Origin of the sequence: Autumnicola psychrophila (assembly GCF_031846645.1) — a bacterium.
Lineage (GTDB): Bacteria > Bacteroidota > Bacteroidia > Flavobacteriales > Flavobacteriaceae > Autumnicola > Autumnicola psychrophila.
The window spans coordinates 1-57,671 of the sequence record NZ_JAVRHN010000014.1 but is presented as its reverse complement, the minus strand read 5'-3'; the positions used below and the strand labels follow the sequence as shown (position 1 = coordinate 57,671).

Annotated in this window: 44 protein-coding genes and 1 pseudogene; 28 read left to right on the top strand and 17 right to left on the bottom strand. The window is 38.2% G+C overall.

All coding sequences use genetic code 11. From position 1 onward, the window contains the following. Positions 1–6 precede the first annotated feature (6 nt). On the bottom strand, positions 7–456 hold the full coding sequence (locus tag RM541_RS15555) for a hypothetical protein (RefSeq protein WP_311501055.1): 450 nt from the start codon (positions 454–456) through the stop codon (positions 7–9). Positions 457–510: 54 nt separating this feature from the next. Beyond that, positions 511–2,124, bottom strand: a complete 1,614-nt coding sequence (locus tag RM541_RS17540) for an energy transducer TonB (protein WP_432264684.1) — start codon at positions 2,122–2,124, stop codon at positions 511–513. A gap of 242 nt (positions 2,125–2,366) precedes the next feature. Here RM541_RS17540 and RM541_RS15545 point away from each other — a divergent pair, with 242 nt between their 5' ends. Both RM541_RS15545 and RM541_RS15540 read left to right on the top strand, forming a co-directional pair. After that, complete coding sequence (locus RM541_RS15545; RefSeq protein ID WP_311501054.1) at positions 2,367–3,704, top strand: sensor histidine kinase; 1,338 nt, start codon at positions 2,367–2,369, stop codon at positions 3,702–3,704. Between the two features lie 11 nt (positions 3,705–3,715). Further along, positions 3,716–4,462, top strand: a complete 747-nt coding sequence (locus tag RM541_RS15540) for a LytR/AlgR family response regulator transcription factor (protein WP_311501053.1) — start codon at positions 3,716–3,718, stop codon at positions 4,460–4,462. A gap of 183 nt (positions 4,463–4,645) precedes the next feature. Here the strand turns inward: RM541_RS15540 and fumC are convergent, their stop codons facing one another. Further along, positions 4,646–6,043, bottom strand: a complete 1,398-nt coding sequence (gene fumC, locus RM541_RS15535) for a class II fumarate hydratase (protein WP_311501052.1) — start codon at positions 6,041–6,043, stop codon at positions 4,646–4,648. 202 nt (positions 6,044–6,245) lie between these two features. Here fumC and RM541_RS15530 point away from each other — a divergent pair, with 202 nt between their 5' ends. Next, positions 6,246–6,431, top strand: coding sequence for a hypothetical protein (locus RM541_RS15530; protein WP_311501051.1), 186 nt, complete (start codon positions 6,246–6,248; stop codon positions 6,429–6,431). Positions 6,432–6,481: 50 nt separating this feature from the next. Here the strand turns inward: RM541_RS15530 and RM541_RS15525 are convergent, their stop codons facing one another. From RM541_RS15525 to RM541_RS15495, 7 genes are all read right to left on the bottom strand, one after another. After that, complete coding sequence (locus tag RM541_RS15525; RefSeq protein ID WP_311501050.1) at positions 6,482–9,046, bottom strand: TonB-dependent receptor; 2,565 nt, start codon at positions 9,044–9,046, stop codon at positions 6,482–6,484. A gap of 119 nt (positions 9,047–9,165) precedes the next feature. Next, complete coding sequence (locus tag RM541_RS15520; RefSeq protein ID WP_311501049.1) at positions 9,166–9,534, bottom strand: hypothetical protein; 369 nt, start codon at positions 9,532–9,534, stop codon at positions 9,166–9,168. 30 nt (positions 9,535–9,564) lie between these two features. Then, on the bottom strand, positions 9,565–9,906 hold the full coding sequence (gene arsC, locus RM541_RS15515) for an arsenate reductase (glutaredoxin) (RefSeq protein ID WP_311501048.1): 342 nt from the start codon (positions 9,904–9,906) through the stop codon (positions 9,565–9,567). Between the two features lie 68 nt (positions 9,907–9,974). Then, entirely contained in the window at positions 9,975–11,072 is a 1,098-nt protein-coding gene (prfB, locus tag RM541_RS15510; RefSeq protein WP_311501047.1) for a peptide chain release factor 2, read from the bottom strand. Positions 11,073–11,138: 66 nt separating this feature from the next. After that, positions 11,139–12,002, bottom strand: a complete 864-nt coding sequence (locus RM541_RS15505) for a transglutaminase-like domain-containing protein (RefSeq protein ID WP_311501046.1) — start codon at positions 12,000–12,002, stop codon at positions 11,139–11,141. 43 nt (positions 12,003–12,045) lie between these two features. After that, complete coding sequence (locus RM541_RS15500; RefSeq protein ID WP_311501045.1) at positions 12,046–12,993, bottom strand: alpha-E domain-containing protein; 948 nt, start codon at positions 12,991–12,993, stop codon at positions 12,046–12,048. 9 nt (positions 12,994–13,002) lie between these two features. Beyond that, positions 13,003–14,469 carry a circularly permuted type 2 ATP-grasp protein gene (locus tag RM541_RS15495; protein WP_311501044.1) on the bottom strand — a complete coding sequence of 489 codons (1,467 nt, stop codon included), beginning with the start codon at positions 14,467–14,469 and terminating at the stop codon, positions 13,003–13,005. A gap of 254 nt (positions 14,470–14,723) precedes the next feature. Here RM541_RS15495 and RM541_RS15490 point away from each other — a divergent pair, with 254 nt between their 5' ends. Both RM541_RS15490 and RM541_RS15485 read left to right on the top strand, forming a co-directional pair. Beyond that, complete coding sequence (locus tag RM541_RS15490; RefSeq protein WP_311501043.1) at positions 14,724–15,758, top strand: threonine aldolase family protein; 1,035 nt, start codon at positions 14,724–14,726, stop codon at positions 15,756–15,758. Between the two features lie 733 nt (positions 15,759–16,491). Then, on the top strand, positions 16,492–17,007 hold the full coding sequence (locus tag RM541_RS15485) for a redoxin domain-containing protein (protein WP_311501042.1): 516 nt from the start codon (positions 16,492–16,494) through the stop codon (positions 17,005–17,007). A 159-nt stretch (positions 17,008–17,166) separates the two neighbouring features. Here the strand turns inward: RM541_RS15485 and RM541_RS15480 are convergent, their stop codons facing one another. Then, a complete protein-coding gene (locus RM541_RS15480) occupies positions 17,167–17,490 on the bottom strand; it encodes a YbaB/EbfC family nucleoid-associated protein (protein WP_311495856.1) in 324 nt (107 codons plus the stop codon). Positions 17,491–17,607: 117 nt separating this feature from the next. On the opposite strand from RM541_RS15480, the gene RM541_RS15475 reads away from it, so the two are divergent. The 19 genes from RM541_RS15475 (at position 17,608) to RM541_RS15390 (ending at position 44,310) form a co-directional block, all read left to right on the top strand. Then, positions 17,608–19,671 (top strand): S9 family peptidase, encoded by a 2,064-nt coding sequence (locus RM541_RS15475; RefSeq protein ID WP_432264686.1) that lies wholly within the window; start codon positions 17,608–17,610, stop codon positions 19,669–19,671. A 106-nt stretch (positions 19,672–19,777) separates the two neighbouring features. Further along, a complete protein-coding gene (gene capA, locus RM541_RS15470) occupies positions 19,778–20,818 on the top strand; it encodes a cysteate synthase (RefSeq protein ID WP_311501040.1) in 1,041 nt (346 codons plus the stop codon). 143 nt (positions 20,819–20,961) lie between these two features. Continuing rightward, positions 20,962–22,227 carry a cysteate-C-fatty acyltransferase gene (gene capB / locus RM541_RS15465; RefSeq protein WP_311501039.1) on the top strand — a complete coding sequence of 422 codons (1,266 nt, stop codon included), beginning with the start codon at positions 20,962–20,964 and terminating at the stop codon, positions 22,225–22,227. A 641-nt stretch (positions 22,228–22,868) separates the two neighbouring features. Continuing rightward, complete coding sequence (locus RM541_RS15460) at positions 22,869–24,158, top strand: nucleoside hydrolase-like domain-containing protein (RefSeq protein ID WP_311501038.1); 1,290 nt, start codon at positions 22,869–22,871, stop codon at positions 24,156–24,158. A gap of 174 nt (positions 24,159–24,332) precedes the next feature. Next, complete coding sequence (gene pelA, locus RM541_RS15455; RefSeq protein ID WP_311501037.1) at positions 24,333–27,101, top strand: pectate lyase; 2,769 nt, start codon at positions 24,333–24,335, stop codon at positions 27,099–27,101. Between the two features lie 18 nt (positions 27,102–27,119). After that, positions 27,120–27,629 carry a nucleoside hydrolase-like domain-containing protein gene (locus RM541_RS15450; RefSeq protein WP_311501036.1) on the top strand — a complete coding sequence of 170 codons (510 nt, stop codon included), beginning with the start codon at positions 27,120–27,122 and terminating at the stop codon, positions 27,627–27,629. Further along, positions 27,586–27,771: a hypothetical protein gene (locus RM541_RS17535; protein ID WP_432264685.1), complete on the top strand. Its 186-nt coding sequence runs from the start codon at positions 27,586–27,588 to the stop codon at positions 27,769–27,771. Before RM541_RS15450 ends, RM541_RS17535 begins: the two co-directional genes overlap by 44 nt. An 18-nt stretch (positions 27,772–27,789) precedes the next feature. Continuing rightward, the gene (locus tag RM541_RS15445; protein WP_311501035.1) at positions 27,790–29,247 is read left to right on the top strand and encodes a DUF1593 domain-containing protein; all 1,458 of its coding nucleotides are present in this window, start codon (positions 27,790–27,792) and stop codon (positions 29,245–29,247) included. Positions 29,248–29,450: 203 nt separating this feature from the next. Then, positions 29,451–30,296, top strand: coding sequence for a hypothetical protein (locus tag RM541_RS15440; RefSeq protein WP_311501034.1), 846 nt, complete (start codon positions 29,451–29,453; stop codon positions 30,294–30,296). Between the two features lie 268 nt (positions 30,297–30,564). Then, complete coding sequence (locus RM541_RS15435; RefSeq protein ID WP_311501033.1) at positions 30,565–31,551, top strand: NAD(P)-dependent alcohol dehydrogenase; 987 nt, start codon at positions 30,565–30,567, stop codon at positions 31,549–31,551. Between the two features lie 187 nt (positions 31,552–31,738). Next, the gene (locus tag RM541_RS15430) at positions 31,739–32,410 is read left to right on the top strand and encodes a C40 family peptidase (RefSeq protein WP_311501032.1); all 672 of its coding nucleotides are present in this window, start codon (positions 31,739–31,741) and stop codon (positions 32,408–32,410) included. Positions 32,411–32,556: 146 nt separating this feature from the next. Beyond that, complete coding sequence (locus tag RM541_RS15425; RefSeq protein ID WP_311501031.1) at positions 32,557–34,050, top strand: phage tail sheath family protein; 1,494 nt, start codon at positions 32,557–32,559, stop codon at positions 34,048–34,050. Between the two features lie 2 nt (positions 34,051–34,052). After that, a complete protein-coding gene (locus RM541_RS15420; RefSeq protein WP_311501030.1) occupies positions 34,053–34,886 on the top strand; it encodes a DUF5995 family protein in 834 nt (277 codons plus the stop codon). Then, positions 34,883–35,923: a patatin-like phospholipase family protein gene (locus tag RM541_RS15415; protein WP_311501029.1), complete on the top strand. Its 1,041-nt coding sequence runs from the start codon at positions 34,883–34,885 to the stop codon at positions 35,921–35,923. The genes RM541_RS15420 and RM541_RS15415 overlap by 4 nt, the downstream gene beginning before the upstream one ends. Positions 35,924–36,151: 228 nt before the next feature. Next, a complete protein-coding gene (locus RM541_RS15410) occupies positions 36,152–37,300 on the top strand; it encodes an endo-1,4-beta-xylanase (RefSeq protein ID WP_311501028.1) in 1,149 nt (382 codons plus the stop codon). Between the two features lie 91 nt (positions 37,301–37,391). Further along, the gene (locus tag RM541_RS15405) at positions 37,392–37,562 is read left to right on the top strand and encodes a hypothetical protein (RefSeq protein ID WP_311501027.1); all 171 of its coding nucleotides are present in this window, start codon (positions 37,392–37,394) and stop codon (positions 37,560–37,562) included. 77 nt (positions 37,563–37,639) lie between these two features. Beyond that, positions 37,640–39,019, top strand: coding sequence for a family 43 glycosylhydrolase (locus RM541_RS15400; RefSeq protein WP_311501026.1), 1,380 nt, complete (start codon positions 37,640–37,642; stop codon positions 39,017–39,019). Positions 39,020–39,322: 303 nt separating this feature from the next. Beyond that, positions 39,323–41,455, top strand: coding sequence for a catalase (locus RM541_RS15395; protein WP_311501025.1), 2,133 nt, complete (start codon positions 39,323–39,325; stop codon positions 41,453–41,455). Between the two features lie 371 nt (positions 41,456–41,826). Next, positions 41,827–44,310 carry a glycogen/starch/alpha-glucan phosphorylase gene (locus RM541_RS15390; protein ID WP_311501024.1) on the top strand — a complete coding sequence of 828 codons (2,484 nt, stop codon included), beginning with the start codon at positions 41,827–41,829 and terminating at the stop codon, positions 44,308–44,310. 201 nt (positions 44,311–44,511) lie between these two features. Here RM541_RS15390 and RM541_RS15385 read toward each other — a convergent pair whose 3' ends face one another. After that, entirely contained in the window at positions 44,512–45,099 is a 588-nt protein-coding gene (locus tag RM541_RS15385; RefSeq protein ID WP_311501023.1) for a hypothetical protein, read from the bottom strand. A 466-nt stretch (positions 45,100–45,565) separates the two neighbouring features. Between RM541_RS15385 and RM541_RS15380 the strand changes: the two genes are divergently transcribed. Then, on the top strand, positions 45,566–45,730 hold the full coding sequence (locus RM541_RS15380) for a hypothetical protein (RefSeq protein ID WP_311501022.1): 165 nt from the start codon (positions 45,566–45,568) through the stop codon (positions 45,728–45,730). A 68-nt stretch (positions 45,731–45,798) separates the two neighbouring features. Here the strand turns inward: RM541_RS15380 and RM541_RS15375 are convergent, their stop codons facing one another. The 5 genes from RM541_RS15375 to RM541_RS15355 form a co-directional block, all read right to left on the bottom strand. Continuing rightward, complete coding sequence (locus tag RM541_RS15375) at positions 45,799–46,770, bottom strand: Gfo/Idh/MocA family protein (RefSeq protein WP_311501021.1); 972 nt, start codon at positions 46,768–46,770, stop codon at positions 45,799–45,801. Positions 46,771–46,844: 74 nt separating this feature from the next. Then, complete coding sequence (locus tag RM541_RS15370; RefSeq protein WP_311501020.1) at positions 46,845–48,053, bottom strand: glycoside hydrolase family 88 protein; 1,209 nt, start codon at positions 48,051–48,053, stop codon at positions 46,845–46,847. 427 nt (positions 48,054–48,480) lie between these two features. Continuing rightward, on the bottom strand, positions 48,481–50,166 hold the full coding sequence (gene cysI / locus RM541_RS15365; protein ID WP_311501019.1) for an assimilatory sulfite reductase (NADPH) hemoprotein subunit: 1,686 nt from the start codon (positions 50,164–50,166) through the stop codon (positions 48,481–48,483). A 120-nt stretch (positions 50,167–50,286) separates the two neighbouring features. Continuing rightward, positions 50,287–52,092 (bottom strand): assimilatory sulfite reductase (NADPH) flavoprotein subunit, encoded by a 1,806-nt coding sequence (locus tag RM541_RS15360; protein WP_311501018.1) that lies wholly within the window; start codon positions 52,090–52,092, stop codon positions 50,287–50,289. Positions 52,093–52,498: 406 nt separating this feature from the next. After that, positions 52,499–53,392: a LysR family transcriptional regulator gene (locus RM541_RS15355; RefSeq protein WP_311501017.1), complete on the bottom strand. Its 894-nt coding sequence runs from the start codon at positions 53,390–53,392 to the stop codon at positions 52,499–52,501. A gap of 270 nt (positions 53,393–53,662) precedes the next feature. On the opposite strand from RM541_RS15355, the gene RM541_RS15350 reads away from it, so the two are divergent. From RM541_RS15350 to RM541_RS15340, 3 genes and pseudogenes are all read left to right on the top strand, one after another. Continuing rightward, entirely contained in the window at positions 53,663–55,054 is a 1,392-nt protein-coding gene (locus RM541_RS15350) for a serine hydrolase domain-containing protein (protein WP_311501016.1), read from the top strand. A gap of 471 nt (positions 55,055–55,525) precedes the next feature. Next, positions 55,526–56,353: a hypothetical protein gene (locus RM541_RS15345; protein ID WP_311501015.1), complete on the top strand. Its 828-nt coding sequence runs from the start codon at positions 55,526–55,528 to the stop codon at positions 56,351–56,353. A gap of 134 nt (positions 56,354–56,487) precedes the next feature. Further along, a pseudogene (locus RM541_RS15340) lies at positions 56,488–57,521 on the top strand (serine hydrolase domain-containing protein). Positions 57,522–57,671 lie beyond the last annotated feature (150 nt).

The following is a 57,671-nucleotide window of genomic DNA, read 5'->3' as shown; positions in this document are numbered from 1 at the left end:
AAATGGTCAATTTTCAGTAGAACTTATATTTTCTCCTTCAGCTTCCCCATTGCCCAATGTATACTTTTTAGTAAACTGGAGCATGTAAGTAATTGCCTTTCTTGATTTATTTAAACTGCCTGCAGCTCGTAATTTTCGCATAAGTGGGGCACCATCCACTTCGCCTATCATATCGGGAACAATATCAGATAGACTATCGATTCGTGCTTCAATATCTGCTGCTATTTCATCTTCTATTTCTGCAGGAATTTCTACACCAGTTTGTACCAGACTGTCATAAACAAATACAGTATTGTAAATTTCAAAACAATGATTTGAAAAGTCATCGATACTTTTAACTTTACTAGGCTTGCCGGGGGGCGTTATCCGTTCTTGATTCTGGGCCCCGGTTTCTGTCGTACTCAAGAATATTCCAAAGCTGATAAAGCAGGTAAAAATTTTTAAACTCGATTTCATAATTAGAGATTTTTAGTTAATATTTTTTGGCTTTATTTAATTTTGAGTCTTTACTCATTTGTCTCTATTCAAATGAAATAGCTCTTTCAATTTTGTACTGCTAACACTTTTCTTGGCTTCAGTATTTTTTATTTCTCTTTTTAGTGAAGTTGTCTTAATTTCCTTTTTTGACTCATTCTTAATAACCTGAAAAACTATGGGCAAAGAATAGAGTACACCAACCGGTCGACCTCTCTGCTTACCAGGAATCATCTTTGGGAGCAGTTTAACCACACGTTCTGCTTCCGCTCCCAATGCAGGATGTGGAGCACGCGACTTAATATCAGCAATGTTTCCGTTATGGTCTATTCTAAATTGAACGAAAACCCTGTTTATACCACTTAGCTCCAGATCGTTTCCTAATCTTGTGTTGAAATTCTGATTCATGAATTCACTAATCTTTTGAGATGTACATTTCTTTTTAGCTGCATTATTTATTTCATTGTCGCAACCGGGAAATATGGGTACATTTTCAATTACAGCAAAAGGCACGTCCATAGGTACTTCTTGATTGTTTGCTGTTGTAGTAAATTGCTGGCTTTTAGCTTTAGCTGGTACCAATTTGGGCATAGCCTTAGTCATATAACCATTTTTAGCATAGGTATTTACTATTTTTCTGCTTGCCGGCCTGCAAGTGCTGGGGAAATCAAAAAAGTAGAGACAATATGGAAACCCATTGCTGTTAAATGTTACAGTGACTGAACCTTTCTTTTTCCCACTAAAGCCTGTAAATAAATATTCGGCTGTGAGTTTACCGGGACGTCCCTTACTGTCATAGGTCACAATTTGCACCTGGTCAACACTTCCTTTATGAAAAGTATTAAAATTCCATTGCCGGGAATTTTCATAAACAAGATCTTCCACCAATAGCTTTACATCCTGGTTTATGGCAACTTCAGTTTTCTCTTCTTTTCTTTTGGCAATCATGCTTTCTATGCGCATAGGTTGCAGGTCATGAGCAAATAATCTGAGGTTTTCCTGAAACCTTTTGAGACCCGGGCTATCACAACCATTCATCCTTACAAGGGCTGCCATATCCATGTGCAGAGATTTCATTTCTCCCGTCATTTTGACTGAAGCACCTATCACATCGGCATTTTGTGCCATAGATAAAACGTTGCCTAAGAGAAATTGCTCTAAAGTCTGCAGGGCAGTATACATTTTGGGAGCAGCAAAATAACCTGTCCCTACGGTTCTCCAGCTAACACAATTTCTTCTTATAGTTATTCCGTATCCGTTTTTTACAATTTCCTCAGAACTACATTCACGTTTAGTTAATTCAATTTTGTTGGGCGGAAGGCTACTGTCACAGTTTTTAGCATATTCTGTGACATAAGCGTTAAATAAAAAATTAAAAAACAATTCATCTCTTTTAAATGGAACATCTTCAAAATTTCCCATAAAGATGTCTGTTAGTTCAATTTCGAAATTGAGACCATTAGCTGAAAAATCTGGTATACTCTCATTAAATCCTAAATTTTTGTTTAGACCCTGAAGTTCTTTAGCTTGTTCACCCGAGAGTAAGATTGAGTCCCTCATCATAAAGCTAAAGGGATCCAACTCATTTACAAATGCCCACGCTGTCTCTGAAACAGCTATTAATAATAATAACAGGATCAATCTTTTCATGGTTAATAATTATCCTAATAGTTTGTATTTAAGTATACTGGCAAAATATTTTTTAAGGTGTAGTTATGATGAAAAGTTTTGTATATTTAATTATCCCCTTAGAAATCACTAAGTTAGTTATAAATAACCTGGTGCCCCCTTATAAATATGTAAGCGTTTACCTTAACTGAATTTTCGTGATCTAGAATGGATTAAGCGTGAAAATTTAATTGTTTTTGCATACGCTTGTAATCCCGGTATTTATGATAAGAGCATTAATTATACTACTAATTCTAGGATCATATTCCGGGGAGATTAATGTTCAAAAATCACCTCTTGTTCCTATTAATTCCCTTTTGAAAAATAAACACCTGAAAACTGAAAGTAAATTCAAATTACTTATACAGGCCAGTAAAATTTCCTCTTATCCAAATCCTGAAGATGGTTTGAACTACTCCAGGGAAGCCCTGGAAATGGGAAATTTATTAAATAATGATGCTCTTATTGTTAAAGCTGTACTTTGGGAAACTCCTAATAATTATTACCAACAGCATATACTTAAATATCATAATATTTACCATAAAGAGCCTGAAGTGACACTACGACAAGTAAGAGAGGCATTGACCATGGCTATAATTATTAATTCAATACAAGAAAAAAATATGGCTTTGCACGTACTTAGCAAAATCTATGAGAAAATTGGAGATCTACCCTCTTTACAGCCCTATAAAGAACATATTGTATTTCAGTATTTATTAATAAAAAATGAAAAGAGAGCTGAAACTGTTCGCAAAAAAATGGAATTTAAAATGGAAAATCCAGAACGTAAAGCAAATGGCGAATTAACTTTCCAAAATAAAGTTCTCTATATCGCGGTAGGTAGTTTATTATTCCTAATTCTTTGCGCTACTTTTGGTTACCATCAATACAAGAAACAACGGGATGCTCAGGAATACGGCAAAATTGCAGAGTCCGAAGCTCGCGTAGCAGATATGGAATTGAAGGCGCTTCGCGCTCAGATGAACCCGCACTTTATATTTAATTCCCTTAATGCAATTCGCTATTACATAGCTGAAAAGGATATTGAAACTGCAGATGATTACCTGGTGACTTTTGCCAACCTCACACGTTCAATATTGGAAAATTCCGAGAAAAAATATATTCCTTTAGCAGAAGAAATTAGAATACTTAAACTTTATATTGAAGTTGAAATGCTGCGGATGCCTGAGCGCTTTAGCTATTCAATTATTGTTAGTGATAATATTAATCAGGAAAAAACGCTCATTCCGCCTATGCTTATACAACCTTTAGTGGAAAATAGTATCTGGCACGGATTTGCTAAAAATGAAAAGGGTTTACTGAAATTAAAAATATCTAAAAAAAAGGAAGCTCTACACATCATTATAGACGATAATGGGATGGGAAGAAAAAATTCTGAACATCAGGTTAGAACCCATAATTCCATGGGTTTACGACTTACAGAAAACCGTCTCCAAATCCTTAATAATTCCAATCATAAATCAGGACCATGTAGTTTAAAAATTACAGACAAGAAGAAAGGAACGTTGATCGACCTTAAACTTCCTTTGAAAATGATCTAAAAATTTTCTCTATGAAAAGAGCCATTTTAGTTGATGATGAAAAGCACTGTATAAAGGTCTTAAAAATTCTTCTTGCAGATTTTGAAGATATTAAAATTTGTGCAACAGCTTCTACGGTAGTTGAAGCTTATGATGCTATACATACCTACCAGCCGGACATTGTCTTCCTTGATATTCAGCTTGAAGAAGAAAATAGTTTTGACCTCCTGGATAAGCTTAGCGAATTTTACTTTCATATTATCTTTACTACAGCCTATAACGACTATGCTGTTAAAGCTTTTCGCTACAGCGCTATAGATTATTTATTAAAACCGATAGACCGGCAGCAATTAAAAAATGCTATAGCCAGAACTAACGAGTTAAATAAATATCACAATTTATCCCAGCAACTGGAGGCTTTAAAAACAAATATTAATATTATGAATCCAGATCTCCATAAAATTGCTGTCCCTACTGCAGATGGGCTCTTGCTTATTGAGATCGACAATATTATTAAATGCGAAGCTCATTCCAATTACACTGATATTTTTCTTTGCGATGGAAAAAAAATAACAATGACTAAGACTCTCAAGCAAGTGGAAGAATTACTTAAAAAAAGAAATTTTTTTAGAGTTCATCAGTCCTATCTCGTAAATTTAAAATATGTTTACCGCTATTATAAAGGCAAAGGCGGATATGTAGAACTTGAAAATGGTTCAACAGTAAATGTTGCTGTTAGAAAAAAAGAGGAGCTCATTAAAATTTTAACTCAGCAATGAATGATGGCAGGAAACCTTATTTGCTGAAAGAGGTACAATCGATATTATAATCTATTATTCCAATACTATATGACAACTAATCCCCCGGTAATACCGAAAAGTGTCATTTTCAGGCATGCTTCAAAAGGAAAAAGCCACGAACGCCTTTCACTTTCGTGGCTAATTTTATGTTTATAGATTATATTATTTCAGATTTCCAACCATGTCTTTTGGTTTTACCCATTCATCAAATTCTTCAGCTGTTAAATGGCCAAGGTTAACGGCTTCTTCTTTTAAAGTAGTACCGTTTTTGTGGGCAGTATTTGCAATTTCAGCAGCTTTGTAGTATCCAATTTTGGTGTTTAAAGCTGTAACCAGCATTAGGGAATTATTCAAATGCTCCTGAATTCTGCTTGTATTTGCTTCAATTCCTCTGGCGCAATGTTCTTCAAAAGATTGGCAGGCGTCGCCTAGAAGTTCTGCACTTTGCAGAAGGTTAGCAGCCATTACAGGTTTAAAAACATTTAGTTCAAACTGTCCCTGCATACCGCCAACGCTCATGCTTACATCGTTTCCTATCACCTGGGCACAGACCATGGTTAGAGCCTCACATTGTGTAGGATTAACTTTTCCGGGCATAATAGAGGATCCCGGTTCGTTAGCCGGAATGTTAATTTCCCCAATTCCGCTTCGTGGTCCGGAAGCCAGCATCCTAATGTCATTACCAATTTTATTCAAAGAAACAGCGATCTGTTTTAATGCGCCATGTGTTTCCACAAGAGCATCATGAGCAGCCAGGGCTTCGAATTTGTTTGCTGCAGAAGTAAATGGAAGTTCGGTGAATTTAGCAATGAATTCCGCTACTCGCTTAGAATATCCTTTTGGGGTATTAAGTCCTGTTCCAACTGCTGTACCACCTAATGCGAGTTCTGCTAAATGTGGCAGCGTATTTTCGAGAGCTTTAATGCCGTAATCCAGTTGAGCAACATAGCCGCTAAATTCCTGTCCAAGAGTTAGGGGAGTGGCGTCCATAAAATGAGTACGCCCTATTTTTACTACTTCCTTAAATTCATCGGACTTTTTCTTTAAGGTTTCCCGAAGCTTTCTTAGTCCCGGAAGTGTCGTTTTGGAAATTTTTTGGTAAGCGGCGATATGCATTCCTGTAGGAAAAGTGTCATTTGAAGACTGGGATTTATTCACCTCGTCGTTTGGTTGCAAAGTTTTTTCACCTTCGCCAATTCTTTTACCGGCGAGCTGGTGTGCCCTGTTTGCAATAACCTCGTTTACATTCATGTTACTCTGGGTGCCGCTTCCGGTTTGCCAAATTACCAGGGGGAATTGATCATCGTGTTTTCCTGCCAGGATTTCATCACATACTTGTGCTATATAGTCTCTTTTTTCTACCGGTAAGGCGCCAAGTTCACAATTGGTATATGCTGCAGCTTTTTTAAGGTAGGCAAAGCCGTAGATTATTTCCAGAGGCATACTGCCAGAAGGGCCAATTTTAAAATTATTTCTGGAACGTTCGGTTTGAGCTCCCCATAACTTATCTGAAGGGACCTTTACCTCCCCCATGGTATCCTTTTCTATTCTATAATCCATAATGTTGTTATTTATTGCCTTACAAATTTACATTTTCACTGCTTCTTTCCGCTTAAAAAAGGATTAAATTTGGTTAACCAGGTGAGGCAATAAATTTTAACATTATCGACCTTAAAAACATATATTGATTTAAAAAATTAATTTTTATTTGTGATAAGCCATTGAGAGTTTATATCTTTGACAAGATTCAAAATTTAGAATTATGTTCGAATTCGATCAGTATCTTGGTTTTTTAGCTTTCCTCATTATTCTTACAATGGGTTTTTGGCTAATGATATTTTTAGTTGCAATTGTTCCTTACTGGATTGGAGGTTCATTGACAGAATTTCTTAAAGAAAAACAGGCTGCCAGAAAAAAGGCTAAAGAAGCAGATGTAAAAAATGCATAAAAAAAGGGACAAAATTTTGTCCCTTTTTTTATCCTCATTTTTTCTAGATTCTAGAACTCTCCTTCATCATTCCCATTGTCTTCGCTTTCCCTTTGCTGCTGTCTTTTTTGCTGATTAAATCTGTAGATGAAGGATACATTAAATTGTCTTTGTCTCCACTGGAATTGGCTATCCTGCTCAAAATTTTCTGTGAGCGTATATGAACTTCTTTTTCTCGAGTTTAGTAAATCCCTTACGTTGAATGAAATGGTAGCCTGTTCATTTAATATTTCTTTACTCACTGCAAGATCAATGGAAAGAATTCCCTCCTGTGTTCCCTGAACTTCATCTGAAGGACCACGATAGAAAGCATTCGTTTGCCAGTCAATGCCCAATGGTAAAGTAACCTTAGAACTAAACCTACCAAAGTAGCTGGTGTTTTCCTGACTGTAATCTGTGCCATTAAATTCTCCATCCAACTTAAACCTGAAGTAATTAAAACTTCCGTTTAAACGCAACCAATCGGCGGGATTATAAAGAATTCCGATTTCAGCACCCATACGGTCGTTGGTCGCCAGGTTAAAAGGAATATTCCGTATTACGCGCTGTTCAATGTATTGTTCTGAATCCGGATCGTCACCGGGAACATAATCAGGATTGGTTACAGTAATATTAACATTCTCCTGAATCCTTGAAAAAGCATCTGTTTCACGTTGATAGTAAACAGAAGATGTAAGCGTTAATTTCTCCCATCTTTTTAAATATCCTAAATCAAAGGCATTGGAGAATGCCGGTTGCAGGTTAGGATTACCCTGGAAAACGTTGTTTCTACTATTTCTTGAAGGAAAGGGATTAAGATACCAGCCACGAGGTCTGTTTATTCTTCTATTATATCCCAGGGTAACATTTTCTTCCTCGCCCAATTCATAAATAAGATTTATGGTAGGGAAGAGCCCCAGGTAATTATTGTCAAAATCGGTATCAATTTCGAAAGAGTAAATGTCCTGTAATTCTTCTTCAGATAATTCAGAATCTATATTTCCTTTTAACTGTGTGTTTTCAAGACGCAAGCCCAGAAGAAAACTAAAATCTCCAAATTTCGACCCATACTGTGAATAGAGGGCCTGAACATTCTCGGAATAATCGAAAATGTTGGTTTGGTTCACATTAAGCAAAAGCTCACCGTTTACATTTTCCTGATAAAGCTCATAATCTGTTACTTCATTTTCAAAGTTACCGCGATAACCAGCTTCAAATTGAGAGTTTTCACCTATTGGTCTTACATAATCTGCCTGGATCAAATATTCGTTTTGCTCTTCTATAGTACTTGTACGCTCCCTGGGAATAAAAATATTCTCAGTATCTGTATTATTGTAGACTACTGGTTCCCGAATAAAAGTCGCCTGTGTTTCCTGATCATTTTCATATTGAAAGTCTGCAGTCAATTCATGGCCTTCGTTATTAAATTTATTGATATAATTCAGAGACAATTGGTAACTCTCCTCATCTTCGGTCTCCTTTTCATATCTTTCTGTTCCAATCTGCGGATCATTTTCAAGAAAATAATCGTTGATATTGGTGTTAAGATCGTCGTCATTACCTGTTCTGTAGAAGATAGCACCGGTGACGGAAGACATATCATTTATATAATATTCCATCCCCACATTGGTATTAAAACCACGGTTAATCCGGTCCATTTCACGGTCTTCTACATTTCTGTTGTAAGAAATGCTGTCGAGGAAGACATCCTGTTGATTGGTAAAATATCTTGTGTCAAAAAAACCATTTCCAGGAGATTCTGAATACCGGTAACCTGTAGTGGTAAACAGGTTGTAGTTGTCAGTTCTGTAATTAAGATTGGCAGAAACACCAGCATTTGCAGGATATCCTGAGTTTAAGGTCAGCGACCCGTTAAAACCCAGAGTTTCTTTCTTCCGAAGAATAATATTAATAATTCCTGCTGTTCCTTCAGCATCATAGCGGGCAGAAGGAGAAGTGATCACCTCTACACGCTCAATAGCCTCTGCCGGAAGTTGTCCCAGAACGTCTGTTCCGCCAAATCCAGCCATAGCTGAAGGTTTCCCATTAATGAGAATTCTCACATTCTCATTACCACGAAGGCTAATGCCTCCTTCAATATCTACAGAAATAGATGGAACGTTATTAAGGGCGTCGCTAACTGTTCCTCCGGCTGTGGTGAGGTCTTTCCCAATATTATAAATTTTCTTGTCCAGCCTTACATCTACTTGTGTAGTTTCTGACCTCACAACAACCTCGTCAAGACTGGCAGAACTCACACCCAGTGGAATAGTTCCCAAATCTAAGTCTGAATTTACAGTGCGGTTATTAAATCGCTTTGATTCGTATGAAATGAACTCTACGACTATATTATAAGTACCTTCAGGCACATCTATGGAAAAGTTTCCGTCTATATCTGTAATTCCCCCAGTTAGATCCTGTGGATCACCAGAGTTAATAACAGATATTGTTGCATATTCCAAAGGAACTTTTAAGTCATTATCGATAACCTTACCGGAAATGGTGTATCCTTCTCCTCCCTGAGAATGCGCTTGAAACTGAAATGTAAAAAGAAATGTCAGCAGTAAGCTGAATCGTAAGAATATTTTGGTGGTCATTAGATAAATTTTATCCTTTGACCACTTAAACTTAAGAAGGTTTAATCTAAAAGGGTTAACATTTCGTTAAAGCCATAAAAGAAAAACGTTAGAAACTTCTATTGGAGACTGAAAAACGTTTAGGATTTTTGCGTTAGTTGCCTGCTTACAGTCAGATAATTTTCAAACTGTTCCGCCGTCAAGAGCTTCCGTAACTTTTGATGTTCCTCCTTTTGGATAGATTTTAATTTAGTGATCTGTTTCTCATGTCCAAGAGAAGAATTAAGAATTTCATTTTTCTTAATAGTATATTCTATAATGAGATTCTCAAATTGATGTACCTGATCCAGAGTTAAGTCCAGTTTAGGCCTCCAGGCATAAGCAAGTTCTTCTGCAACATCCTTGATTTCCTGGCGCTGTTCCTTCTGAATATAGATTTTTGTATACACATAACTTACGACAAGTGCACCTGCCAAACTTATAAGTCCTATTTTTTGCTTCAGCTTCATAGTTGTTTTTTATTTTTTTTCAACTGCATGTTACAACACCTCTTTAATATCTGAGGCCGGTCTTCCAATTACAGCTTTACGATCATTTTCCACGACAGGACGTTCAATAAGTTTAGGATGTTTTACCATAACAGAAATAAGCTCCTTATCACTCAAATCTTTTTCCTTATAATTCTCTTTCCACAATTTTTCATTCTTTCTCACAAGCTGAATGGGAGAGATGTTCATTTTCTCGATAAGAACTGAGAGTTCCTCTTCTGTTAGTGGAACTTTTAAATATTCCCGAATTTGGTAATCTTTACCAGATTCTTTTACAATTTCTAATCCTTCCCGTGACTTCTTACATCTTGTATTGTGATAGATCGTAATCATTTTAGATTTTAATTTTCACTGTTTAAAATAAACAATTAAATTTAATTTCAAAAAGGTTTTAATTAATATCAATGATCATTCCGTTGTCCGGTCATCATTAAAAAAGCCTTCAGGAAATTGTCAATTTCCCCGTCCATAACATCATCCACATTTCCTGTTTCTTCTGCTGTTCTAACGTCTTTAACGAGTTTGTAAGGATGCATAACATAATTTCTTATTTGAGAACCCCATTCTATCTTCATCTTAGAATCTTCAATTTCTCTCCGTTGTGCCTGCTGCTTCTGAAGTTCAATCTCGTATAACTGGCTCTTTAACAGCTGCATGGCCTTGTTTTTATTTTCCAGCTGAGAACGAGTTTCAGAATTTTCAACAACTATTCCTGTGGGGGCATGCCGAAGGCGCACTGCTGTTTCTACCTTATTTACGTTTTGCCCTCCTGCTCCGGAAGACCTCATCGTTTCCCATGAAATTTCTGAGGGATTGATTTCTATTTCTATGCTCTCATCGGCAAGGGGGTAAACATAAACGGAAGCAAAAGAAGTATGGCGTTTCGCATTACTGTCAAATGGGGAAATTCTAACCAACCTGTGGACGCCGTTTTCTCCTTTTAGCCATCCAAAGGCATATTCTCCTTCAATTTCTAATGTAACAGTTTTGATTCCGGCGACGTCTCCTTCCTGGTAATTGAGTTCTTTAATCTTATAGCCCTGCTTTTCTGCCCACATCATGTACATCCTCATAAGCATTTGAGCCCAGTCGCAACTTTCTGTACCACCAGCACCGGCAGTTATTTGCAATACGGCACTTAAATCATCCCCTTCTTCAGAAAGCATGTTCCTAAATTCCACGCCTTCAATTAAATCAATAATCTTATCATACTGCTTCTCTACATCTTCATCTGAGGCTTCTCCTTCCTGATGAAATTCCAGCAATACCTGTAATTCTTCAAACCAGCTTTTAGCCTGTGTATATTCTTCTACCCATTTTTTCTTTCCTCTTAACGTCCGCATAAAAGCTTCAGCTTCTTTGGGATCGTTCCAGAAATTGGGATCAAAAGTTTTCTCTTCTTCGTTCTGAATTTCTATTTGTTTCTGCTCGATATCCAGATGTATATGCAAAGCAGCGAGTCTATCTTTAATATTTTTTACCTGATCGGTACTAATCATAAATCCCAAATTATTATTCGAAAGTATAACTCTTTTTTAATAAAAAGAAAGCGGAATCAGGAAAAATTATTGCTGTTGTTGCTGTTCTTGTTGTGAGAAAACTTCTACCGTATAGCTGGTTTCATTGGCACCGGTGGTATATACGAGACCTTTTATAGGAGGACAATCTGAATAATCTTTTCCGTGAGCAACTTTTATGTGGTTTTCCACAGCTATAAGATTGTTAGTTGGATCGAAGCCCATCCAACCGCTACCGGGAATATAACTTTCTGCCCATGCATGCATTTGAGAATCGCCCTCATAACCCTGGCCCTGGTGCAAATATCCCGAAACATAACGGGTAGGGATTTTGTTCCTCCTTCCCAGTGCACAAAAAAGGTGAGTGAAATCCTGGCAGACTCCTTTTCCATTTTGTAGTACAGCTGTAAGATCTGAATCTACGTCTGTAATGTCTGCTTTAAATTTAAAGTTATCATATATCCAGGTGTTTAGCCTTTGAAGATTTTCAAATATACTAAGGGAGGTATCAAAGTTAAAATCATTCTCAAGATTAGCAGGTATAGAGGTAAGCGCTGTTTTTCTTAGAAATTGTTCGTGTTCTACTTTAAAATCGAGCGTATCTAAAAGCTGGTAAGCTTCTTCAGTGTTTGTTGAAGAAATAGCTTCAAAAGGATTAATGATCTCTTTGATCAACTTAAATTCTGCTTCAAACTCTATTTCTTTAAAAACCTGTTTTGGCTGAATTCTATAGGTTTTAAAGCCATAGCCGTTAATAGAATTATCGACCATAACCTGCAGGGAATTTTTGAAGTCAGCAAACTCAAGTGTCTGGTTGTCATTATCTTCCGGGGTGATAAGGAACTGCCATAAAGCCCCATTAGTAGAGGCTTCATAGGTATTTTGGGCTTTATATTTTATTGTATATTCCAATATGTAATATTAAAAGGTGCAAATTTAACCATCTTCTGAATATTTAATAGTTAAAATATTCCTTTTCAATTTTTTGTCCGATCAATACCAGGTAATTCAATATCTTCTCTATAAAAGTCTGGAAGTCTTCTTCAATTTCTTCAATGAGTTTATACTCATATTCCGCTTTTACTTTTCCCACAAAGAAAGCAGCCGACTCTTTAGAAGGGTGTTTTTCCTTTGAAAGCGCCTGAATATGAATGCTCAGCTCATTAAGGCTGTTCATAACAGAACGGGGACAATCAGGATTTAAAATAAGGAATTCCAAGGTGTTAATACTTGTTGGTATTTTTCTATAAAATCTCCTGTTCATGTCATAAGATTCAATGCATTTTAATAAAGTGGTCCACTCATAACTATTTTTAATCCCATCCCCATAACTACCTTGTGCTAATACCGCATCGTGGTATTTGGAATTTATGATCCTGGTTACCTGGGTAGCCCTTTCGATGTTAATCCCTAGCATAATTATGGAGTATACTTCGTCGTGCAGAAGAGTTCCCCGTATCTTTCCACGAAGTACAGAAGTAGATTCTGACACATGAATGGTGAAATCATACAAACCACTTTTCGTAAATTTCTCCCGGGGATAATTCAAAACGAAATGATAAAACCTGTTGAGGGATTCATAAAGTTCTGTAGAAATAAGATCACGGGCGCTGTTGGCGTTTTCCCGTGCATATTGCACATAATTGATAATTGAAAAATTATTATTGGGATTTAATCCAATATCATATAAAACGTCTTCCTCATTAAGGATCTTTTCTGGATCTGCTACTTCGTCATCAGCCATAAACAACATCGACTTTAGGACAAATTGCCGGGATTGGGACAATTCATTAGGTGCATCCAGGGAAGAGAAATAATTCACATTTAAATATCTGGCTACGTGCTCGGTACGTTCAATATAACGTCCCATCCAAAATAGGTTATTGGCTACTCTTGCTAACATAAATAATTTTTATTTTTTTAAAACCCAGGTGTCTTTAGATCCGCCTCCCTGAGAAGAATTAACTACCAGGTTTCCTTTTTGAAGTGCTACCCTGGTAAGGCCGCCTTTAAGAACAAAAGTTTTGTCCTTTCCTAATAATGTAAATGTTCGAAGATCCACATGCCGTGGCTCAAAACATTCCTCATCCTCTATATAAGTGGCATGAGTTGACAAAGACATAATGGGTTGTGCGATATATTTACGCGGATTGGCCTTTATGGTTTCCTTTACTTTTTCTATTTCTTCTTTTGTGAGTTTGTTGCCTATGGAAATTCCATAGCCGCCAGATTCATCTACCGGCTTAACAACCAGTTTATCTACATTTTCTAAAACATACTTTAACTCTTCTGGACGGCTGCAGTGGTAAGTATGTACATTCTTAAGAATAGGTTCTTCATTAAGATAATACTTAATGATCTGTGGCATATAGGTGTAAACTGCTTTATCATCGGCAACTCCTGTACCCGGTGCATTCACCAGGCAAACATTACCCCTGCGGTAAGCAGCGAGTAAGCCCGGTACGCCCAGGGCAGAGTCGGGTTTAAATTCCAAAGGATCGATAAATTGATCGTCTATTCTACGGTAGATAACATCAACTTTTTCAGGTCCGTTAATTGTTTTCATATAAACAAAATCATTTTCCACAAAAAGATCACGCCCTTCTACAAGTTCCACACCCATAGCTTTGGCCAGGTAGGAATGCTCGTAATATGCTGAATTATATACTCCCGGTGTTATTACTATACAATTGGGATTATCTACGCCTTGCGGTTTTACAGTCTCCATTATTTCAAGCAGGTTTGCAGCATAATCTGTAACTGTGTGGGTTTGATAATGATTAAAAACACCAAATAGTGCCCGCTTTAGCGCCGTACGATTACAGATAACATAACTCACGCCGGAAGGACAGCGGATGTTATCTTCCAATACATAATAATTGCCATCAGAATGTTTAATGAGATCTGTCCCGGATATATGATTATAAATACCGCCGGGAGGATCAAGACCTATCATCTGATCGAGAAAGTTTTCTGAAGAATTTATGAGGTCAAGAGGAACAATACCGTCCTTAATGATTTTTTTGTCATGGTAAATATCCCAGAGAAATTCGTTTAAAGCCTTACTACGCTGAAGAACACCTTTTTCTATATGTTCCCATTCATCCGAATCGATAATCCTGGGGAATAAATCAAAAGGAAAAATCTTCTCTTTGGTCTCATGTTCCCCATAAACCTGAAAGGTGATACCCTGATTAAAAAAAGAAGCTTTTGCTTTATTGTTCAACATGGCAAAATCCTGGGGAGAATGTTCGCTGTAAAGATTTAGGAGCGTCTTATAAACATCCTTTACCTTGTTATTCTCATCAAAGATTTCATCATAAAATTTTGGGTCATTTTTGTAAGAGGAGAAGGTAGGTTCTTTTTGACTGGCTTTCATAAATTTTCTTTTTCTATAATTTACAAAATATCAGTCTTTTAGTAGCTGCTATTATGATAATATTTGCAGTATATAATTTCTATATCTCACACCAGTAGGAGCTTTATTGCGAATTCCACAAAAAGAATTACAGATAGTTGAGCCTTTATAGGATGAACATTTTTCTCTAACTTTGGCCCGAAACTTCGGGAAATAATTGGCTATTTGCGATAATGGGCATTTTCTGAAGTGGACTTTCTGAAATAAAATTAATAATGAAAGAGCAGGAAATAGATTTAAGGAGCGATACGGTTACCCGTCCCACAAAAGGAATGTTGGAAGCAATAATGTCTGCAGAAGTGGGGGATGATGTATATAAAGAAGATCCTACAGTAAATCAACTCGAGCTAAAATTAGCCGAAATGTTCGGAAAGGACGAGGCTTTATTCTTTCCAACCGGGAGTATGGCCAACCAGGCAGCCATAAAACTGCATACGCAGCCTGCAGAGCAGTTAATTTGCGATAAATGGGCGCACGTTTTTAATTATGAAGGGGGAGGAGCTTCTTTTAATAGTGGGGTTTCCTGCAAACTTGTTGATGGGCATCGCGGAATGATCACCGCTGCTCAGGTAGAAGAAAATATTAATCCGCCGGATTTTTATCATAGTCCGCTCACTACTCTGGTCTGCCTCGAAAATACGACCAATAAAGGCGGGGGCGCCTGTTACGATTTTGATGAGTTTAAAAGAATCAGAAAAGTTTGTGACGAACATAATCTTGGTCTTCATTTAGACGGAGCGCGCTTATTTAATGCTCTTGTGGCTAAAAATGAAGATCCGAAAGATTACGGAAAAGTTTTTGATACTATTTCGGTGTGCCTTTCAAAAGGACTGGGAACACCGATAGGCACTGTTTTGATTGGGAACCACGATATTATGAAAAATGCTATTAGGGTACGTAAAGTGCTTGGTGGCGGTATGCGGCAAATAGGGTTTATGGCGGCAGCGGGGATTTATGCCCTGGATCACCAGGTAGAAAGGTTGGCAGATGATCATAAACACGCTTCGGAAATAGGAGAAGTGCTGAAAAAGCAGGATTATATTGGAGAAGTAGAGCCGGTAGAGACGAATATTGTGATTTTTTACCTGAGAAATCCTTCAGATGAAGCAGAATTTCTGAAGAAGCTTCAGAAGGAGAATATCAGGATTAGTAATATGGGTCAGGGCAAGCTGCGGATTGTGACACATCTGGATTATTCCGAAGAAATGCACCGGCGTTTCCTTCAGGTTATCAAAAAGATTAACCTCTAGAAAAGGCAATTATTGATCTTGTAAAAGTTTAGCGTTTATAGTTCGTAGTTTGTAGCCTTTAGTTTATGGAGCGGAGTGGAGACATCTGTTTTGCGTTTCTTTTAGTTCAAACTATTTGATAAAATTTCCGTAGGCTGGGTCAAAATGAGACTTAAAATATGCTGATTTGAAGCTGTGCTGATGATTCAATGAAGCACGATTTGACGCAAATGTCACGTCGAGCGGAGTCGAGACGTTTTCTCTTACATGCAATATCTTTTGAATTAAAAATGGGACATTTTTAAAATGCCAATTATCGATCTTGTAGGAGTTTGGTGTTTGTAGTTCGTAGCCTTTAGTCGTCTGGAGCGGAGTCGAGACGGCAATTTTTAAACTTCAAGAATTCATAGTTCATAGTCCGGTGTTCGGTTTTTTTCGGCTTTAGCAATTTCGGGAGATTTAGTCGGGTTTGACACTAATTTCTCTTCAAACGTTTAGGATAGTATCTTTGTGATAAGCTCTTATTTTCCACTATCGTTAAAAGCGACAGGTCAAAAATTCCAAATATTGGCCTGCAGTATGAGCTTCGTCATGCTGAACTTGTTTCAGCATCCCATAACACCTTCACTACTCACTACTCACTACTCACCCTTCACGGCCTTTCTTTCCACAAACTTAACAGAAGATTATAGGGGCTTTAATAAAATTCGAAGTAGCATTTATGTATTTTGAAGAAATTCAAAAATAATCAAAAATGAAAAATACCTTACCTCGCCAAGAGGCACCAGGACTTATTGTAAATACCACCAACGGAATGCAATGGAAACTACGGGAACAAAAGCCTGAGAATTTTATAATGGTCATATTTTACCGCGGACTGCATTGCCCTGTATGTAAAAAATATCTTGAAGAGCTGAACACCAAAATTGGCAAATTTCGGGATAAGGGAGTGAGCATCATTTGCGTAAGTGGAGATAGTAAGGAGCGTGCGGAAAAAACCGTCCAGGATTGGGATGTGGATGACCTAACGATTGGCTACGATTTGGTTTCTGAAGATGCCCGGAAATGGGATTTATATATTTCTGAAGGAGTGAAACCTGAAGAACCTGAAGTTTTCTTTGAACCCGGACTGTTCCTTATAAAAACTGATTTTACTCTTTATGCGGCTTCCATCCAAAGTATGCCCTTCGCCCGACCAAAATTTGATGAACTTTTAAAAGCTATAGATTTTGTACTTGAAAAAGATTATCCCGCCAGGGGAGAAGCATGATTTGAAGTAAGGGGGGTGAAGAGTGAAAAGTGAAGAGTGAAGAGTGAAAAGTGGAGAGTGAAAAGTGAAAAGTGAAAAAAGAGAAACCCCACGGATTTTTATGACTGTGGGGTTTTCTTATAATTTTACTTTTAAATTCCTAATTCCTAACTCCGAACTCTATTTAAACATATCCATGCCGGGAATATCTGGCATTCCTTCTTTGGCAACGGCTCCAAGTTCGTTTTCATTCACATCTGAAGCTCTGGAAATGGCTTTATTTAATGTAAGCACAAGATAATCTTCCAATTGCTCTTTGTCCTCAAGTAATTCGTCTGCAATAGAGATATTTTTAATTTCTCTAGTAGCTGTAATTGTAACTTTTAATAAGCCATCGCTGGATTCTTCATCTATAAGTACCGTTTTTAGCCGCTCTTTTGTAGCTTCAACTTTCTCCTGGGTTTCCTTGATCTTATTCATCATACCCATCATATCTCCAAACATAGTCTTCTTTTTAAATGGTTAAACACAAATTTACTAATTTACCCGATTAATCAGGATCTTAAGTGGCTAATCTTATTTATTTTGTCAGGATGCTTACCTTTGCCGCATCAAAACAGAATTGAATTGAAGACAGAAATATTGCCTCCAAAGGCTAAGAAGATTGAAAAAAGACTGGAAATTCACGGAGACGTAAGGATCGACAATTATTATTGGATGAATGAAAGGGAAAATCCTGAAGTGATCCAATATCTTGAAGAAGAGAACCAGTACAATGCGGAAATGACCGCCCATACGAAGGATTTTCAACTTGAGTTGTTTAATGAAATGAAGGGCCGCATCAAGGAAGATGACGAGTCTGTCCCTTATAAGTTGAATGGTTATTGGTACCTCACACGTTTTGAAACAGGAAAGGATTACCCTATATATTCGAGGAAAAAAGAATCGTTAGATGCTTCGGAAGAAATTCTTTTTGAGGTCAATGAAATGGCTGAAGGTTATGAATATTATCGTCTTGGCGGATTAAATGTGAGTCCGGACAATAAGATGGTTGCTTTTGCCACCGATACCGTCAGCCGCCGCAAATACACCATCCGTATTAAAAATCTCGAAACCGGTGAATTTTATCCTGAAGAAATTAAGAATACCACGGGAGGTTCTACCTGGGCAAACGATAACAAGACTCTTTATTATACCAAAAAAGATGAACAGACGCTGAGGTCTTTTCAGATATACAAGCATATTCTGGGAACGAATCCTGAAGACGATCAGCTGGTTTTTGAAGAGGAAGATGAAACCTTCAATGCATACGTTTATAAATCAAAATCCCGGAAGTATATTATTATTGGATCGAGTAGCACGCTTACTACCGAATACAGGATTCTTGAAGCAGACTACCCGGAAGGGGAATTCCGAATTTTTCAGCCTCGTGTGAGAGGACTGGAATACAGCGTTTCGCATTATGAGGGACACTTTTACATTCTGACTAATAAAGACAAGTCAGTTAATTTTAAACTGATGAAAACCCCGGTAGATCGCACAGAGATGCAAAACTGGGTAGATGTAATTCCGCATCGTAAGGATTATCTGCTTGAAGACATCGATATTTTTAAGGATTTTCTTGTAGTAGGGGAGCGGAACAATGGTCTTAATAAGATTAGAATAATCAGGTGGGATAATAATGAGGAATATTATATTCCGTTTGATAATGAAACCTATACTGCTTATACTTCTATAAATCCAGCTTTTAATACGAGCATTCTTCGTTATACCTATAATTCACTTACGACGCCGACTTCAGTAGTAGATTTTAACATGGAAACCGGAGAGAAAACGGTGCTTAAGGAACAGGAGGTGCTGGGAAACTTTGATAAAGACCATTATCAATCAGACCGAATATGGGCCACTGCTGAAGATGGAACCAAAATCCCGGTCACCATGGTGTACAGGAAAGGTATGGAGCGAAACGGAGAAAATCCACTGCTGCAATATGCATACGGTTCATATGGATCTACCATTGATCCTTATTTTTCTTCGGTCAGGTTAAGTTTGCTGGACCGCGGATTCATTTATGCCATTGCGCATATCCGTGGAGGGGAATACCTGGGAAGAGGCTGGTATGAAGATGGTAAATTGTTCAATAAACGCAATACTTTTACAGATTATATAGATGTTTCAAAACATCTTATCAATGAAAAATATACTTCAGCAAAACACCTCTACGCAATGGGTGGTTCTGCCGGTGGACTGTTAATGGGTGTTGTTATCAATATGGCACCGCAACTTTATAACGGTGTAATTGCAGCGGTCCCTTTTGTAGATGTGGTAACCACGATGCTGGACGACAGTATTCCGCTTACCACTGGAGAATATGATGAATGGGGAAATCCTAATGAAGAAGGTTATTATGAATATATGAAGTCCTATTCACCTTACGATAATGTTGTGGCGCAGGATTATCCTAACATATTGGTTACAACAGGGTTGCATGATTCCCAGGTACAGTACTGGGAGCCGGCAAAATGGATAGCGAAGCTTAGGGAGTTAAAGACAGATAATAACATCCTGCTTTTTCATACCAATATGGATGCCGGGCATGGAGGTGCTTCCGGAAGATTTGAAGCTTTAAAAGAAGTTGCTGAAGAGTACGCTTTTCTTTTGGATTTAGAGGGAATTAATGAATAATTAAAATTTTTGCCTTAACTTTGATTGGTTTTATGAAATATTTCTGCGGTTTACATGACCGAATTTAATTTTTCATAAAATCTTTTTCTGTAAAATAACTTCATTTATGAAAGAAGATTTGAAAGTGTACGACAATGTATTACAGCTTATTGGTAATACGCCCCTTGTACAAATCAATAAAATTACTGAAGAACTAAAGGGTGAATACTACGCAAAAGTAGAAGCTTTTAACCCGGGACACTCAGCCAAAGACAGAATTGCACTATATATTATTGAAGAAGCCGAAAGAAAAGGAATTTTAAAGCCGGGAAATACCATTGTAGAAACTACTTCTGGTAATACGGGGTTTAGTATTGCTATGGTGAGCATCATCAAAGGATATGAGTGTATTTTGGCAGTTAGTTCTAAAGCGTCAAGGGATAAGATAGATATGCTCAGGACGATGGGCGCTAAAGTATATGTCTGTCCGGCGCACGTCTCGGCAGATGATTCAAGGTCATATTATCAGGTTGCGCGACGAATTCATGAAGAAACAAAAGGCTCGGTTTATATAAATCAGTATTTTAATGAGCTTAATATGGAAGCGCATTATCAAACTACTGGTCCCGAAATCTGGAAGCAGACAGAAGGTGAGATCACCCACCTTGTTGCCTGCAGCGGAACGGGAGGAACAATTTCCGGCACTGCAAGATATCTGAAAGAGCAGAATCCCAATGTCAAAATTATTGGGGTTGATGCTTACGGTTCTGTTCTTAAAAAATTTCACGAAACAAGAGAATTTGATTCCGAAGAAATTTATCCTTACAGGATTGAAGGATTGGGTAAAAATCTAATTCCTACAGCTACAGATTTTGATGTAATAGACAAATTTATAAAGGTAACAGACGAGGAAAGTGCCCATACAGCACGAAAACTGGCAAAAACTGAAGGTCTTCTTCTGGGTTATACCAGCGGTGCAGCGATGCAGGGAATACTTCAGCTGGCAGAAGATGGGGAATTTGATGAAAAAAGTAAGGTTGTTGTAATCTTTCCAGATCACGGCTCACGTTATATGAGTAAAATATACAGCGACGACTGGATGAATGAACAAGGATTTTTTGATACTCAGAATGAGATTTCCGTTCAGAAGATAGAATTTATAAAATAATCATTGTTATAATTTAAATCATTAATAAACATCCGCCTTTCGCGGATGTTTTGGTTTGTAAAAGTTTCTGCCAAGGCTAACAAATAACTTTGGGCAATTGAGGCGATTTTAAGTACTTTTGTGACTCGTATAAAAAAGAATCAATGAGAGATTTATTTGACAAAATATACAAAGATAAAGGACCATTAGGAAAATGGGCAGATCAGGCTGAAGGTTATTTTGTATTTCCTAAACTTGAAGGTGAGATTTCAAACCGAATGAAGTTTAGGGGAAAGGATGTGATTACCTGGAGTATTAACGATTATCTGGGACTGGCGAACCATCCCGAAGTGCGAAAAATAGATGCCGAAGCGGCAAAACAGTATGGATCTGCTTACCCAATGGGAGCAAGGATGATGAGCGGCCATACAGATCTTCATGAGAAGTTGCAGGATGAGCTCGCTTCTTTTGTGAGCAAGCAATCTGCTTACCTTTTAAACTTTGGATACCAGGGAATGGTTTCTACTATAGATGCCCTGGTAAAAAAGTCTGATGTTATTGTGTATGATGTAGATGCCCACGCTTGTATTATTGATGGTGTAAGGCTTCATATTGGTCAGCGCTTCACCTATAAGCACAATGATATGGCGAGCATTGAGAAGAACTTACAACGTGCCACTAAGATTGCTGAACAAACCGGAGGAGGGATATTGTTGATTTCTGAAGGGGTTTTTGGAATGCGTGGCGAACAGGGAAAACTGAAGGAGATTGCTGAGCTGAAGAAGAAGTATAATTTCAGGCTTTTTGTAGATGATGCACACGGTTTTGGAACTCTGGGAAAAACAGGAGCAGGAGCAGGTGAGGAGCAGGGCGTACAGGACGAGATTGATGTGTATTTTGCCACTTTTGCCAAATCTCTTGCCAGTACAGGAGCGTTTATCGCAGGAGATAAGGAAGTTATAGATTATCTTAAATATAACCTACGGTCTCAAATGTTCGCCAAATCTTTGCAAATGCAATTAGTGGTAGGAGCATTAAAAAGGCTGGAAATGCTACGGACTATGCCAGAACTTAAGGATAAGCTTTGGGAAAACGTAAATGCGCTGCAAAACGGACTAAGAGAACGAGGATTTGATATAGGAAGCACACAAAGCTGTGTAACTCCTGTATATCTTGAAGGAAGTATACCGGAAGCTATGGCTTTGGTAAAAGATTTAAGGGAAAACCACGGCGTTTTCTGTTCTATCGTTGTATATCCGGTAATTCCAAAGGGAATGATCCTGTTGCGTTTAATTCCAACTGCTTCCCATAACCTTACCGATGTTGAAGAAACGCTGGAAGCTTTTTCTGCAATCCGGGAGCGTTTAGAAAACGGAACCTATAAAAGATTATCTGCCACAGTAGCCGCGGCGGCTGCTGAAAAGGAATAACATATACTTCAATTTTTAGAGGAGAGGGTGAAAATGACAATTTTCGCCCTTTTTCTTTTTAGGACCTTAAAGCCTGGCCTTAATTCTTCTGAAGCTTTCCGATTTTAAGATGAGATCTTGTTTTTTACAATTATCGGCCTGCTGGTAAGTCTGTTAATTACTATCCTCTGTTTCAGGTTGTTTGTTAGATGGATTCTGATAATTCAGTGAAAACAAAATAGACGTAAGAGTACCGGTGCGTTGGATTTTAAATAAAAAGCACGGATGCTATTAGTGCTATGCTGTGTGCATTTAAAAATTGAATAAATAATTTTCTCCACTGTTAGATTAAAGATTAAATTTAAAAAAGTGTATTAATGCACAATCAATAAGTTTAAGGCTATATAGGAAAACTAATTTTTCAGGCTGAAAATCAAAAAGCTTTAATTGGGGTAATATGAGATTTAAATTACTTAAAAGAATAACGTTATAATTTATAAACCTTTGAACTGGATTTATTTGCATTTATCCTCTTTTATTCTAGGGGGGTAAATACCCCGAGACTTGTCTCGTTAGTAAATGTTGTAAAGTTTGAAAACGGGTTCCACTAAAATGCTCCGTGGGCTTGCCCCGGAGAAATTTTACTAATTAAAAATTTAAAAATGAACTTTGTATTTAAAACAAACCTACTTCTATTTTTAGTTTTGAGCACTCCTATTAAATTGTTGGCTCAGAAAAAATCAATAGATAAGCCGCGCATCCTTATAAGCACGGACATTGGAGGTACTGATCCTGACGATAATCAGTCAATGATTCATTTATTGATGTATGCCAATGAATTTCAGATAGAAGGTTTGGTATCCACTTCTTTTCAGACGGGAACAACTAAGAATATCTTTGAAATGATAGATCTTTATGAAAAAGATTTGCCGAAGTTAAAATTACACGCTCCAAATTTGCCAAGCCCGGAAGATTTAAGGGCTGTGACTAAGCAAGGTACAACAAAAGAAGCACCATTTAAGGGGTACAGAAATTCTTCAATAGGTTCGGATTGGATAATAAAATGTGCCAGGAAACAAAGTGATCAACCATTATGGGTTTTGGTTTGGGGTGGTATTGAAGATGTGGCTCAGGCACTGCACGACGCTCCGGAAATAGAAGATAAAATAAGAGTGTATTGGATTGGTGGACCTAATAAGAAATGGGGCGCCAATGCCTATGCTTACATTGCAGAAAACCATCCTAACCTTTGGATAATCGAGAACAACGCAACCTATAGGGGATGGTTTATGGATTCGGAATCGCCTAAAGATTTAAAAGCAAATGCATTTTTTGAAAACCATATTAAAAATGTAGGTCATATGGGTACCGATTTTAGGAACTACTACGAGGGACGTATTAAAATGGGTGACACCCCGTCATTGGCCTATGTGATGAATGGAAACCCCGATGACCCAACCACTGAAAGTTGGGGAGGTGAATTTGTAAAAATCAACCATAGTTCGCGTACTATATTTGAAGGCAAAAGTACTATTGCCGACACCGTAAAAGCCTATGGAATTCAAGAATGGCGTTTTAGAGGGCCGGAACTGGATATTCCGAAAGATTCAGTATGTTTTACCATGGAAATTTCAAATCAGGTTTGGCCAGGCTATTATATAGGCAACGGTATTTATGCAACGAGATATTCCTCTAAAAAACCAGAAACAGCGAGTTATAAAACGTCAAGTGCCATTCCTGAATTAAATGGTCATACCGGGCAATATGTAAGTATAAAACCCTGGCCGGGAAAGAAAGACAAAGACGATTACGATTTAGGCTCTAACTGGTTTGGCGACCGACCCGACGAAGATCTATTTTTAAAAGACCAGCAAGGAGCAAAAACAATTTCCAAGCACCGCGAAATGTTTTTAATGGATTGGGCTAAACGATGGGAATGGTTGCAAAATTAGACTTACAAATATTACTATTTTCTAATCCACAAAGTAAATAAAGGATTGGCATTTTTAATTAATAGTGTCTTGGAATTTAAATTTTCACTGGCTTTCATTTATTTTGTTTTTTTTTCTTTTATTTTTATATATTTATGAAAGTTTTAACTTTACATTATTAATATAAAACTGAATATGTTTAAAACCTTAAGAGCAGCAGTATTATTAATCACTTTTTTTTCAGCAGGAAGTATTTTTTCACAAGAAAATAAAAATAATGTAACAATATCTGAGGTCAATTGGCATGGCACGGGTTGTTATAAAATTGAGATGCCGATGGGTACCGTTTATTTTGAAAAAGACAACGGAGTTTCAGGCTTCAAAAGCTTTATAGATAATGAAGGTAATGATTGGATAGCATCAAATATGGAGCCTGGCCCAAATGGTGATTTTCGTGGGTTTCCAAACAGTGTTGGTAATTTTGGACATGCTGGTAGAGATAGTGGTTCTACGACCAATATTGTTCAGGAGCTTACCAACAACAACCAGGTAGTATTAGAATCAACCAACGGAAAATTTACTTTTCAATATTGGTTTTTTGTAGACCGTGTTGCTATTAAAGTATTAAAGTCTGAAGGCGAATACTGTTTCTTGTTAGAGTGTGTAGCAGGTGGAACTGCTGATGCCGAAGATTATTTTGTGACTGCAGACGGAAAAAAGCACATTCCCAGTGGAGAATTTAAAGATTTTACACCAGAGTGGTTTTATTTAGGCGACGAAAAAGCAGAAAATATACTGTTCATGGCTAAAATACCAAACGATGATGCTCCCAACGAAAATCACAGGCAAATTCGACCTAATGGACAGCATAATATGGATTTGTATAGTTTTGGTCGTTCTGGAAAAGAAGAAAAATATGCGGTTCGCGGTATGAGTGGAAACGAGCATATTTGTATTATTGGCTTTGCACCTAAAAAAAGAACCCACAACGAAATTATTGCCATGGTTGAAGGATTTACAGAAACACCGTTTAGAAGTGTTGCCAAGGCTGTAAAGCTATGGAGCAATAATATTTTAAATAACAATGAAGAATGGTATGGTACAGACGAAGCTTTAAGTATTGCAAAAAATGTAATCCAATACCAATCTTCCCAAGGTGGTTTCCCAAAAAGCACTGACTTGGCCAGAAAGCCACTCACTCCTGGTGATATTCCTCCAGAAGGCCGTGGTCGTGCCAATAGCATCGACAATGATGCTACCTCGGTGCCATTGAAATTTTTAGCCAAAGTTATTCACGCTACAGGCGATGAGGAACTTAAAACATCTTTTGCTCGTGGACTGGATTATCTTTTTGCCGCACAATACCCTAATGGTGGTTGGCCTCAATTTTGGCCATTACGTGGTGATGAATATTATTCCCGAATCACTTTTAACGATGCTGCTATGATTCAAGTTATGGAAGTGTTGACTGGTGTTGCCAATGGAGAAGTCCCCTATAGTTTTGTTGATACCAACCGTAAAGCGAAAGCAGCTAAAGCTGTTGATCTGGGTATTGAGTGTATATTAAAAACACAAATTAAGCAAAACGGAGAGTTAACCGCTTGGTGCGCACAATACGACGAAGAAACATTAAAACCTGCTTGGGCCCGCAAGTATGAACCACCTTCTTTATCTGGTGGTGAAACAGTTGGTATTATTGAATATCTAATGACTATTAAAAACCCTTCTCCTGAAATAATAAAATCCGTGAATGCTGGTGTGGCATGGTTAAAAGAAGTTGCCATTAAGGGTGTTCGCCACGATAAAGTACGTAACCCAGATGGACGTGACGAGCGTAAACTAATAAAAGACCCTAATGCCCCGCTTTTGTGGGCCAGATTTTATGAATTAGATACTAACAGGCCTTTATATTTAGACCGGGATTCTGTCTTCCGTTATGATTTTTCAGAAATTGGCTATGAGCGTAGAAGTGGTTATGACTACCACGGAGATTGGGCATTAGAGTTATTAAATACAAAATACCCAGCTTGGTATGCCAAATATGGTGAAACCAAGGATAAAAATTCAAAAGATAAAAAATCAGAAGTAAATTTAAACGAAGTTGGTATAATAGAAGCTGAAAAGGGTGAATTTACAGGAATAATAGATAGACATAGTTGTTGGCATCATGTTATGCTAACAGATGCCTCACATTCTACACATTCTGGCAGAGGTTTAGTTGATACAAAAAATGAGATAGGAAGCTATATTGAAGTAAAATATGATGCTCAATGGTCTGGAATACATCGCATTACGTCTAGGTATACCCATATAAAAGACGACCCTCGTCCCGGCGGACTTATCGTTAACGGAAATCAAGTTGGAACCCTTACTATGCCACAAACAGAAGCGCTTCCAGCATGGAAAACCCAATCGCTGGAGACTTACCTGCATCAAGGCATAAACACTATAAGACTAGAAGCTATTAACAAAGGTGGACTCCCTAATATGGATTACATTAAGGTTGCTGAAATAAGAGAGCCACAACCAGGAATGCTGCCCAATATAAAAATTTTAGAAGCTGAAGATGGTAATTTTACAGGAAAGGAAGATCATCATAGTTGCTGGAATTTTATTGCTCAAAACCAAGCAGAGCACACGGGGTTTACTGGTGAAGGCTATGTTGATGCGGTTAACAAGGTAGGTAGCTATATAATAGTAAATTATAATGCTCCTAAATCAGGAAAATACAATTTGGGTGTTAGATATGTTCACGGTAAACCTGACATAAGACCAGTTGAACTCGAAATAAATAACAAAAAATTAAAGCATAAACTTAAGTTTTTACCAACTAATGCTTGGACCAACTGGACAGTTATAAACACTATGGTTAAGCTGAAAAAAGGCATGAACTCTTTAAAGTTTTCTGCCTTAAGTAAAGAAGGTCTTGCCAATATCGATCACTTTGAAATCTCGCCAAAGTAATTTTAGGAAAGTAACATTATGAAAAAATTGTGCTTTTTTAGTTCCGTAATAGCTGTTTTAAATTTAGCTCTTTTACCCATAACCGCACAAGAAGAAAAACCGCTTGTTATAGTAATCACCGATGGAGAAATTGATGACCACAATAGTTCAATGATTCGCTTCTTGCAATATACCTGCGATATTGATTTACTGGGGATAAATAATACCAATTTTATTTTTGAAAAAGACGAACATAGAGATAAAGATTGGTACGAAAAACAACTAAGTTCTTACAAAGAGGTTTACCCTAACCTTATACAGCACAACCCTAAGTATCCTGCCGCAAGCCAATTAAGAAGCATTAGTTTTATTGGAGACGATGTTCTAGAACACTTAAAAGGGTTGCGAGAAAAAAGATGGGATTTAATTCCAGGTGCAGAAATAACTTACTCTTCAGAAGAATGGAAAGACACCCAAAAAAACCAAAGACCTAGATTGCAACAATATAACTTACAACTGGTGGCACTACCAAGAAGCAGGCTCTTATAATGGAAATGCCGTAAAACTGAAAGGCTTTAAAACTCTAAAGGTATGTGAGCCAAAAACCGCTCACATTATTTTAGAGGTAACAGAGAACGGTAGGCCAATACCAAAATCATATAAAAAAATTATAATAAAAATTATTTCTTAACACTTAAATCCTAATATAATGCATTTTACACCATTCTCTAAAAAGTCATTGAAATTGACATTAATGCTAATGTTTGTTTTATTCTTTTTCAATACTGAAAAAACTGAAGCTCAAGAAAAGCACAGAATTTTTGTCTTAACAGATATTGAAAATGAACCAGACGATGCCATGTCCTTAGTGCGCTTTTTAGTCTATTCGAATAATTTCGATATTGAAGGGCTAGCAGCCACAACCTCTATACATCAACAAAACGAAGTTGCTACTTGGAGAATTAAAGAAATTGTAGAGGCTTACGGAAAAGTGAGAGATAATCTAGAAAAACATGAATCCGGATTTCCAACGGGGGGGTATGTGGAATCTATTATTAGCGAAGGGCTTCCTGAATACGGTATGAATGCCGTTGGTAGAGGAAAGGATTCACAAGCATCTGAGCAACTTATCCAAGCTGTTGATAAAAATGATGATCGTCCATTATGGGTAACGGTTTGGGGTGGTCCCAATGTGTTGGCGCAAGCCTTGTGGAAAGTTCGTGAAACCCGCTCTGAAAAAGAATTGGAAAAATTTGTTAGCAAACTGAGGGTTTATACTATTTCAGATCAAGATGATAGTGGTCCATGGATTAGAAAGGAATTTCCCGATTTATTTTATATTGCAAGTCCAGGTTTTAATGCCGGTGGTGGGTATCATCATGCCGCTTGGAGCGGTATCAGCGGCGACTATTTTCACGCCCGTTGTGATGGTGCCGACTTTACTTTGGTTTCTAATGAATGGCTGGAAAGTAATGTTAGAAAAAAGGGTCCTTTGGGGGCTGAGTATCCACATTGGGACTATTTAATGGAAGGAGATACCCCGTCGTTTTTGTCATTAATCAACAACGGATTGAGTAATCCTGAACACCCAGAATGGGGCGGCTGGGGCGGCCGGTACGAACTTTATACGCCAAGAACACAGAAATGGTTTTTGTACCCAGAAAGCAGACCCTTTTACTCTGATGCCAAGGATGAAGTTATGGGCGTGGACGGGCGTTGGCATTCAGGTAATCACGAAACTATTTGGCGCTGGCGCGAAGCGTATCAAAACGATTTTGCAGCTCGAATGGATTGGACTATAGAGGATTATGAAAACGTTAATCACCCGCCGGTTCCTAAGTTGTCTAACGAAAAAAGAATAACCGCAAAAAAGGGAGATAAAATCATGTTGAACGCCAAAGCCTCATCCGATCCCGATGGTGATGCTCTGTCTTATCATTGGTTTTATTACGAAGAGGCCGGAACGTTTTCGGTTTCAAGTTCCCGTAGTGGTCAGCCATTGGAAATTCAAAACTTCGACCAACCCGAAGCTTGGTTTACGGTACCCAATGAGCGATTAGGACCTTTAGGTTCTACAGGAACCATGCATATCATATTAATGGTAACAGACCATGGTACGCCTCGTTTAACCCGTTATGAACGTGTAATTGTAGATGTTGTTGAATAACGATAATATGTAAAAAAATGAAGAAATATCTGTTTTTAAGCCTCATTGTTTTTTATTTATAGGGCTAAGCCACTTCTGTAAAGGAGTGGCTTTACTTTTTAGGTTTAATAAAATTTATTTTTAAAATAAAACCTTATATTTAATCTAGTATCTATAATTGAATCGAATAAAAATTGAATCGAACAAAATTAAATAAGTAATAAATGAAGGCTAGTGTAAAAATGTTCATTGCAATATCATCTGTTTTTATGGTGTTTAAAAGCTATGCTGTAGACAGTACTTTTCCAGAAGCGGGTGATTTTGATATGAAAAAGGATTTATTATTAGTACAATATGACTCTAAAACAGATGTAGATGATCTGCACAGTGTAGCGGCCTTTGCTACTTTTATTTCCAATCCTCAATTTTCAGAGGTACAATATCATGCTGTTGCCGGTACTTATGGTACTCAGGAAGGTTTATATGTTCCACCGAATGATTTATTTCGTCTCGCCTTTGGAAATAATTGGACAGATGCCAATGAAAATTTTAATAAGGCAGTCGAAAAAGTTAAAGATATTGCCATGGAAACGCTGAAGAGTAAAGGCGATATCTGGATTGCCGAAGCAGGCCAGTCTAATTTTACTGCCGCACTTATTAAAGCTATTCAATCAGATTATTTAGAGATAAATACTTCAGAACGTATTCATGTGGTTCAGCACAGTGACTGGAATGAAAGAACTACCTCTCCTAAAGATTTACAATTTGTAAAGAACAGTGCTCAGTATAATAAAATACCTGATGGCAACGAGGTTGGAAATGGAACACCTGGCTTTCGTGATCCGTCTTATACTCGTTGGAAAGAAAAAATTAAGAATCCAAAGTTGATAGAAATATGGCAACTTGCATCAGATCTTTCAGAAAGATATAATGGAAAGGAAGGAAGATACAACAATGAGGCTATTTCTTCTGGCGGTTTGGACTTTTCTGACTTTTCTGAAGTATTCTGGATATTTGGGTTACAGGATGTTAAGGATGTAGAGCATTTTTTTAATACTTATTCTATTTAAAATAGTCCCGATGCTTCCTTTTTTACGCTAATCAAAAAATATGGCGTTTCGCTATGGGCAAATTCGGGAAAAATAGCTGTGTGCTGGTGGTTCCAAATTTTTAAAAATATTTACCAAAATTGGCAAATTTAGGACTACACTTTAGCCGAAGTAGCATTGTGTGGATTCTTTCCAAATGGAAACATCGCGAAACTTGTTTGTAGAAAGAAGAACCTGTCACAGAATTTTGGTGAAATAAGATCCTGCCATAAAGCATAATGTTATAATTGTGAAAGCTGTTACCAGAGAGAAATATGGACAGTCCAATGTTCTTCAGATCAAGGAAGTGGAAAAACCGGTTCCTAAAGAAAATGAAGTCCTTATTCGCGTCCATTTCACAACTATTAACCGTACCGATTGCGGAATTTTAACCGGAAAGCCTTACATCATCAGATTTTTTACCGGTCTCCTAAAACCTTCATCCATTATTCCGGGAACCGATTTTGCCGGCCAGGTTGTGGAGAGAGGTGTAAATGTAAACAACTTCAATATTGGCGATAAGGTTTGGGGATTTAATGACCAGGGCCTGGCTTCTCATGCAGAGTATATGGCGATTAGTGAAAATGGGCCAATAGCAACAATTCCGGGCAATCTGGCATATGATGAGGTCGTAGCCTGTGCAGAAGGTGCTCATTACGCGTATAATTTTATTAATAAAGTTCATATTAACAAAGCGGATAAAGTCCTTGTAAATGGAGCTACAGGTGCAATTGGGTCAGCGGCTTTACAGATTTTAAAGAGCCTGGGTATATACGTTACTGCAGTGGGAAATAGCAAGAATATTGAATTGCTAAAATCTCTTGGGGCAGATAAAACTTACAGTTATGAGAAGGAAGATTTTTCTGAAATAGATAGAGAGAAATATCATTTTATTTTTGATGCAGTCGGGAAAAGTTCTTTTGAAAAATGCAAAGAATTGTTGCTGCCGAAAGGTGTCTATATCTCTTCTGAATTAGGTCGTAATTCAGAAAATCTCTATTTACCTTTAGTTACTAAACTAAAAGGGACTAAACGAGTAATTTTTCCTATTCCATCGAATTGTAAAAGAAGTATACTTTATATAAATGACCTGATAGAAAAGGACAGGTTTAAACCTATTATTGACAGATATTTTAAACCTGAAGAAATTAAGAAAGCTTATGATTATGTGCAATCCGGCCAAAAAACCGGCAATGTTATTATCACTTTTTCATCCAGTGAAAACGATCTTGTATAAATACCCGTACTTCACTAAAAGTAGCTCAAATCAAACTTTCGCTTAAACCTGATGAGAAATGGGAACGTTCAGGATCTATTAAAAGCCTGATAATACTCTAAAAATCAATTAAGTAATTGTTTATCAAATATTTTTTTGTAGATTCAAATCTACAATAAACGTCCCCACACTTATAAAACTCGCTACAATGAAGAATCTATTGCAAATTGCTATGGGTGAAATTGGGGTAAAAGAAGTTTCGGGTCCCAATGCCAATCCTCAAATCTTAAAGTATGCCCGCGATTGTCAAATTAATGACTACACCTCAGACGAAGTAGCCTGGTGCAGCCTGTTCATTAATTGGGTGGCGCTAAAATCCGGACTGGAGAGAACAAAAAATCTTACCGCAAGATCATGGTTAAATGCAGGCATTCCTGTTATTAATGCCGAGCCCGGCGATATTGTGGTTTTTTGGAGAGAGAGCAGGGATTCCTGGAAAGGTCATGTGGGAGTGTTCCTTGGCTGTTCCACAAATGGAACCCGTATATATTGCCTTGGTGGCAATCAGGGTAATCAGGTATCAATAACAGCATATGCTGCAGATCAGGTTTTGGGCTACAGGAGATTAAGATCTGCAAAGGAAACAAGATTTTCAAAAAAGACTTTAAAACGAGGGGACACCGGAAAGGAAGTCCGGGAGTTGCAGGATGCTTTAAAACAGCTCGGATTTAATTCCGGAACTTCTGACGGCATTTTCGGACCTAAAACAGAAAGAACATTGAAGGATTTTCAGGCTACCAGTGGCTCGATTAGTATAAATGGAATTTTTGATGCTCCCACAAGGGAATTTCTTATAGAAATATTGAAGGCGAAAAAATAGGATTTTAACTTTTTCTGAACCGTAGAAATCTGAAGATTAGTTTCAGTAGGAATACTCGCTTTCTTATAAAAATGAAAAATTTCAGCAAGTTGAAGCTAAGATCTTCGTGATCTTTAAGAAAAAGCTATTAATTATAAAATGCTGTAATGTCTAAAATCCGAAAAACTACCGGAGTCTATATAGATGAGCTACAAAAAGCTTTACCTGTTATAAATCAGGTAGAAACGGCTGTTCCTGCCTTTGTTGGATATACAGAAAAAGCCGGAAACCCTGAAGCTTCCCTCCATATGAAGCCCACCCGGATATCTTCCATGTTGGAATTTGAGCAATTATTTGGAACAGATAAACCTGTCAATACTGTAAATGTCAAACTGGATGAGTACCAGAATTTTGCAATTATCGGTATTGATATTCCCAATACGGTACGCTATCTTTTATACGACAGCCTGCGCATGTTTTATGGCAATGGGGGAGGGGACTGTTATATCGTTTCCGTTGGATTATTTGGCACTGCACCCAGCTATGGAAATGAATTTGCTTCACCACCCACAGGTTTAAGAGGCGGAGTCAAGGTGTTGGAAGATTACGATGAACCCACACTAATCCTTTTTCCCGACGCCGTAAATGTAACAACCAATGGAAATGATGATGCGAAGTTTTATCATCTGCAGCAACTGGCCCTTCAACAGTGCGAAAGTTTAAGAGACAGAATGGCAATTTTCGATCTGAAGGAAAATATTTCCGGAGATCACAGTGTGGCTATTTCCAACTTCAGAAGCAACATTGGGTTAAATAATTTGGAATTTGGAGCGGCTTATTCACCTTATTTGTTGGCTCCCTTCAGCAGGGAAATTGCTATAAATGCTTTCTGTGAAAATTTAAAAGGAACCAATGGTCAGTCAATTTCCCTACGCGATCTTTCAGCAGAGAGCAGCCATTTAGCTTTAATAGCTACTTATGAAGCGGCAAGTACCGAAAAGGACGTAAAAATTGCTGAAAGAGGTATTTATCAAATTCATTCCGTTATAAAGAATATTGCTGAGCAGATAAAAATTAAGATCAACACTATTCCGCCTTCGGGTGCCATTGCGGGTATCTACCAAATGGTAGACATGACGCGGGGAGTGTGGAAAGCACCGGCTAATGTGAGTGTAAATGGTGTTATAGCTCCATCTGTAGACATTAATAATGCACAGCAGGAAAAAATGAATGTGGAACCTAACGGGAAGTCAATTAATGCCATCAGGCAATTTGCGGGCAGTGGAACAATGGTTTGGGGAGCGAGAACCCTGGCGGGCAATGATAATGAATGGAGATATATAAATGTACGGCGGTTAGTTATAATAGTAGAAGATAGTTGTAAAAAGGCAACGGAAAGCTTTAGTGCAGAACCCAACACCAGTACTACGTGGGTAAGGGTAAAATATCTCATTCAAAATTTTCTGACCACCTTATGGCGACAGGGAGCATTGGCGGGGGCGAAACCTGAAGATGCTTTTTTTGTAACGGTTGGGTTAAATGAGACCATGACGATGGATGATATTCTTCAGAACCGTATGAATATTGTGATTGGTTTGGCGGCAGTGCGCCCTGCCGAATTTATTATTTTACGATTTACTGTACCAATGCAAAATACCTGAATATGAATTCAATAGAAAACCATCGGAAAATTATTCCAGAAGCTGAAGATCCGTTAACTACGATAGATGATGTTCTCAGTCGGCTGGACAAAATCATTTTAGAAGCAGAAGAAAATGAAGATACACTGGGGTACTTTGCCGTGCTTTACAGGAGAGTAACTTTAGAGGTGAAGGAGGGAATAATTGCAGGCTATTTTGAAGACGGAGAAAGAATGGAGCAGCTGGATGTGGTTTTTGCAAAGAAATACCTCGAAGCATATGACAATTATCAAAACGGAAATGCTGTATCAAAATCCTGGCAAAAAGCCTTTGATCTTTCAAAAGATTCCTGGCCGATAACCATGCAACATTTGTTGATTGGGATGAACGCGCATATCAACCTGGATCTGGGGATTGCGGCAGCGCAGGTTTCAGGCGATTCTCCTATTGAAAATTTAAAGGTGGATTTTTTCAGGATTAACGAGATTCTTGCGGCGCTGGTAGAGGAAGTGCAGCACAACCTCGCCACAATCTGGCCTCCGCTGAAAAAAATTCTGCTGAAAACCGGAAAGTATGATAACCTCGTAGTAGATTTTAGTATGAAGATTGCCAGGGATGGTGCCTGGCGGTTTGCACAAACTTTAGCAGGAACAGCGGGGGAGGCAAAGAGACAATGTATTCTTACCAGGGATATAGCTGTTGCCAATAAATCTTCCCTTATTACCAGCGACAAATTAGCGCTGAGTTTACTGCTATGGATAGTTAGAATAGGGGAGATAGGAACAGTATCAGATAAAATCCGTAAAATGAAAGTTTCACATTCAGAAAAAACAATCATAAAACTTAAAGAGGTATGAAAAAAATAAGGATTCTTTCCCTGGACGGGGGCGGCATAAGGGGAATACTTTCAGGTACAATCTTAACTTACCTGGAAGAACAGATAAGACGGAAAACCAACAATGAGAAAGCATCTATAGGTGAATATTTTGACCTTGTTGCAGGTACGAGCACCGGCGGAATTTTATGCCTGGTCTTTCTATGTCCGGATGATAATGGTAATTACATGTTTACTGCCCGGGAGGCGCTGGATATATACCTGGATCAGGGAGATGAAATTTTTGATGTTTCCCTGCATAAAAAAATTAAAAGTCTTGGCGGATTAAGAGATGAAAAATATGAAGCGTATGAGCTGGAAGAGGCTTTGCTGGCTTATCTGGGAGAAAAGCAGCTGAGTGAATTGCTCAGGCCCTGTCTCATAACTTCTTATGACATAAGAAACCGCAAAGCCCACTTTTTTACAAGTATAGACGCCACTAAAAGTGCTATTTATGATTATTACCTGCGGGATGTGGCCCGGGCAACTTCTGCCGCACCAACCTATTTCGAGCCGGTAAGGATAAAATCTATTTACGGTACGCCGTACGCACTTATTGACGGGGGTGTTTTTGCCAATAATCCTGCACTTTGTGCCTATGCCGAGGCGCGGAATATTGCATTTTCAGAAGCTTTAAATGATCCTGAAAAACCTGATAAGCCAGGTGCAAAGAACATGATTATCGTTTCTATTGGTACAGGAGAGGTGAAGGAGCCATATCATTACAAAGAATTTCAGGATGCCGGTGTGCTCAAATGGATCAATCCGTTAATTGATATTATGATGAGTGGAAATTCTGAAACTGTCGATTACCAGCTAAAACAGATTTATGAGACCCTTCCCAAAAGGGATTGTGAAGATTATTACCGTATCCAGCCAAAGATTATTCACGCCAATAATGCAATGGATAATGCCACACTTAACAATCTTAAAGCTTTACACGAAGACGGTTTAGCTTCTGTAGAATTTTATAAAGAGCAGCTTGATGAAATTGTGGAAAAACTGGTAGCTAATCATTAGCTAAAAATCAATTTGAAAGCTTCAATTTAGCGAGGGAAACACCATTAATCAAGCGAAATAACATTTTTAAAATATTAGAGCTTTCATGTTGGAAATAACAAAGCCCATAAGTGAAAAATTAGAAGCTTTAGATTTACAGATCAAGTACTAAGGACTGGAAATAATTTCTTGAATTACAATCATATCAATTAAACAAAAGTTTAAATTGCACATTTAAACATAAAAACTATGCTAATCAAATCACATTTTTTCACGCTAATCATCGGAGTTTGCTTAAGCCTTGCACCTGCAAATTTTCAGGCTCAAAGTAATTCTTTAAATAAAAGTCCTGATCCCGTTTTACATAAAGCTTTTCAGGATAAATTTCATATTGGTGCAGCGTTAAATACGCATCAGCTTCTGGGACGGGAACCTCAAGAAATGGAAGTGGTAAAGCAACATTTTAACTCCATTGTTGCTGAAAATTGTATGAAAAGTGGACGCATTCAGCCCCGCCAGGGAGAATTTGATTTCTCAATTTCCGACGCCTTTGTTGAATTTGGGGAAAGCAACAATATGCATATTCACGGCCATACGCTCATATGGCACTCCCAGACTCCGCAATGGTTTTTTGTTGATGAAGAAGGGGAAAAGGTTTCAAAAGAAGTGCTGATTCAAAGGATGAAAGATCATATTCAAACAGTAGTGGGACGCTATAAAGGCAGGGTGCATTCCTGGGACGTAGTGAATGAAGCGATATTGGACGACGGTAGTTTCAGGGAAAGTGAATTCTATAAAATCATTGGTGAAGACTTTATAAAACTTGCCTTCCGTTTTGCGCACGAAGCAGATCCCGAAGCTGAACTTTTCTATAATGATTATTCGATGTCGAATCCGGGAAAGCGTAAAGGCGTAGTGAAAATGGTTAAAAAACTGAAGAAAGAGGGAATTCCGATAGATGGTATTGGGATGCAGGGGCATATTGGATTAAATCATCCTGATATTGAAGAATTTGAAAAAAGCCTTGAAGCTTACGGAGCTTTAGGGAAGGTGGTAATTTCTGAATTGGACCTTAGCGTGCTACCTTCTCCACGGCGTGATGCTGGCGCGAATATTTCGGACAATTTTGAATATGAAGAGAAAATGAACCCTTTTAAGGAGGGACTATCAACTTCTGTAGAAGCACAGTTTAATGAACGATACACAGCATTCTTTAAGCTTTTTCTGAAGCATCAGGAAAAGATCTCACGCGTGACTCTTTGGGGAGTGAATGACGGAAATTCGTGGAAGAACAACTGGCCAGTAGAGGGAAGAACAGATTATCCTTTGCTTTTTAACAGGGAAAATCAGCCCAAAACGGTTGTAATGGATATTATCCAATTAACCAAAACAAGGTAAATGTTTAATTCCTTCTGCACGGTTTTTCTGAACTTTGTAAGTGTGCAATTTCACATTGCTGACAATTCCCATTTTTAGCAATACAATGGCCTTGGCACAAAATAATTTCGCACAAAATCCAATTATCCATGCCGATGTTCCCGATATGTCGATGATTAGGGTAGGGGACAGTTATTATATGAGCAGCACTACAATGCACATGAGTCCGGGGTTACCTATTATAAAGGGGGTTCCTGGGCAAGTTCCTTGCGGTACCAAATGACATGTATAACGTTTCAACCACCAAAGAGGCTGGTGGGTATGTGGATTTTGTTTATTTTAGAATCCAAAATTTTATAAATGAAAAACAATAATCGACTGATTAAGACAATTTATATGGCCGGAAGAAAAAGTGCAACAGCTTTATTACTTCTTGTTGCAGGTATAGCCGGCAATGCCTGGGCACAAAACCCATTGATTATGGATCAATTTACTGCAGATCCTTCTGCAAGGGTGTTTGGGGACAGGATTTACGTTTATCCATCACACGATATTTACTGCAGCGAAAATAATGGCAGGAAAAACTGGTTTTGTATGCCAGATTACCATGTATTCTCTTCAACAGACCTGCAGGAGTGGACAGATCATGGGATGATTTTGAGTCAGGAAGATGTGCCTTGGGGAGATCCTGATGCCAACAGCATGTGGGCTCCCGATGCTATAGAGAGGAATGGTAAATATTATTTTTACTTTCCTACGAGGATCAAGGATGCAAGTGCCGGGGAAAGTGGTTTTTCTATTGGAGTCGCGATTGCTGATAATCCTGAAGGTCCATTCGAGCCTCAACAGGAGCCGATAAAAGGAGTCCAGGGAATAGATCCTAATGTATTTATAGATAAAGACGGCCAGGCTTACCTGTACTGGTCCCAGGGTAAAATTTTTGGAGCAAAGCTGAAGGATAATATGCTAGAGCTGGCTTCAGAACCCAAAGTTTTTGAAGTACCTCAGAAAGGTCATATAGAAGGCCCGTGGGTCTTTGAGCGCAATGGGAAGTATTATTTAACCTATCCTCATGTCGCGAATAATACTGAAAGACTGGAATACGCCACCGGGAATAACCCGCTTGGGCCGTTTGAGCACCAGGGAGTAATTATGGACGAATCACCGAATAATACCTGGACTAACCACCATTCTATTACAGAATTTCGTGACCAATATTTACTGTTTTATCATGATAGTGAACTTTCTCCAAATTTTGATAAGAATAGGTCGATTAGAGCCGACAGCCTCTTTTTTACTGAAGACGGATTGATTGAAAAAGTAATCCCTACCCACAGAGGTGTGGGCATTACAGACAGTTCAAATAAAATTCAGTTTGACAGGTATAGCGAAAGAAGCGAATTTGGAGTTTCAATTAGATTTGTAGACACGACAGATACCTTCCAGGGCTGGAAAGTCGTTTTGGAAGAGCCTGAAGCCTGGGTTAAATATAATAGCGTCGATTTTGCTTCAGCTAAATCGAAAATTGCAAAATTCAGAGCCCGATCGTCCGGAGGAGGAATGCTACAGTTGATGACAGGGAGAAAAGAAGAATTACTTTCTGAAGTAGAAATCGAGGAAAATTCAAAATGGAAAATTTATACCGCTCCGGTTCAAAAAGAGGTAAAAGGTATTCAGGACCTCATTCTGAAGCTGAAAAATGGCGACAAAGTTGAAGTAGACTGGTTGACACTGGAATAATAATTGGCGGTTCATTTACTAATCTTGCGGGCCTACTATTTTTATCACATTCGGTTTGAATTAAAACAGGTTTCTATAAATTTACCCTACTTGATCGCTAGGTTATTAATCCTTAACCTGAAGTCTTACATTTTCATTTCTGATGACGGTAATAATCGGGAATTGGCATTTTTACCACATCGATTTAAACTGAGCAAAAGCTCGCTTTAATTTATGACTTCCAAATTTTTGTTTAACACTTCCTTTACAGTAACTTTCTATAGATTAACTTAATTTCATTCCTAAACCTAATCAAATTTAGTTATGAAAGAAAAGGAAGAAAAGTCTTCGAAAAAAATAGAAGACTTAAAAAAGAATACCTCAGATCCTAAGGGCAAAACAATGACCACCAATCAGGGTTTAAAGGTAAATGATACCAATAATTCCTTAAAAGCAGGAGAGCGGGGAGCGACGCTTTTAGAAGATTTTATACTCAGGGAAAAAATCACCCATTTTGACCATGAACGTATTCCGGAGCGTATCGTACACGCCCGGGGAAGTGGTGCTCACGGTTATTTCGAGTTATATGAAAATCAGGAAGAATTTACCAAATCAGGAATTTTTACAGATACTTCAAGAAAAACGCCGGTTTTTGTACGATTTTCTACAGTGGCAGGTTCCAAAGGATCTGCAGATCTTGCCCGAGATGTTCGAGGTTTTGCTACCAAGTTTTATACTGACGAAGGGGTTTTTGACCTCGTAGGGAATAACATGCCTATCTTTTTTATCCAGGATGCCATGAAGTTTCCAGACTTAATTCATGCTGTAAAACCAGAGCCGGACAGGGAGATTCCGCAGGCGGCTTCAGCTCACGATACTTTTTATGATTTCGTTTCTCATACTCCGGAAACGATGCATAATCAAATCTGGTTGATGAGCGACCGTGCAATTCCACGAAGTTTCAGGATGATGGAAGGTTTTGGGATCCATACTTTCAGACTTGTCAACGCTGAAGGCAAAGCACATTTTGTGAAATTCCATTGGAAGCCATTACTGGGAGTAAAATCTGTTACCTGGGATGAAGCCGTTAAAATTCATGGTGCAGATGCAGATTTTCACAGAAGAGATCTTTGGGATGCGATAGAAGCAGGCCAGTATCCAGAGTGGGAATTAGGTTTCCAGATAGTGCCAGAGGAAGATGAGCATAAATTTGACTTTGATCTTCTGGATCCTACCAAGCTTATTCCTGAAGAAATGGTGCCGGTAAAACGCATCGGTAAAATGACCCTTAACCGTAATCCTGATAATTTCTTTGCAGAAACTGAGCAGGTTGCATTTCATCCAGGCCATGTTGTACCGGGAATAGATTTTACTAATGATCCATTGCTGCAGGGAAGATTATTCTCTTACACAGATACACAATTATCCAGGCTTGGTAGCCCAAATTTTAATGAAATCCCGATTAACCGCCCGGTTAACGAAATTCATAACAATCAGCGGGATGCACATATGCGAATGACGGTGAATAAAGGAAAAACAGCATATTTTCCTAATTCTATTGGCGGGGGTTGTCCTCACCTTGCTAAAATAGCTGAAGGCGGGTTTCATCATTATGAAGAGCGGATCGATGCAAAGAAAATAAGGGAGCGTAGTGAAAGCTTTAACGATCATTTTTCACAACCGGCGTTATTTTACCGCAGTTTGACAGCGCATGAGCAGGAACACGTGGTACAGGCTTATTCTTTTGAACTGGGCAAATGTACCTATGACCATATAAAGCAACGTATGCTTTACATCCTTGCCCAAATAGATGAAACTTTGTCTGCAAAGGTTGCCATTAATCTTGGTATGGATATTCCTAAAGAAATAGACCAGCCATTAAATCAGGCGATAGGCGCCGATGCCGATGTTCAAAAACATCAACCTGGACCTAAAAAGAATTACTTGGATAAATCCAAAGCTTTAAGCCAGGAGTTTCTACCTTCAGAAGGGATTGCAACAAGGAAAATAGCAGTCTTGGCTGCAGACGGTTTTAAGGAAAGCGATTATAATAAGATCAAAAAACCTTTGGAAGAGGCCGGAGCTATGGTGCAGATTGTTGGGGTGCATGGCGGTACTATAAAATGCGATAAAGGAGATTCTCATAAAGTGGCACATGCGCTAATGACTACAGAAAGTGTTGTTTTTGATGCTCTTTACATTCCCGGGGGTAAAGAAAATATCGATGCACTTATGAAGCAGGCAAAAGCCAAAAAGTTTATAAATGAAGCTTTAAAACATTGCAAGGCGATCGCTTTAGATGGCGAAGCCGAAGAACTTTTTGATGCGACTTACGGTAAGGATTTTAAAGATGACGATGCGGTATGCATAAATGAAAGTCCGCAAAAATTTATCAAAGCTATCAGTGAACACCGTAACTGGAAACGGGAAAAAGCAGCCATGGAAATTCCGGCTTAATATTAATTCATGTAATTGAAAATAAAAGGTTCAACTTTAATAGGTTGAACCTTTTTTTATATTGAAAATGCTATCTACCGATAATTGTCAAATTTGAAGCATGTTTTTATTCGCTAATATTTGTTCAGCCGTTCGGAGTCGGAGGAACGGTTTTACGAGGTATAAATTCTGAAGAGCTTAGAAATAACAAACTGGAAAGCCCACTTCAACTGAAGGCACTGGTATTAATTATAAAATAATCTTTTCCTGTTGACAATTCTTCCATAGAAATTTCATAAATTCTCCTCATGAAAATTGGATTATCATCTAATTTTCAATGAAGTAAATCCCCAAATCACGGAGGACTATCTCCCTGTAAACCTTTACTCGACATGAATTCAAACAACAAAAAAACCGAACATTATTTTGCTAAACCCGGAGTAGCTAATATTGGACTTACCAAGGAGGATATAAAAACCTCTTTTCTGGAAAAGTTGTTCTACAGTTTAGGTCGAATTCCGGTGGTGGCCACCAAAAATGACTTTTATACTTCCCTTGCCCTCACCGTGCGGGACAGGGTCTTTAGAAAATATGTAAAATCGCTTGAACAGTATGCCGAAGAAGATGCACGCGGAGTGGCTTATCTATCTGCCGAATATCTTCCGGGTCCACATCTTGGAAACAATCTGCTTAACCTGGAGATTGTGGAGGAAACAAGGGAAGCACTGGCTGAATTTGATCTTGATCTGGATGAACTTCTAAAGGAAGAGGTGGAGCCGGGACTTGGAAATGGCGGACTGGGAAGATTAGCTTCCTGCTATATGGATTCTCTCGCAACTTTGGGAATTCCTTCTATAGCCTATGGTATACGCTATGAATTTGGGATCTTTAAACAGGAAATACAAAATGGCTGGCAAGTTGAATCTACAGATAAATGGCTGCAGAAGGGAAACACGTGGGAAATCCTCAGACCAGAAATTTCTTTCGAAGTGAAGTTTGGAGGTAATACAGAGCACAGCAGGGATGAAAATAATAAGCTGCACATCGAGTGGATACCAGACTCTGAAATTAAGGGCACTGCCTATGATACTCCCATCCTGGGTTACCAAAGCAATAGTATCATATTAAGACTATGGAAAGCAGAGGCAACAGAATCCTTTGATTTTGCTGCTTATAATCTGGGAGAATATTACCGGGCAGTAGAGAAAAAGATGCGGTCTGAAAATATTACGAAAGTGCTTTATCCTAATGATGAAAACCTTTCGGGAAAAGAACTAAGATTAAAGCAGCAGTATTTCTTTGTTTGCTGTTCGCTTCAGGACATCATCAGGTTGCACCTTTTACAGGGACGTAAACTGGAAACTCTTCATGAAAAATTTACTATTCAGCTCAACGATACTCATCCCTCTATTGCAGTGGCAGAGCTCATGAGATTATTGCTGGATGTGCACCACATGGAATGGGAAGAAGCCTGGAAGGTTACCAAGAGTACCTTTGCATATACCAATCACACCCTTTTGCCTGAAGCGCTGGAAAAATGGCCGGTAAATCTTTTAAGAAATCTGCTGCCAAGACATCTTGAGTTGATTTATGAAATTAACAGCAGGTTTATCACTGAAATCCGGGAGCACGATTTTACCGGAGAACAGATATCTAGAATGTCCTTAATTGACGACAGGGGAGAACCTACTATCAGGATGGCACATTTGGCAACGGTGGGTAGTTATAAGGTGAATGGAGTTTCAGCATTACATTCTGGTCTGCTTAAGGAAGAGGTACTGAAGGATTTCGCACAACTATGGCCAGAAAAATTTACTAACGTTACTAACGGAATCACGCACAGGAGGTTCCTCGCTGTGAGTAATCCACTTTTGGCTGGTTTAATTACCGAAAAAATCGGAAAAGGATGGCTTACCAATCTCGACAAGTTAAAAAGCCTCGAATCCTTTGTTAACGATGAAGACTTCCGCAGAAAATGGATGGAAGTGAAGCTGGAGAATAAAAAGAACCTTGCCGCTCAAATAAAAGAATTTACGGGATTTGAAATAAACCCTGAAATGCTGATTGACGTGCAGGTAAAGCGGATACATGAGTATAAACGGCAGCATCTTAAGGTACTGCATATCCTGAGTTTATATATGCAGATCAAGGAAGACGGGCAGAATAATATTCCACCAACTGCTTTCGTTTTTGCAGGAAAAGCCGCCCCTGGTTATTTTATGGCTAAACGTATAATTAAGTTAATTACTGCCGTGGGTGATCTTATCAATAACGATCCTGAAGTTAACAAGATTTTAAAGGTGATTTTCCTGCCAAACTTCAGCGTAAAGCTTGCGCAGCACGTTTACCCCGGTGCAGATCTTTCGGAACAAATATCTATGGCAGGAAAAGAAGCATCGGGAACCGGGAATATGAAATTTGCTCTTAACGGAGCCCTTACCATTGGTACTCTGGACGGAGCTAATGTGGAAATAAGAGAAGAAGTAGGAGAAGAAAACTTCTTTCTTTTTGGTCTCACTACAGAGGAAGTTGCGGAGAGGAAGAAGGCGGGTTATCATCCCTATAAAATCTATTCTGAAAATGAGAAACTAAAGAGGGTGTTAGACTTTCTGTTATCAGAAGAACTCACAAAAGGAGACACAGAACTATTTCGATCCATTTATGATAACCTCTTAAATCAGGATCCTTATCTGTTACTCCAGGATTACCAGTCTTACGTAGACCAGATGGAAAACGTTTATGAAATTTGGAAGGATTCTCAGAAATGGGCAAAAATGTCTATTATAAACGTGGCAAATATGGGGAAATTTTCAAGTGACCGGTCGATAAAAGACTATTGTGAAAAAATTTGGAAGGTAAAAGCAGTAAAGGCATAAATGATAAGTCCAGTTGTTATATTATTTAATAAAGACAGGGAGATTTTTTAGTTCTCAGGTAAACTGATTTCAGAGACGATAGAAGATCTCTACTGATTTAAATAAAGAATAAGTTAGTCGTCTCAAACTGGGAAACCAAAATTTTGATTTATGCTGTTTTTGAGCGTGTTGCACTTACGATCTCAGCTGGCAAAATATCTTCTATTGCGATGGTGGAGTCACCATGATGTGTGCACGGTGAGTCCCGGGATCCATAAGCCAGGGCATTCCCGGTGCATGAGGTCTGTCAGGGAGTCCTGTGGATTCTGTTGTAGCATACGGAATATAAATCACGTACCGCAGATTTCCTTCTGTTAATTCTCCGGAATTCCTGTTGTAGTTTTCGTCTATGCCACTTAATACATACATCATGCTGGGAGCATCAGGTAGTTGAAGTTTGCCTGTTTCAGATTCCTTTTGGCGAATCTCTCTTTTTTCCATTTCTGTTTTCCCTTCTGCAAGGAGTTCTCTTCCACGAGACATAAAGGGTTCCAGTTTTTTTGAATAACAGGCCACCGAGATTCCTTCTTTAGTAGGATCATCGGCCATGCATATTTGATTGTTTTTTCCCTCCCGCAGTACCACAAGGCTGCCTGATGTGTCGTAGCCATAAACCATTGCTCCCTCACGCATGTCCTCAGCCAGGGGGAGAGTGGCTGTGTATATCTGTACTTCCTGTGGCAGGACCTCCTGCTGTGCAGTTAAGGTACCGGTAATGCAAAACAGAGAAAATAAAATCAGGTACTTCATAATTGTGGCTTGTGAGTAAGTCTGTCTTAAATGTAGTAAAATTTACAGAAACAGGATGTTACAATATTTATTAAATTAACACTCATACCATTATATTTCAATATGGTACAGAATTTAAAGACTTCCATTTTAAGCATTTCTAAGATATTTTTATGAATCAGAATATCTGATCACTAAGTTTCAAATCTTTCTTAATTCCTCACTTTGAAGGGGATAAAGTTCCAGTTGAATATATCGATAATTGCTATTTTTGAAGCCTCTTTATGACGGTCGAAAACTGGCAAATTATAGAAAATTATCGGTTGCAGTTTTCTTTTAGAAGGAGAAAAACTACATTTAAAATTTTAAAATATTCACTCAGCCGCAAGTGACTTTATTTGTAAGTAAATTTGGTTTTTTAAGCTTGCGGATAATAAAAATACGCCTCACGACAAAATAGAAAAACAATGCAATCCTGTGGGGATCGATGCGAAGAGAAGGCATATTATTAGAGATAATCTCATGCAGAATAGAAGAACGTTTAAAAGACTGGAGGAAGGGAAATAAGCTTCAGCTTGCAGAAAAATTTATAGATACTGTAGGTAAAAGCGGCACCTCGAATTTGGCAATTATCGACCTGCTGTTCTTTTAGCCGTAGTTTTTCTACGGAAGAAAAGCTGGTTTGAAAAATCCAGATTTTTCAGAATTAATTTCCCTTGATTAACTGCAAAACCTGTCCATTATATTCATTACCGCCAATCCATCTTCGGCAGAACAGGGATTTTCGGCATTTCCAAGGAAGTAATCTACAGTAGCTTTAATCATTGGTTGTTGGACATGAGGGAGAGGTTCAAAATCGAAAGTTTCACTATGCTCTTCCGAATTTAAAACCACCTTATCTCCAAAGAAGGAGAAGCTTATAGAGCCATGACTTCCGAAGATTGTGCATTCATCCTTTTGATCTTTTTCGGATGCATTAAAACACCATATTCCGCGAAATTGCACTCCGCTTTTAAACCTGATGATTCCGTTCACAATATCGTCTGCAGGATAAAGATTATTCTGATTTCCGGAAATACCCTGAACATATTCCGGTTCTCCGAAAAACTGGTACATAAGGTCGATTTGATGAGGCGCGAGATCGTGAAAATAGCCACCGCCTGAAATGGCAGGGTCAATTCTCCAGTTTTCGTCAGAATCTGCAATTAATTTAGATTTTGGAGACTGTAGAATTTGAATGTCTGCAAAACGTATTTCACCAATACTCATATTTTCTAGAAGCTCCTTTACTTTTAAAAATGCAGGTAATTTTCTGCGGTAATGTGCTACAGTTAACTTGCTTTTGCTCTTGTTTAAGGCTTCGATTATTCTGGCGGATTCCTGCGCGTTAATCGCCATCGGCTTTTCAAGATAAATATTTTTCCCTGCTTGAATTGCCTTTAGCGTAAGTTCTACATGTGTAGATGGGGGAGTGGCAATGTAAATAGCATTAATTCGGGAATCTTTTAAAAGTTCTTCGGCATTGTTATACCAGGTGGGGACATTGTGCCTTTTTGCAAAGTCTTCAGCTTTTACAGCATTTCTGCGCATCACGGCGAGCAATTCAGAATTATAAATTTTCTGAAATGCAGGACCGCTTTTAACCTCTGCCACGTCTCCGCATCCTAAAATTCCCCATACTAGCTTTTTCATTTATTCAATTTTTTGACACTAAGCACTATTCCGGAACTCTATAACTCCAGGTTTTTTGTGCTGTTATTCTGCTCTTATTCTTCCTTGTAGCGATTTAATGCCTCAACAAAATAGTAGTCGCCATAGGTAAGTGGTACATCTACTTCAGAATTTTGGGGGAGATGACCAACTCCGTGTTTTAAAATAAAGCCACCGTTGGTACCTTCTTCAGCTAAATATTCCGGACTCATAAGCGTATTGAGAGCTGTTTCAGCAGCATTGAAATATTTCTTTTGCCTATTTTTATTTACATATTCGCTTAGCTCAAGCAGGGCAGCGGCCATAATCGCACCTGCCGAAGAATCTCTAAATGCATCCGGAATTTTTGGCGCGTTGTAATCCCAATACGGAATTTTATCTGCAGGCATATTTGGGTGGTCAAGCATAAAATCTGCAATTTTCACGGCCTGGTCCAGGTATTTTTGATCTTTAGTTTTTCGATATACCTCTGTAAAGCCATACAGACCCCAGGCTTGTCCACGAGCCCAGGCAGATTCGTCGGCATTGCCCTGGGCCGTTCTCTTTTCTTTTACTTCACCCGTGTTTTCGTTATAATTTATCACGTGATAAGAACTATTGTCTGGTCTAAAGTGATGTTGTATTGTAGTATTGGAATGAGTGATAGCAATATCACGATAAATATTGTCCCCACTGTATTCTGAAGCCCAGAACAGCAGCTCCAGGTTCATCATATTATCGACAATTACCAAAAAACTGTCATCATCAGAATCCCAGGAGCGTATAGCGCCAACTTCTTCATCAAACCGTGTAGCTAAAGATTTGGCGCTGTTCATAAGAATTTCGTCATATTCCTCTCGTGGATCAAGACGATTTGCAGCACCAAAACTGTCAAACATCATAAAGCCCAAGTCGTGGGTAGAGGTGTTATACTGCTCTTTTTCGAGGTCTTTCAAAATTCTTTCTGCCTCTTCCATTAGTTCAGGATCACCAGTTTCTTCATATAAATAGAGGAGTGTTCCCGGATAGAACCCGCTAACCCACCAATTAGACCCGCTGGTCTCAAAACGGTCTTCTTTAGCATAAAAAGTTTTGGGAAACCTTCCATCCTTAGGCAGCTGGTCTGCCATATATTTATACTGTTGTGCAGCTAATTCTAAAGTTCTGTCAATTTTATTTTCCGGAATGTCCTTCTGCGTTGCACAGGATGTAAAGAAAATTGCCAGCATCAAAACTGAAAATTTTACGCTTCTGAAAACACCGGATTTTGGTCCGTTTTTTATCATTGGTTTATTTCTATTTAGACAAATTGATTATTTGCAACAATCCCCACGGGAGTAGCAGTTTCGCCGGCAATTATTTCTCCATCTCTTTGCATAATTTTGCATTAATGTGAAACTGGTCTATGATTTAAAAAGTTCTCTATTATTGATTGGAACCCATTCACCAGCATTTTTGGTCATAACCAAATTTTGCCAATTATCGGCTTAAATCCCTTTTCAAAAGCTAAAGAACCTTTTCTACTTCCCAATGTCTGAATTATTTTGTCAATTTACTAAAATCATGGGAGGTGAAACAGAGTTTTTTTAGCACCTCTGCCAAAATTGAAGAACACCATTTTAAAGAGGCATATTTTTTATGTCAATTATCATCCTTTAGATCAGCCTGAAAGCGGCGTTCCTATTAGCTATCCATCAACCAAATTATAACCTACTAAAGGATTTGAAGCGGACGATTTGTTGTATCCACCAGATTTTTTCTTATCACGAAATCACCAAATTCTTCACCTGGTTCTCTTTCCTGAGCATAAGAACCCAGAATAGGATCGAGCTCCTGCAGAATATTTTCTTCAGAAAGCATTTCTTTATATAAAGAATTTAGACGGTCACCGTTATGGCTCGCGCCAAGGTACATATTGTAGCGGCCTGGTGCACGGCCCACAAAACCTATTTCTCCTAAAGACGACCTGGCACAATTATTTGGGCAGCCGGTCATCCTGATATTTATTTCGTCATCCTGAAGGTTATGCTTTCTCATGATATCATCCAGCTTATCTACCAGCGAAGGTAAATAGCGCTCAGCTTCTGCAAAAGCCAGGGGACAGGTATTTAGCGCCACACAAGCCATAGAACTTTTTCGAAGTCCGGTGAGTTTCTCGTTATTAAGCACTCCGTTTTTTTCCAAAACAGCTTCAATGGCTTTCTTATTTTTTTCAGCTACATTGGCAATAATGAGGTTCTGGTTTCCGGTAAGTCTAAAATCACCTTTGAGTATTTCGGCAACTTCTTTTAAAGCCTTTTTAAGCCGGTAACCTTCTTCATCTTTAATCCTTCCGTGTTCTATAAACAGTGTATAAAACCACTTGTCATTAGTTCCTTTTACCCATCCGTATTCATCGCCATTTTTATTGAATTCAAAAGCACGGGGTTTTTCCATTTTTGAACCAAGACGATTTTCAATTTCATCTACAAACCATTGTAGTCCATGTTTATCTATCGTATACTTAAGTCTTGCATTTTTCCTGTCCACCCGGTTCCCATAATCCCTCTGGATTGTAATCACCGCTTCGCCGACAGCAATAACCTTGTCTTTTGGCACAAAACCTATGACATCTGCCAGGCGTGGATAAGTGGATTTTTCCCCGAAGGTACTTCCCAGCCCTCCGCCTATACAAACATTGTAACCTACGATTTCATTATCTTCTTCTATGGCAATAAAACCAAGATCATTTGCAAAGACATCAATATCGTTGTTTGGCGGAATGGTGAGTCCGATTTTAAATTTTCGGGGCAAGTAATGTTCTGAATATAAGGGCTCTTTATCTGGTGTTCCTGCAACCTTCTCTTTATCCAGCCATATCTCGTGATAAGCTGAAGTCTTCGGAAGAAAGTGCTCACTAATTTCTCCGGCCAATGCATATACTTCTTCGTGTATTTTTGACTGATAGGGGTTGGGGTTGCACATCACATTCCTGTTCACATCCCCGCAGGTGGCGAGTGTACTCAACAACTCATCATTTATAGCTTTTATAGTGGGTTTCAGTTCATTTTTAAAAATGCCGTGAAACTGAAAAGACTGCCTTGTAGTCAGCTTCATCGTACTATTTCCGTATTGATCTGAAAGTTTATCCAGCGCAATCCACTGCCCGGGAGTAGTAATTCCTCCGGGAGTTCTTACCCGTATCATAAACTGATAAAGCGGCTCCAGTTTTTGCTTCTTCCGTTCGGTATCAAGATCCCGATCGTATTGCTGATAAGAACCATGATATTTAATGAGCTTTACATCATCAGGATCAAGGGCACCTGTGAGAGGGTTTCTGAGGCTCTCTTTAATCGTGCCTCTTAAATAATCACTTTTGTCCTTTATATACTCGTCGTCCGATAATTTTTGCCCGTCCATAATTCTTTCTTTTGTGTAAGTTATAATTTCCTTTTTAACCTTACCTGCATATTTCTACTAAAATTCCACTGAAATCACTGTGATTCATAAATCACTTTTTCTGATTATTCTGCAGCTTTTCTAGTAAATATCTGTTTGATAACGCTTGGAAACCTGAAGATACTTAATGTATTCTTCTGCTTTCTCCGGAGTTACGCCTCCTTGCTGCTGAATGATTTCCCGCAAGGCGTTATCCACATCTTTCGCCATTCTTGTTGCATCTCCGCATACGTAGAAATGCGCTCCCTGCTCCAGCCAGTCGTATAATTCTTTTCCGTTTTCTAACATCCTGTGCTGCACATACTGTTTTTCCTCCTGATCCCTGGAAAAAGCTACATCTGCTTTAGTTAGCACACCTTCGTCAAGATATTGCTGCCACTCCGTTTGATACAGAAAATCTGTTCTGAAGTTGCGGTCTCCAAAGAATAACCAGGATTTACCTTTGTTCTCTGCCACTTCCTTGTGTTGCATAAAAGCCCTAAAAGGAGCGACACCTGTACCGGGGCCCACCATTATAACCGGCGCCTCAGGATCCTGCGGAAGTTTAAACCTGCTGTTTTTGTCCACGAAGACCTTTACCTTATCGTCTACCTTAAGCCGGTCGGCAAGGGTAGTGGAGCAGTGGCCTTCTTTATTTCTGCCAAAGGCCTCATAGCGAACCACCGAAACAAGCAAATGCACTTCATCTTCCACGGCCTGCTGCGAGGAAGCGATAGAATACATCCTTGGAGTGTTTTTTCTTAATACTGAAATCAGCTCATCCGGATTTAGTTTATAGGGTTCCTCCTGAATTAAATCCAGAACATCACGACCTAAGAGGTAATCTTGAATTTTTTTATTGTCTGAAAGTATCTCTTTTAATTTTTTGCTTTCTGTAAGCTCGGCATATTTTGTAATGGAAAGTTTGGAAAGCGGTGTTAACTCATAATCGTAAGTCAATGCTTCCAGCAGGTTCTTTTTTCCCTGATGGGTTTCTACCTCTTCATTTCCTGAAAGTTTGGTTGCTTTCAAAACTTCGCCTATCAAGTACTCCGAATTTGCTCCATAAACTCCCAGGGCATCTCCGGGTTCATAGGTTAATCCCGAACCTTCCAGGTCCAGTTCCAGGTGAATCGTTTCCTTGGAAGATCCTCTTCCGTTTAATTCTATTTTTTCCAGGATAGTAGCCTCAAAAGGATTCTTTCTGGAGAATTTCGCTGCGGCCTTTGGAGCAGCCAGCTCGTTTGGTGTTTCTGCTTCAGCTGGCTGATCAGAGGTCTGTGCGAGGGCATTTATAAAACTATTTTGCCACGCTTCAGCATCTTCTTCATAATCTACATCACAATCCTGTCGTGGACCAATACGCTGCGCGCCCAGTTTTTCCAGCGCAATATCGAAATCCTTTCCGGTTTGGCAGAAGTCGACATAACTACTATCGCCTAATGCCAATACAGAAAATTTCATATGAGAAAGATCCGGTGCTTTTTTGCTGTGTATAAAATTATAGAGATCTTCTGCCTGCACGGGAGGTTCACCTAATCCGTGAGTGCTAACAATTACAGCTAGATTATCGATTTTCTTCAGGTTCCTCCCTTTAAAAGAAGCCATGTCTGAAACCTCAGTTTCTATTCCTTTTTCTTTTGCGAATGTTGCCAAATTTTCAGCTAAGCCTTCGCTGTTTCCTGTATGACTGCCGAAAAGAATATGTAGCTTTTGCGGTTTGGAAGCAGCAGCTTGTGGCGCAGCAGTATTCTGCTGTTGTGGAGTTGCTGAAACTGCAGGTGCATTCTGAATAATTCCTGAAAAATATCCGCTTAACCATTGAAGCTGTCCCGAATCCAGTCCGGACAATGCTTCCTGCAGCTTTTCAGCTTGTTTATCATTAAAAGGCCCCTTCTTTAAATCCATGTGTTCTCAAATTTTCATATTAAGACATTCCTATGTCTTTGCAGCACAAAAATAAGAGATCTAAAAGGGGATTGCCAATTGCAAATAATAATATAGAATAACCTGAAGTTATAATGAAAGCGGAAAAATGGGCAAATATTTTACTTCTAGATAAAGGTTAAATCTTGAGAGCAGGTAAATCTTCGCTGCAAGTTTGAGCTTTTTGCAGAAGTAATTTCTGAGTGCATAATATGAGATTTCGAGTTGATAATAATTATAAATTATGCCTGTCTTGTAAAGCACCTCAAATTGTACTTTATAATAAAATGGTATGTCTAAAAGAGCTAGGTCGAGAGTTTTTAAATGACCTTTCGACTCCGCTCAAGGAGACAAAAACCAGGTTTAGGTGTTTCAGGAGTATAATCATCTATAAATTATGATTTCTGAGAAGAAACTGGATGAGCAGGGCAGGGAGGCCACCCTCCGGACCTTGCGGAGTAATAAAATAGAAATTACGGTGAATGGGAAGTTTCTTGATCTCAATAATTTTCAGGACTCCACTTTCCAGTTCTTTAAGGATAGCGTGAAGGGAAACAAATGCCATACAATCTGAATGTTGCAGGTAAGATTTAATAGCTTCGGTGCTTCCCAGCTGCATTTCCACCTGCAGGTCGGACAGTCGGATACCCTTTTGCTTCAAAGCATCGGCGGTAACTTCCAGCGTTCCCGATCCCGGTTCCCTCAATAAAAGCGGAATTTTCGTGAGCTCTTCCGGCTTGATTTCATCTCTTTTGGCCATGGAATTTTTACTGCCACACACAAGCACGATCTCATCTTTGAGAAATGGCGTATAATTAATTTCCCGGCGTTTGGATTGACCTTCTATTACGCCCAGTTCTATTTTTTTATTAAGCAGGGCCTGCTCAATCTGTTCTGAATTTCCACTCAGCAATTCCACCTTTACTTCCTGGTGGATATTGTGAAACCGCGCCAGCAAGGGTGGCAGGATATATTGAGTTATGGAAGTGCTGGATCCTACATGCAGCGTACCCTTAAAAGCACTGTTCAACTGGTTGAGATCAAATTCTATTCGCTGGTAAATTTTCTGAATTTCCGTAGTGTGGCTTAGCAGGATTTCCCCGGCAGGCGAGAGCAGAACTTTATTTCCTCTTCTGTCAAACAGCGCCAGGCCAAATTGATTTTCAATTTCTTTGATATGCTTGGTCACCGCAGGCTGGGAAATAAGCAGCTCCTCGGCAGCCTTGGTAAAGCTGAGCCTTCTTGCTACGGTACTAAAAACTTTTAGGCGGAAGTCAAACATATACAATAATAACGATCATTTTTGAAACTGTAAGTATTTATATATCCGGAATACGACCGACAATTTAATGGAGCACCAGAACCCACTGAAATATATTACAGAACGACAAACATTTTTTTAAAACCGAAAATCCTCTACATTAGAACAGTAAAGACATAGTAGAGATAAATTTACTATGCATTTATTAGCAAAAAAAATTTAGTGTTAGATTTATATATATGTTGGGTGTGCAAGCTGAAATAAGATCGCATTTCTACTAAAAACTATTCAATGAATAAATTTTACTTTTTGATATTAATATTAATCGGATGTTCAGCTGAAAAAGAAAAATCTGAATACGAAAGACTTTTGGATTACGAAGGGGCATATGAATATGTAAATGAAAGCACACTTGATATTGTTGCCTCAGAACTTGACACTACCCTCTATGCTGTTATTGATAAAGCAAAATATCCTTTGAATCATATCGCCTTAGACAGTTTTACAAATATTCAGGACATTCCTGTTGTTTTTAAAAGAGATAAGTCTAACAAAGTTATAGGTTATGAAACCGGTGGACAATCATTTGAACTAATCACGACCGATATAGAAAAAATGGAAATGTTTCCACGTAAAGAACTTTTTTACAACCCTGACAACTACACATACCAAAAACCACATAAAACTTCAGATGGTCTAGAAACGGGACTTATAGAAGAAGAATTTAAAAATCCCGAACCAATAATTAAAATGGTAAAAGAAACCATAAAAGGTGAATTTCCAGATGTTCACAGCATCTTGATTTACAAGAATAATAAATTAATTCTTGAAGAATATTTTTACGGTTATGATAAAAACATACCACATCAACTAAGGTCTGCCACCAAACCTTTCATTGGTGGAATTCTTGGCATTGCAGTCGACAAAGGATTTATTAGAAGCGAAAAAGAAAAACTTCTGCCCTACTTTAAAAATAAGTATGATAAAATTGCCAATTTGGATGATAGAAAAAACGAGCTAACAATAGAAAACTTCCTAATGTACCGCCACGGTATGGACTGTGAAAATAATAATCCAGAAAGTAAAGGAAATGAGCAGTCGATGATGCAAAGCAATGATTGGGTTAAACACACACTTGATTTACCGATGGTGACAAAACCAGGAGAAAAATCATCCTATTGCACAGGTTGTCCTTTGACTTTAGGCAGTTTGGTAGAGATTGCAACAAATGAACAAATTGAAAATTTTGCTAAAGAAAATCTGTTTGAACCAATGGGTATCACAAATTACAACTGGACTTTTGAGCCAAATCAGGCAAGTATAAATACTTTTAGTCAAATGTCCATAACACCGCGTGACCTAATAAAATTGGCAAAATTATTTAAAGATGGTGGTAAATGGAATGGAAAACAAATATTATCCAAGGAATGGGTTGATAAAACGCTTGATATGAACAAAGGCGATTATGGTTATTTATGGGAGCATAAATATTTTCTGATTGACGGTCAACAATACAATTCATACTTAGCTTCGGGAAATGGTGGACAAAAAATTAATATTTGGCCAGAACTTGATATGATTACAGTATTTACAGGCGGAAATTACAACTCGTATGAACTCTATGGAAAAAGTACACCACCAAATGAAATGATACCTAGCTATATACTAAAATCAGCAAAATAAAGTCAGCACATAACATCGGCTATAGCAAATGCGGGCTAAAGTGCTAAAATGATAATAATTACACAAAATAAACTAATCGCTAAATGGAAAGGCAAGTGCCTTAAAATCCCCACTTGTCATAGCCAAACCGTTGCCAACAATGGCCACCAAGAATTTGAGTAAAAATCTGGACAGGTTATCTCTAACCAAGGTTTTATCCTCAACATGGGCTTTTTCAGCAAGAATAAAGACTCTAGTGCACGGCCGGTTTTCGTTCCTGGCGAATTTATAGAATTGATGTATAATCCTAGGACCGATCAAGAATTAGAATAGAAACTTGAGGATGCAAAGGGTTATCTTTGCAAATTGGTTATAATGACTGGATCGGCTTTAGCCGAAAAATTGTAATTAAAGGCCATAGAAGAAAATAATTCAGCCGACAGGTCCACGTCCTTACTCCCGCGACATGCGATCTTAACCAATAGCATTTATATGAAAACAATCATCATTTTTACATTATTAGTTCTTATCACTCTTAAAAGTTTTGCCTGTAGCTGCGAAATTCCAAAACCGGCTGTTGAATTTCATCAATCGAAATACGTTTTTGAAGGTGAAGTAATTGAAAAGGTATATGCTTCAGATTCACTTACAAATACAGTAACTTTCGAGGTAAGTAAGTATTATAAAAATGGTGATAATCCAAAATTTTTAAAATTTCAGTTGAATTCTGAGGCAGAAGTTACCGGACTTTATTCTTCTTGTTACTGGACTGCAAAAAAGGGACAAAAATGGTTGGTTTATGCTAAGACAAGAAATGGCAAATTAGATTTTCAGTTCTTTTGTTCAAACAGTAAACCATTAGAACGATTAAAAATACATCCATCTGAACAAATGGTTTTAGATAACGGGAATAATCTGGACCTTACGAAATACCGCTATATTCATGCTGGTGAGCCAATTACAAGTATAGATTCTATTGAAAATATTTATAAAAAACATAAATTTGATCCATCTGATTTTGCTTTTATCTGGGTGGATGTGGATAAAAAAGGAAGATTAGAAAGAGCTAATCTGGTTCCCAGAGGTGAAAGAAAATTTGAATTAATTGATACAATTTTTGATTTGAATAACTTTAAAAATGAACGGCAGGAACCCAGAACTGAATTTGAAGAAATTGCTGTAGAAGTTGCGAATAAAATTAAAACCTGGGAGAAATACTATTTTTTAGATTTAGAAAACCCAGTTAAATTCCGGACGGGAATACTAATAGAAGTAAATAAAGATTCGATTATCAAAATAAGAAAACCCGGTTCATACTAATCGCAAGTGGCGGGTTTTATAGAAAAAATTATTAGTTTCCGTAGTATTTAGTCTTTCAAAACCAGATAAGTCATTCCGCGCCACCTTTTGTAACCGTGGCGTTTTGGCTGATTTTTAACCAGAGCAAATATCTTATGGCTAAGAAAACAAGGACCTGGATATTTAGAATACTATTGTTCGTTGGAACAATCATCTCGTTATACTTTGTGCCCTGGCCTATAGTAAAAGCCTGGATTGCTCCACTACCAGATTCAGTTCAGGAACAAGTAAACAAGGCGGAAGGTTATGGATTTGATGGTATAATTGTTTGTATCAACAAAAAAGGAAACCAAACAGAATTGTACTCTTCGGGTTACAAAAATAAAGAAAAAAGATTCCAGCTGATCCCAATGCATTGTTTAAAATTGCTAGTGTAGGCAAATTATATAATGCGTTAGCCGTTACCAAACTTGTTTCCAATGGAAAATTATCATTAGAAAAAGCACTATCAGATTATTTGCCCGAGTTAAAGAACAGAATAGAATACGCCGATAAAATAACTTTGCGAATGTTGGTTAAACACAGAAGTGGGATTCCGAACTATACCGATACATATATGTACTGGGCAAATCCCAAAGAAACGGCAGACGAAAATTTAGCTTTGGTTTTGGACAAACAAGCCAAATTCAAACCCAATGAAGATTATGAATATTCTAACACCAATTATCTATTAATTGAAAGAATAATAAACCGGGTTCTTGGATTTAGTAGCTTCCAATACATTCAAGAAGAAATATTAAAGCCATTAAATTTAAAACATACTTTTGGCTCTCTTCAAGATGTAAACGTAGATAATGTAATGAGCGGATACTATGTAGGTTATGATAAGGATTTAAAAACAGAAAATGTAGGTTCAATAATTGCAACAGCAGAAGACCTAAGCAAATTTATTCGGGCGTTAAATAATGGTTCCGTATTCGAAACCAAAGAAGAGCAGGAAATCTATTCTTCCATTTACAGATACGAGCATACTGGATTGATTCCAGGCTATCAAACTATTGCAAAATATCATCAGGATATCGATGCTGTAGTTATTCAGTTTACGAACACAGTCAACTTCGATGGATATAATTGGAGTCTATCTGAAATAATGTATGACCGTATCCTAAAAATTAGTCAAAAGCGCTAAAAAGACCTGGTTAGTAATTGGACTTTAAAGTTGATTCGATCAGCTGAATAAAAGTCGATAATTACCATTTTTATGCCTCCTTGGGACCGGAAGAAAACAGACAGATTCTGGATTTTTGCCAGATGTAATTTCTTCAGGAAAAAACTAAGC

Coding starts and splice junctions, on each gene's coding strand:
- RM541_RS15555 (WP_311501055.1), bottom strand. CDS start 456: ATGAAATCGAGTTTAAAAATTTTTACCTGCTTTATCAGCTTTGGAATA.
- RM541_RS17540 (WP_432264684.1), bottom strand. CDS start 2,124: ATGAAAAGATTGATCCTGTTATTATTATTAATAGCTGTTTCAGAGACA.
- RM541_RS15545 (WP_311501054.1), top strand. CDS start 2,367: ATGATAAGAGCATTAATTATACTACTAATTCTAGGATCATATTCCGGG.
- RM541_RS15540 (WP_311501053.1), top strand. CDS start 3,716: ATGAAAAGAGCCATTTTAGTTGATGATGAAAAGCACTGTATAAAGGTC.
- fumC (WP_311501052.1), bottom strand. CDS start 6,043: ATGGATTATAGAATAGAAAAGGATACCATGGGGGAGGTAAAGGTCCCT.
- RM541_RS15530 (WP_311501051.1), top strand. CDS start 6,246: ATGTTCGAATTCGATCAGTATCTTGGTTTTTTAGCTTTCCTCATTATT.
- RM541_RS15525 (WP_311501050.1), bottom strand. CDS start 9,046: ATGACCACCAAAATATTCTTACGATTCAGCTTACTGCTGACATTTCTT.
- RM541_RS15520 (WP_311501049.1), bottom strand. CDS start 9,534: ATGAAGCTGAAGCAAAAAATAGGACTTATAAGTTTGGCAGGTGCACTT.
- arsC (WP_311501048.1), bottom strand. CDS start 9,906: ATGATTACGATCTATCACAATACAAGATGTAAGAAGTCACGGGAAGGA.
- prfB (WP_311501047.1), bottom strand. CDS start 11,072: ATGATTAGTACCGATCAGGTAAAAAATATTAAAGATAGACTCGCTGCT.
- RM541_RS15500 (WP_311501045.1), bottom strand. CDS start 12,993: ATGTTAGCAAGAGTAGCCAATAACCTATTTTGGATGGGACGTTATATT.
- RM541_RS15495 (WP_311501044.1), bottom strand. CDS start 14,469: ATGAAAGCCAGTCAAAAAGAACCTACCTTCTCCTCTTACAAAAATGAC.
- RM541_RS15490 (WP_311501043.1), top strand. CDS start 14,724: ATGAAAGAGCAGGAAATAGATTTAAGGAGCGATACGGTTACCCGTCCC.
- RM541_RS15485 (WP_311501042.1), top strand. CDS start 16,492: ATGAAAAATACCTTACCTCGCCAAGAGGCACCAGGACTTATTGTAAAT.
- RM541_RS15480 (WP_311495856.1), bottom strand. CDS start 17,490: ATGTTTGGAGATATGATGGGTATGATGAATAAGATCAAGGAAACCCAG.
- capA (WP_311501040.1), top strand. CDS start 19,778: ATGAAAGAAGATTTGAAAGTGTACGACAATGTATTACAGCTTATTGGT.
- capB (WP_311501039.1), top strand. CDS start 20,962: ATGAGAGATTTATTTGACAAAATATACAAAGATAAAGGACCATTAGGA.
- RM541_RS15460 (WP_311501038.1), top strand. CDS start 22,869: ATGAACTTTGTATTTAAAACAAACCTACTTCTATTTTTAGTTTTGAGC.
- pelA (WP_311501037.1), top strand. CDS start 24,333: ATGTTTAAAACCTTAAGAGCAGCAGTATTATTAATCACTTTTTTTTCA.
- RM541_RS15450 (WP_311501036.1), top strand. CDS start 27,120: ATGAAAAAATTGTGCTTTTTTAGTTCCGTAATAGCTGTTTTAAATTTA.
- RM541_RS15445 (WP_311501035.1), top strand. CDS start 27,790: ATGCATTTTACACCATTCTCTAAAAAGTCATTGAAATTGACATTAATG.
- RM541_RS15440 (WP_311501034.1), top strand. CDS start 29,451: ATGAAGGCTAGTGTAAAAATGTTCATTGCAATATCATCTGTTTTTATG.
- RM541_RS15430 (WP_311501032.1), top strand. CDS start 31,739: ATGAAGAATCTATTGCAAATTGCTATGGGTGAAATTGGGGTAAAAGAA.
- RM541_RS15425 (WP_311501031.1), top strand. CDS start 32,557: ATGTCTAAAATCCGAAAAACTACCGGAGTCTATATAGATGAGCTACAA.
- RM541_RS15420 (WP_311501030.1), top strand. CDS start 34,053: ATGAATTCAATAGAAAACCATCGGAAAATTATTCCAGAAGCTGAAGAT.
- RM541_RS15415 (WP_311501029.1), top strand. CDS start 34,883: ATGAAAAAAATAAGGATTCTTTCCCTGGACGGGGGCGGCATAAGGGGA.
- RM541_RS15410 (WP_311501028.1), top strand. CDS start 36,152: ATGCTAATCAAATCACATTTTTTCACGCTAATCATCGGAGTTTGCTTA.
- RM541_RS15400 (WP_311501026.1), top strand. CDS start 37,640: ATGAAAAACAATAATCGACTGATTAAGACAATTTATATGGCCGGAAGA.
- RM541_RS15395 (WP_311501025.1), top strand. CDS start 39,323: ATGAAAGAAAAGGAAGAAAAGTCTTCGAAAAAAATAGAAGACTTAAAA.
- RM541_RS15390 (WP_311501024.1), top strand. CDS start 41,827: ATGAATTCAAACAACAAAAAAACCGAACATTATTTTGCTAAACCCGGA.
- RM541_RS15385 (WP_311501023.1), bottom strand. CDS start 45,099: ATGAAGTACCTGATTTTATTTTCTCTGTTTTGCATTACCGGTACCTTA.
- RM541_RS15380 (WP_311501022.1), top strand. CDS start 45,566: ATGCGAAGAGAAGGCATATTATTAGAGATAATCTCATGCAGAATAGAA.
- RM541_RS15375 (WP_311501021.1), bottom strand. CDS start 46,770: ATGAAAAAGCTAGTATGGGGAATTTTAGGATGCGGAGACGTGGCAGAG.
- RM541_RS15370 (WP_311501020.1), bottom strand. CDS start 48,053: ATGATAAAAAACGGACCAAAATCCGGTGTTTTCAGAAGCGTAAAATTT.
- cysI (WP_311501019.1), bottom strand. CDS start 50,166: ATGGACGGGCAAAAATTATCGGACGACGAGTATATAAAGGACAAAAGT.
- RM541_RS15360 (WP_311501018.1), bottom strand. CDS start 52,092: ATGGATTTAAAGAAGGGGCCTTTTAATGATAAACAAGCTGAAAAGCTG.
- RM541_RS15355 (WP_311501017.1), bottom strand. CDS start 53,392: ATGTTTGACTTCCGCCTAAAAGTTTTTAGTACCGTAGCAAGAAGGCTC.
- RM541_RS15350 (WP_311501016.1), top strand. CDS start 53,663: ATGAATAAATTTTACTTTTTGATATTAATATTAATCGGATGTTCAGCT.
- RM541_RS15345 (WP_311501015.1), top strand. CDS start 55,526: ATGAAAACAATCATCATTTTTACATTATTAGTTCTTATCACTCTTAAA.